The organism is Vibrio sp. 1751 (assembly GCF_033339895.1).
Classification (GTDB): Bacteria; Pseudomonadota; Gammaproteobacteria; order Enterobacterales; family Vibrionaceae; genus Vibrio; species Vibrio alginolyticus.
This window is the reverse complement of the sequence record NZ_JAWOVM010000030.1, coordinates 1-48,123: the sequence shown is the minus strand read 5'-3', so window position 1 is coordinate 48,123 and position 48,123 is coordinate 1. Positions and strand designations below refer to the sequence as shown.

Sequence of the window (48,123 nt, the reverse complement as noted above, 5' to 3'; positions counted from 1 at the left end):
CGTCTCAACGCGGAAGTTCGTTTACTCCTTGAAAACGAAATGGGGATCGTTTGGCTCGTCGGAGAGATATCCAACTTTTCAGCTCCTGTCTCTGGTCACTGGTACCTCACTCTTAAAGACTCTCGCGCTCAAGTTAAATGTGCCATGTTTCGTGGTAACAATCGCCGCGTTACTTTCAAACCCGCTAACGGTAATCAAGTCCTAGTAAAAGCTCGTCTGTCTCTTTATGAGCCTCGCGGTGACTACCAATTGATCATCGAAAGCATGCAACCGGAAGGTGATGGCCGTCTTCAACAAGAGTTTGAAGAGCTGAAAATGAAGCTTGCAGCAGAAGGGTTGTTCGCGCAAATCAATAAGCAATCTTTGCCTGAGCACCCTAAACGTGTTGGCGTCATCACATCGAAAACTGGTGCCGCGCTTTACGATATCTTAGACGTATTGAAACGTCGTGATCCTTCCCTACCTGTTGTGATTTATCCGACAGTGGTACAAGGTGAGGACGCAGCCATTCAAATTGCACAAGCCATTGGTCGCGCTAACAGCCGTGATGAATGTGATGTACTAATTGTGGGCCGAGGTGGTGGTTCATTAGAAGACTTATGGTGCTTTAACAACGAGATATTAGCTCGCACGATTGCAGCAAGCCAAATTCCTATTATTAGCGCCGTTGGACATGAAGTTGACGTGACAATAGCTGATTTTGTCGCCGACGTACGCGCGCCTACTCCATCAGCAGCCGCTGAGCTAGTAAGCCGTGATAACAGCCACAAAGATCAAGCTTTAGTTACCCGCCAGCATAAGTTAGCGAGTGCGATGCGTTACTACCTAGCACAACAAAAGCAGCAATCTGCTCAATTAGTGCACCGTCTAGAGAGACAGCACCCAAGCTATCGCTTGCAACGTCAGACGCAACAGTTAGATGAGTTGGACATGCGCTTACAGCGAGCGATGAGTCGTTTTATTGCCTTGCGTCAACAGCGAATCGAGCGTCAACATTATCGGCTGCAATTAAATTCTCCTGTAACACGCCTTGCCGAGCAGAAGTCGAAGCTAGAACGTGTTGAGCAAAAGCTCATGGATGCAATGGATCGCAAATTACTGACTATGCGCCATCAACTCGCGATTGCTGCAGAGAAGTTAGACACCGTCAGCCCACTAGCGACATTGAAACGAGGTTACTCAATTACTCAAACTGAGCAAGGTAAAGTGATTACTCAATCTTCAGATGCAAAATCGGGAGATATATTGATTACTCGATTAGCCGAAGGCGACGTTCGCTCTACCGTTAACTGAATACAAACTCTGGTTAACTGATTTTCTGGAACTCAAATCGGACACGTGATTTTGATTTGAGTTCATTACACACATTACAAAAGTAACTCGCAGCACCGCATGCTTGCAGCTTCTCCAGCTCCGCCTCACAATCAGGGCAAAAACCTACTTTTTTAAAATCCGATTCACACTGTGCACAATGGTATTGTCCTGTCCATTCCAGTTCGACATTGCAAGTCGGGCAAATGTTCTGCTGCATATCCCGTTCCTCTCTCTAAACTAAGCAATTTCGAGTAACGCATGCTACTCAAAATAGCGAACAAGTATGTTGATCTTCATCACCGCCCCAACAAGTTTCACGAGGCGTTAACCATACTTGATACGTAGGATCTTATACTGATCGTCTGATATTTACTCCTTGATCAGCGATCACCCCTTAAAAGAATATTTATATAACCACACACCGAAAGCATAAGTTACATATTCTGCATTCCAATTTAAGACAGAATAAAAAACCTTAAAGAGATTTAATTAAACGAAAAATCAGAATTTAATAAAAAGATCTTATTCAAAAAGCAGTGTTTACATTGGTGTGCATTTCGATAGTTTGAGCGTCGAGCTTAACGAGTTTAACTTGGATAAAAGCAAACTCATTTAAATGGCTCGCATGCGTTCCACCACAAGGGATTACCGCTAATTGACCTTCCCCTAAATCGCACTTCCAATAGCGAGAATCCGTTAATCTGTCACCGTGGCATTCCATGGTGATCATCGCATCTCGTCGAAGCCATTCCACAAGTTGGCTATTCACTTTTTTTGCAATCGCCTGGAGGTCATTCAGCATATCTGCACTGTTTAATCCTCTTTTACGGAGTGTTTTGCCTAAACGGTACGTATCGAGGCACTTGTCTGGAGTAACATAACTCGTAACTTGTGCATAGCTATTAAAGTCATAATAACCATGTGGGTCTTTGCGGTCTGCGTCTTTTCGCCAATAGTCTTCCGCTAGTACTTTATTCAACGCCAAATACGCTAAGTGTCCTGCAGTGTGGCCTCGACTCAAAGCGCGTTGGTAATCCTTATCTACCGCCAATGTCACCAAATCATCAGTAACAAGTGATTCCGTACGTGATAAAACATGCACAACGACAAACACCCAACCTTCAGCATCACGCTTTACAGGGATGTCACTACCCACATACAGAGCACCACTTTCCTGCTCCACTGCCCCAACTTGGCAATCTACTACGTCATGCTCAGCCCCATTCACCTTCAACGTTCCTTTGTCTGCAGGGTGATCCGGCCATATGTGACTAACGGGATGGAACGGCGTGACATCTGTAATAACGTAAGTCACTTCTTCCGTATATTGAACGAGCTGTATTTGTGCTTCTAATTGCCATGTTTGATGACAAAAACGAGTCTTTGTTGCTGTGATAGTCATTTTTACGATTACTTTTGATAAAAAAATACCCAAGTAGAAACTTGGGTATTCGAATTTCATTATTTATTGCGGTTTTTCACTATCGACATCATACGCTTACGTTTACGCTCTTGTGATAGCGTAAGCTTATTCGTACGGTTCTCGTATGGGTTATCACTGTTGTGGAAGTTAATGCGAATCGGTGTTCCCATAATTTCCAGAGACTTACGGAAGTAGTTCATCAGATAACGTTTATACGAATCTGGCAATTCACGAACCATGTTACCGTGGATAACAACGATCGGTGGGTTGTAACCACCTGCGTGTGCGTATTTGAGTTTGATACGACGACCACGAACCATTGGCGGTTGGTGATCATCCACAGCCATCTTCATGATACGCGTCAGTACTGACGTACCCACACGCGTTGTCGCCGAGTTATATGCTTCTTGGATAGATTCAAACAAGTGACCAACGCCAGTACCGTGCAGCGCAGAGATAAAGTGGATACGCGCGAAGTCGACGAATCCTAGACGGCGGTCCAGTTCTTTCTTCACGCTTTCTTTCACGTCACTGTCTAGACCATCCCACTTGTTAACGGCGATGACAATTGAGCGGCCAGCATTCAGTGCAAAACCAAGCAAGCTTAGGTCTTGGTCTGAAATATTTTCACGAGCATCAATCACCAGTAGAACGACGTTTGCATCTTCTACCGCTTTCAGCGTCTTAACAACAGAGAACTTTTCAACCGTTTCATTGATACGACCACGACGACGAACACCTGCGGTGTCAATTAGTACGTATTCGCGTCCATCACGCTCCATCGGGATGTAGATAGAATCGCGCGTTGTACCAGGCATATCGTATACAACCACACGTTCTTCACCCAGAATACGGTTAGTCAGTGTCGATTTGCCTACGTTAGGACGACCGATGATCGCCAACTTAATCGGCTGCTCTTGAAGGCGTTTGAATTCAGCTTCTGCGTCTTCTTCAGTGTAATCTTCAACAAGAGGCTCTTCGTCTTCGAATCCAGTCAGGTCTTCAATCTCACCTTCTTCAGATTCACTTGTTAGTAGATCATCAAAGAATGGAGATAAAGCACGCTCAAGCAAAGCGGTCACACCACGGCCATGAGCAGCCGCAATCTGGTACATATCATCCACGCCGAGCTGCCAAAAATCAGCACACGCCGCATCGGCATCAATACCATCGATTTTGTTTACTACCAGCATCGCTGGCTTTTCAATTTTACGCAGATGCGCAGCAATTGCTTCATCTGAAGGTGTCAGACCAGCACGACCGTCAACAAGGAACAATACAACATCAGCCTCATCAATCGCGGCTAATGACTGTTCTGCCATCTTTGTTTCCACGCCTTCTTCTGTGCCATCGATACCACCAGTATCAATCACAATGAATTCGTGCTCTTCACCAAGTCTCGCCTGGCCATATTTACGGTCTCGCGTTAGGCCTGGAAAGTCCGCAACCAACGCGTCACGAGTGCGAGTCAATCGGTTAAATAGTGTAGATTTACCTACGTTCGGACGCCCTACTAGAGCTACAACAGGTACCATAACAACCTCTACAATAATCTTTCTTCTGTAGTTATAGGTAACGACTTGCTCGATGCCAAATCAAACCAGCTTTTTACCTATAACCACGTCAGGGTTAATAAATTCAAACAACAAAACGGCTCCTAGCTGTCACCAGCCAGGAGCCGAATGTGAATTATATCACGATATTATTCGTTAATGGTTAGTTTCTTTACATCGCCGTTGCGAGTTGTAATCACATAACCATCCGACAATAACGTCGGGCCAACAGCCAAGCCGCTATCATCGACAAACTGCTGCGCAACAAATTCGCCCGTTGAACGATCCATCCAGTGAAGGTAACCAAGCGTGTCACCGACAACGAGATAATTACCAACAATAACTGGCGCTGTAAGTTGTCGGTGCTCAAGCAAGCTGTTTTCCCACAACTCAGTCCCGCTTCGTGAATCAACGGCAACAACATGATCTTTTTCCGTTATCACAAAGATGCGACTACCATCTGTAGAAATGTCTGTCGCAGATGAGTAATTACGCTTCCAAATCGGGTTCGCTGAACGCAAGTCAATGGCGATAAGTTGACCATTGTATCCAATGGTGAAAAGAGTACCGCCTAGCACAATTGGCGATGAATCAACGTCAACCAAACGATCAATTTCTGTCGCGCCTTTTGGCGTACCAACAGGCTGTTGCCAAATCAACTGACCACGCTCAACGATAGCAGCTGCGAGTCGGCCATTTGCCGTTCCCCAAAATACACCGCCGCCAATTGCAGTCGGAGTACTGTCGCCACGTAAAGTTAAGTTCGGCACTTCTGTACTCAATGCCCAGCGTTGCTCACCTGTACTCTCATTAAGGGCAATCAACATGCCTCGGCTAGTATTGATGATAATAAGGCCTGAATCTGCAACTGGCTTCGCCAGTACCTCACCACCAACTTTTACACGCCAAACAATTTCACCTGTTTCTTGGTCAAGAGAGGTGACTTCACCATTCTCAGAGCCAATGTAAAGGTTTCCGTATGCCGCTGTGATACCACCAGAGAGACGAGCAATGACATCTTCTTCTAGGTCCGTTTGCCAACGTTGTTTACCGTTTTCAGGATCCAGCGCTTTTACTAAGCCATCACGACTTGCCACGAACAATGTATCATTCGCAAATACAGGGGATAGTTTTGAAAAGTAATGACCGACACCATCGCCAACCGACGTGCTCCACTCACTACTGGTTGTAAACTGACTGTCTACCTGAGGTAGTGGCGCCATTACAATGGTGTCTTTCTCACCTGCACAACCGGCAAGTACTCCCATTGTTAACGCCCCTAGCAAGGCTTTCTTAAAGACTCTTTTCATCCAATGCGGTCCTTATTTCGCCAGATCGTCCAATTTCATTTGTAGTGTCGGGCTTGCATCTGCCGCTTGCTGAGCTTCAGTATACGCAGCGTACGCAGCATCTTTGTCACCTTGGCGAATCGCAATATCGCCACGAAGTTCAGCAATACGACCTGTCCATGCTGTATCAGTGACGTTACTTAGCTCTGCCGTTGCAGCGTCGAAGTTACCCATTTCCGTCTCAATACGCGCAATGCGGTAACTAATCAATGGTAACAACGCAGCATCTTGAGTGTTGCTTTGCGCCCACTTCAGTTGCTCCAATGCAGCAGAAAGGTCTTGAGCTTCAACTTGTGCTTTAGCAAGTTGTAGTGCAGCCAATACTGAATATTCTTTTACTTCATTTGACTCAATGAAAGCTTTCACGTCAGCTTGAGCATCAGTGCCTTTGTCTTGCAAAGCATTCATTGCTGTCGTGTAGCTTTGAGAAGCTGCTTCACTCGCCTGAATCACAGAATCCTGGTAGTAACGCCAGCCAAATAGACCACCTAAACCAACAACCGCACCGATGATGACGGCTTTGCCGTTTTCCTTCCACCAGTCTTTAATGGCTTCAACTTGTTGTTCTTCAGTATCGTAAAGTTCCACTTCCTGTCCTCTTAAAACATGTAAATGGCAGCTTAGCTGCCATTGTTCCTATTTCGTTTAAAGGCTCCACATTTGGGAGCCTTAGCTTACGAACTAGGATGTAATTTTGTTAGATTACTAAAAGACTTAAATCAGTGCTGCGATCTTTTCTGCAACTTCTGCTTGGTTGTAAGTCTCTTGCTCACCACCAGCTAAGTCTTTCAGTACTACGGTGTTATCCGCAACTTCGTTTTCGCCCAGAACCAATGCTACAACAGCACCAACTTTGTCTGCGCGTTTAAACTGTTTCTTGAAGTTACCGCCACCGAAGTGATTCATCACACGAACGCCTGGAACAGACTCGCGAAGCTGTTCTGCTAGCTTCATTCCTGCCATCATGGTGCCTTCACCCGCAGTGACTACGTACACGTCAACACTGCGACGAACGTCTGTCAGTTCCAACGTTTCTAGCATCAGTACTAGACGCTCTAGGCCCATTGCAAAGCCGACCGCTGGTGTTGGTTTACCACCTAATTGCTCTACAAGGCCATCGTAACGACCACCGCCACATACAGTGCCTTGAGCACCTAGGCTCTCAGTGATCCACTCAAATACCGTGCGATTGTAGTAATCCAGACCACGAACTAGACGTTCGTTAACTGTGTATTTGATACCTGCAGCGTCTAAAAGTTCACATAGACCTGCGAAGTGTGCTTTAGATTCTTCACCCAAGTAATCTGAAAGGCGAGGCGCATCACCTAAAATAGCTTGAACGTCTGGGTTCTTCGTATCCAGAACACGCAGTGGGTTCGTGTGCATGCGACGCTTACAATCTTCATCTAGCACATCAATATGTTGCTCAAGGAATGCAACCAGTGCAGTACGGTAGTCTGCGCGGTCTTCTTGAGAACCGATAGAGTTCAGCTCAAGACGAACATGTTCATTGATACCTAGCTCACGCCATAAACGCGCCGTCATCATGATAAGCTCTGCATCAACATCTGGACCATTTAGACCAAACACCTCAACACCACACTGGTGGAATTGACGGTAACGACCTTTCTGCGGACGTTCATGGCGGAACATAGGCCCCATGTACCACAGACGCTGTTCATCACGGTTGATCAGGCTGTTTTGGATACATGAACGTACACAACCCGCCGTACCTTCTGGGCGAAGTGTTAGGCTGTCGCCGTTACGGTCATCAAAAGTGTACATTTCTTTTGAAACGACGTCTGTTTCTTCACCAACAGCGCGGCTGAATAGGTTTGTTTCTTCAACGATTGGCATGCGCACTTCGTTATAACCGTATGCGCTAATTACATTTTTCACTGTGTTTTCTAGTTTTTGCCACAGTGGCGACTGAGTTGGGAGGCAATCGTTCATGCCTCGAATTGCTTGAATTGTTTTTGCCACAATACTTACCGTAATTCTCGTTGAGATTAATCTTGTACTTTAACTTCGATGCGGTTTTCGCCATTCATCATAGCTGCTTTCGCACGGATCTTAGCTTCTAGCTTATTCACAAGGTCATCGTTATCAAAGCGCTCTTTCTGGCGTTTACCATCTTCGTAGAATGCGCTCTTCTTGTTACTACCTGCTAGACCTAAGTGAGAAACTTCTGCTTCACCAGGGCCGTTTACCACACAACCGATGATAGACACATCCATTGGCGTGATGATGTCTTCTAAACGTTGCTCCAGTGCATTCACCGTACCAATCACATCGAATTCTTGGCGTGAGCAGCTTGGGCACGCAATAAAGTTGATGCCTCGAGAGCGAATGCGCAGAGATTTAAGGATGTCGAAACCGACTTTGATTTCTTCAACTGGATCGGCAGCCAAAGAGATACGCAGCGTATCGCCTATCCCTTCAGATAACAGCATACCTAAGCCAACAGATGACTTAACAGCGCCAGCTCGAGCACCACCCGCCTCTGTGATACCTAAATGAAGAGGCTGATCGATTTTCTTCGCCAGCAGACGATATGAATCCACCGCAAGAAAAACGTCTGAAGCTTTCACGCTAACTTTAAATTGGTCAAAGTTAAGACGATCGAGATGATCTACGTGACGCATCGCCGATTCAACCAAGGCTTCTGGCGTAGGCTCACCGTATTTCATCTGTAGATCTTTTTCCAAAGATCCACCATTGACACCAATACGGATCGGGATGTTTTTATCGCGAGCGCAATCAACAACAGCGCGAATGCGCTCTTCATTGCCGATGTTACCAGGGTTGATACGTAAACAGTCAACTCCGTACTCCGCAACTTTCAGCGCGATACGATAGTCGAAATGAATATCAGCCACTAATGGTACAGAAACTTGCTGTTTAATCAGTTTGAAAGCTTCTGCTGCGTCCATCGTAGGTACAGAAACTCGAACGATATCTGCGCCGACTTTTTCTAGTGCTCGGATTTGAGCGACTGTCGCTTCTACGTCAGTCGTGCGAGTGTTAGTCATTGACTGTACTGCAATTGGCGCACCATCACCAATTGGCACATCACCCACATAAATACGCGTCGATTTACGACGAATAATTGGAGATTCGTGTTGCATAATTTTTTATAACGGTAGAGTGAATCTAGCTACTTTGCCTGAAGTATACCCAGAAAGGTCGACAGGTTCACTTGCAAATGTCATTGTAACCCCTTCCGGTGCGCCTAATATCACTTTAAATGGCGCTTTTCCGGTAAGTTCTACATCTTGTCCTGGCTTATGAGTACCACTTACCAGCGTTTTACCATTGGTGTCTTTTACTTGAATCCAACAGTCCGCTTTAAACTTCATAGTAAGAAGTGTCATGCCTTCAGGTACTACTGGCGCAGGCTGTTCCTCTTCCGCCGCTTCAATCACGGCAACAGGTTCTTCAGAATCTACGCTTGTTGTATTTTCAGTTTCAGTCAGCAAAGGATCCGCCCCTTGCTCAACGGGTGCTTCAGTCAATTCAGCAACACCTTCATTAGTTGAAGCAACTTCTTCAGGAGTGCTTGCGATTAACTCTTCAGCCGTCATCAAATCGATATCAGCTAATTCTTGAGCAGTGGGCTGCGGCGCTTCAACACTCGAATCCGTTACTTCCTTAGTTAGGCTATTTTCTTGTTGGTTTTGCCACCACCATGCCGCTGAAATGCCAATAATGACCAGCCCGATAACCCAAGTAAGGAGCATAATACGGCTATTGTGCTTCTCGTCTTTTGTTTTACGAGAGAAGCTTTGCATTTCAATTTCTTGCTCTTGAGGCTGAGCATCGGCAGTCTGCTCTAACGCCGTCAAAACCACCTTCTCATCAAGACCTACGAATTTAGCGTAAGAGCGTAAGTAACCACGCGTAAATGTCGCGACTTGTTGAGATTCAAATCGGTTATTTTCAATATCTTCAATCACAGAAATGCGAAGCCTCAGGCGATCGGCAACTTGCTTTTGGCTCATTCCCAAGGATTCACGTTTGTTTTTCAGTAATGTGCCAGCTTCAATAGAGAGTGGCACTTCATTCGTATTTTCGTGTTCTGTCATAATGGCGGTATTTAATCTGTTTTAGTGGCTAACGTGGTCATGTATTTTCGTTATTGTTCTTAAGCCTCTTTAAAGATAGCTAGCCTAAACGCGTTAACCAAAAATAATAATTTTAAGAAACTCTCAGCGATCTGAGTGCGAATACCCGTTTTGCAAAAATCAGCAAAACGTATGTGAGAAAGTGCTGAGAATTATCGGTGTCATCGTTAGTGTTACATATCATGATAAGCGAATGCGCAACGAAGACAAAAACTCTTTACACTCAAACTAACAGATAGCTCAAGCTTTTGTCCAAACTTTGACAAAGGAATTCGAAATTATACCCAAATAACCTTAAGTTGAAGAGTGATAGTCACAAATCTTTGCGAAAATGTCCTAAACAATAAACAAAATAGCCAGAGCGAATGGCTCTGGCTATTTTTGAATTCCGGTCGTTTATACAGCTTTCACTTCAATGGTATCGGCACCGCGTGACGCTTTCAGCATTGCCGTACGTTTAGTTCGGTCAATTACATCACCGACCAACTGACCACATGCGGCATCAATGTCATCACCACGTGTTTTACGAACCGTAACTGTGTGCTCGTATTGCATCAATGTTTTTTGGAAGCGATCAATACGTGAGTTACTTGGTTTCTTGTAAGGTGAACCTGGGTACGGGTTAAACGGAATCAAGTTAATCTTACATGGTGTGTCTTTCATCAATTCAGCCAGCTCGCGTGCATGGTCCATGTCATCGTTCACATGATCAAGCAACACGTACTCGACTGTTACCTTGCCACGGTTTGCATTCGATGAAGCAATGTAACGACGAACGGATGCTAGGAAATCTTGAATATCCCAACGATCGTTAATTGGCATGATTTCACTACGCAGCTTATCATTTGGCGCATGAAGAGAGATCGCCAACGCAACGTCGATTTTGCCCGTCATCTGATCAAGACCAGAAACCACACCTGATGTTGATACGGTTACGCGACGCTTCGACAAACCAAAGCCAAGGTCATCCAGCATTAACTCCAATGCAGGAATCAAGTTCTTCATATTAAGAAGCGGCTCACCCATGCCCATCATCACGACGTTCGTAATTGGGCGACGGCCTGTTTCTTTCTCAAGACCAATTTCACGTGCAGCACGCCACACCTGACCGATGATCTCTGAAACTTTCAAGTTACGGTTAAAGCCCTGCTGTGCTGTTGAGCAGAACTTACATTCCAATGCACAACCTACTTGAGAAGATACACAAAGCGTTGCGCGATCATCTTCTGGAATGTAAACCGTTTCTACATCCTGATCACCAACCTTCATTGCCCACTTGATCGTGCCGTCTGAAGAATGCTGAGCTTCTGCTACAGTTGGTGCTTTAATTTCACACTTGTGTAAAAGCTTTTCGCGCAGCTTCTTGTTGATGTTTGTCATTTTTTCGAAGTCATCTACACCGAAATGGTAGATCCACTTCATAACCTGATCGGCACGAAACGCTTTCTCGCCAAGTTCTTCCGCGAAAAACTGACGCATGCCTTTGCGATCAAAGTCGAGTAGATTGATTTTTTCAGTGGTCATGTTGCCTCTCAATGACTGAAACAAGAATAAGGGCGCGAATTGTACAGCCTTTATTCAGCGACAACAAGGGGTGTAAGACCCTGAGTTTGCTAAGGCATTAAAATAAAAACGATTAAATTTTAATCAGACTTTACGGTGAGAATAATGATTAGACAACCGACAGCAAAAGCGTAGAAGTGGTGCAGAGAAAGCAGTGAGAACAAACACACGTAACTAAGCTTTCCCCCCTGTAAGGTGCTCAGATTAGCCAACGTCTTCGCGAGTACTTACGAATGAACTCGCCGATGAAATGGAGAACACGGAATAAAAAACCTCGGACAAATCCGAGGTTGTTACGAACTAGATCATCACGCAAAAGTGATGCATGAACGAGTTAGCGAGAGAAAACTTCTGATTCAGGGAAGAAAAACTCAATTTCACGAGCGGCAGACTCAGGGCTATCGGAACCATGAACTGAATTGTGACGCATGCTGAGTGCGTAATCAGCACGCAAAGTGCCGCATGCCGCTTCCTCTGGGTTGGTTTTACCCATTAGCTCGCGGTAACGTGCAATCGCATTTTCACCTTCCAATACCTGAACCATAATAGGACCAGATGTCATGAACTCTTTTAGAGGAGGGAAAAACTCTTTACCTTCATGCTCTGCATAAAAGCCGCTTGCCTGATCTTCTGTCAGGTGAACCATTTTGGCAGCGATGATACGTAGGCCAGCCTTTTCAATACGATTGTAGATTTCACCAATTAGGTTTCGCTCTACAGCATCAGGCTTAATGATTGAAAATGTTCTTTCTAGAGCCATAAAATTTCCTTTCTGTACTTGTAATAATAGTTGTGCTTTTAAAGTGACTTACTGGGTAAGAGCAGCACTCAAACAAGAGAGTGCTGCAATCAATCTTATTTTCCAGCTTGCTCATTGAGGAAACGAGCAAGTGTACGAACACCCATACCCGTTGCTCCCGCAGCCCATTTATCAGAAGCGGCTTTACGATACGTACCCGCACAGTCGAAATGTAACCAGCCTTTTTTGTAGTCCTCAACGAAGTAAGACAAGAATGCAGCTGCAGTACTTGCACCTGGAGAATAATCACCAGAGCTGATATTCGATAAATCGGCAAAATTAGATGGCAGCATTTCTCGATGGAAATCAGCAAGTGGTAGCGGCCACAAGCCTTCTTTTTCCTGGTTTGCCGCCGTAAGCGCTTGATGCGATAGCTCATCATCAAAGCTCATTAGCGCATGGTAATCGTTACCTAACGCATTCTTCGCTGCGCCTGTTAACGTCGCGCAGTCAATGATTAACTCAGGCTTTTGCTCACTGGCGTAGATAAGACCGTCTGCAAGCACCAAGCGACCTTCCGCGTCGGTATTCATAATCTCAACGGTTTTGCCGTTTTTGTAAGTGATGATGTCGCCAAGCTTAAGGGCACGGCCAGAAACCATGTTCTCAGCACAACACAAGATCAGTTTTACGCGCTTGTTTAAACCGCGCAAGATAGCTAATCCTAGGCCACCAGTTATAGTACCCGAGCCACCCATATCTGCTTTCATTGCACTCATGAAGGTAGAAGGCTTCAAGCTGTAACCACCGGAATCAAAGGTGATGCCTTTACCCACAAGACATGCGAATACAGGTGCGTTTTCGTCACCAGTTGGGTTGTAGTCTAACTGAAGCATCGCAGAAGTACGCTCAGAACCACGGCCTACTGCGTAAATACCTTCCCAACCTTCTGCCAACAAGTCTTTGTCTTTGACGATACGAGCTGTCACCGTGCCTTTCGGCGCAACAGATTTGATGAATTCAGCAGCCATTGTCGCTAGCTGACGAGGAGCAACTTCTTCTGCCGTTTTGTTGATAATATCGCGGGTAAAATCAGTCGAAGTAATACGAGCTTGAAGCTCTGCTTGATCTTCATCAGACAATGCAGCCCACTCAACTGAGCCATGTTTTTTAGGGTTACGGAACCCTTGGTGGAAAGCCCATACGCTCTCTAGATCCCAGTTATCACCAGAAAGAAAAATAGAACGAATTCCTTGGCCATCTAGCTGACGAGCTGCACGTTGAATTGCGCCGAGATCATAACCTTCACCTAAGTGAATAGTTGCGCCGTTTTCAGCGAATGAAAGCAGTGCTTTTTCACCCCAATGTGGTGCTGCCGACTCTTGACTTAAAAATACAGACATCTGTGTAGACATGGTTTCTCCTTGTCTTATAGCAGCGTTGCCTACGCTGCTTCTTTTTAATAACTCACGGATGTTAGCATTATGTAGGGCAAAAATGTCAATTGGATAAAAAAACGGACCTAAAGGTCCGCTTTTTTTAGTAAGAATTGTTAACTAGGCTGTGTTTTACAGACTTAGTCTGCTTCGTCCATCCAGCACATGATAACGGCTTCTAGAATCTTTTCATTAGAACGGTTTGGCTCATCGTCAAACTCATCTAACTCCATGATCCATTGATGAAGATCGGTAAAACGCACTGTTTTTGGATCGACATCTGGAAACTTGTCACAAAGTTCAATCGCGATATCGCGAGAATCTGTCCATTTCATTGCTCATCTTCCTTTTGCTTCTTCCCTATATTGGGAAGATAGTTTTAGTGATCTTCTGAAGCGTGGTTTAGTGTGTATTTAGGAATTTCTACCACCAAGTCTTCATCAGCGATTCTCGCCTGACACCCTAGGCGTGACTCAGGCTCTAGACCCCACGCTTTATCTAGCATGTCGTCTTCTAGTTCTTCACTTTCTTCTAGTGAATCAAAACCTTCACGGATGATTACGTGGCAGGTAGTACACGCACATGACTTCTCACACGCATGTTCAATACCGATACCGTTTTTTAGCGCTACGTCTAGAACGGTGTCACCAGAGTTTGCTTCCAACACTGCACCTTCTGGGCACAAATCGTCGTGTGGTAATACAATAATCTTAGGCATAACTACTTATCTCTTATATATCGTCTACTGATTGACCTGACAACGCAGCTCGAATCGATTTATCCATACGGCGTGATGCGAAATCTTGGCTCGCTTTATCGGTATCTTTAATGCCTTGCTCTATCGCATCTGCATCATCACCATTACGCAGCTCAATCAAGGCTTCGATGGCTTTAATCAAGTTTTGTTTCTCTTGTTCTGATAGTAAGTCATCACCATCAGCTTGCATCGCTGCAATCAAACCTTCTATCACTCGGTCAGCTTCAACACGCTGCTCAGCTAAGGCACGAGCTTGCATGTCTTCTTTTGCGTGCGTCATTGAATCACGCAACATATCCGCCACTTCATTGTCACTTAAGCCGTAAGAAGGTTTTACTTGAATCTCTGATTGAACACCAGTGCTCTTCTCCATTGCCGTAACAGAAAGAAGGCCATCTGCGTCAACTTGGTAAGTCACGCGAATATGTGCCGCACCCGCTGCCATCGGAGGAATACCTTTTAACGAGAAGCGAGCAAGTGAACGACAGTCATCAACCATTTCACGTTCACCTTGTACCACATGAACACTCATCGCCGTTTGGCCATCTTTGAATGTGGTAAATTCTTGCGCACGCGCAACGGGAATCGTAGTGTTGCGGGGGATGATCTTCTCGACCAAACCACCCATGGTTTCAATACCGAGCGACAGTGGAATCACATCAAGAAGCAACATTTCAGAGTCAGGTTTGTTACCCGCTAGGATATCAGCTTGAATACCCGCACCGATTGCAACAACTTCATCTGGGTTAATGCTTGTCAGTGGTGTACGGCCAAAGAATTCGCCAACCATTTCTCGTACAAGCAATGTGCGTGTTGAGCCACCAACCATGACGACCTCGAGTACTTCATCTGCGTCGACATCCGCATCTTTTAATGCGCGACGACAAGACATCAGGGTTTTCTTCACTAGCGGACGAATCAGATCTTCGAACTGCTCGCGAGTCACGGTGCCTTTCCAACCAAAAACGTCAACGTCAACACTGTCTTGCTCAGAGAAAGCAATCTTAGCTTCAGTAGCAATGTTCAACAGTGTACGGTTCTTTTCTGCAGAAAGCGGCGCTTCTAGACCCGCTTGCTCCATTAAATAATCGGCAAATAGATGGTCGAAGTCGTCACCGCCTAATGCAGAATCGCCACCTGTTGCTAATACTTCAAATACGCCTTTCGATAAACGTAGGATAGAGATATCAAAAGTACCGCCACCTAGATCGTAAACCGCAATCACACCTTCTTGACCAGAGTCTAGGCCATAAGCAATTGCCGCAGCGGTTGGTTCATTAAGTAGACGGAGAACATGAAGACCAGCTAATTTCGCCGCATCTTTTGTACCTGCACGTTGCGCGTCATCAAAGTAAGCAGGAACGGTAATAACGACACCTGCTAACTCACCACCTAACGTATCTTCAGCTCGCTTACCCAATACTTTTAGGATGTCCGCAGATACTTCAATCGGGTTTTTGTCACCTTGAGGTGTTTGCAGAATTGGCAGGCCGTTTTCACTCTCTTTAAAACGATAAGGAAGTGAAGAGTAACGGGACTGAATGTCCTTTAATGAACGACCGATCAAACGTTTTACAGAGATAATCGTGTTCTCTGGTTCAAACTCTGCTTTGGCTTTGGCTTCGTGGCCGACCGTTAACGTTTCCTCAGCGTAATTAACGACTGAAGGTAAAATAGTACGGCCCTGCTCGTCCGCAAGTGGAGTTGCATCGCCGCTACGTACAGAAGCAACCAAAGAGTTGGTAGTACCTAAGTCGATACCCGCTGCTAACTTATGCTCATGAGGTGCCGAGCTTTGGCCCGGTTCTGCGATTTGAAGTAGTGCCATGATAGGTCCTTGTCACGCTTACTAGCCGAGGAGTTTGTCTTCGACTAGCTCAATTTCGTTCTTTAGTTTGGCAATGAATTTTAGCTTACGAACTCGGTCTGCGGCTTCAGCCCATAGACCATCATCAAGCTCTTGCTCGACGCTTGCCAGATGCTGTTTGTACATTTTGCTGACCTTAGAGTCGAAGTCAAAAAGCGCCGATTCAGGATCGGAGTTGTCAGCAATCTCTTCCAGTTCTTCGCGCAGTTCCATTTGCTCCATTAAGAACATCGGATCTTGCATCGTTTGCTGTTCACCTCGGATCTCAACACCTTGCTCTGCGAGGATATACTCGGCGCGAGAAATAGGATTTTTCAGAACTTGATAGGCATCGTTGATTTGCGCCGCCTTTTGCACCGCCATCAAACGGTCACGTTCTGAGCCCGTTGCAAAGTTATCCGGGTGGAAGCGTTTTTGTAGTTCTCGGAACTGAGAAGAAAGAAGGCTACCATCCAGCTTAAACTGACTTGGTAGCCCAAATAATTCAAAGTGATTCATTAAGTTCGGGTCCTAGTAAAGCCTTCCGGACTCGTTTGCCCAGAAGGACAATCAATTAGACGTTGAAGCTTTCACCACAACCACATTCACTTTTCGCGTTAGGGTTGTTGAATTCAAAACCTTCATTCAACCCTTCTTTCACGTAATCCAATTCAGTACCATCTAGGTACACTAAGCTCTTTTGATCGATGATAATTTTCACTCCAGAGAGTTCAAATACTTCGTCTTCTTCATTGAGCTCATCAACAAACTCAAGTACGTATGCCATGCCGGAACAACCAGTCGTCTTCACTCCAAGACGTAAACCGATACCTTTGCCTCGGTTATCTAGGAATGCTCTTACGCGACTTGCCGCTGATTCTGTCATTGTGATGGCCATACTGCACCTTAGTCTGTCTAAATTTCGATTGGAATGGGAGCGTCAAAGCTCCCATTATATTACGGAATAATTATTCTTGGTGTTTTTTCTTGTAGTCAGCAACCGCTGCTTTGATTGCATCTTCAGCAAGAATAGAACAGTGAACTTTCACTGGTGGAAGCTCTAGCTCTTCAGCAATCTCAGAGTTTTTAATTGCTGCCGCTTCATCAACTGACTTACCTTTTACCCACTCAGTTACTAGTGAGCTTGATGCGATTGCACTACCACAACCGTATGTTTTGAACTTCGCATCTTCGATGATACCTTCAGGTGTCACTTTGATTTGAAGCTTCATTACGTCACCACACGCAGGAGCGCCAACCATGCCGCTACCTACTGATGGATCTTCTTTATCGAATGAACCAACGTTACGTGGGTTCTCGTAGTGATCAATTACTTTTTCGCTGTATGCCATGATAAATTACCTCGAATCCTCTATTTCAATCCCTGAGATTAATGGTGAGCCCATTCAACAGTGCTCAAATCAATCCCTTCTTTGTACATATCCCATAGAGGAGACATGTCGCGTAGCTTAGTCACTGCAACGCGGATTTGTTCAATTGCGTAATCAATTTCTTCTTCAGTCGTGAAACGACCAAACGAGAAACGAACCGAGCTGTGAGCCAATTCGTCATCCATGCCTAGGGCACGAAGAACGTAAGAAGGCTCAAGGCTTGCAGACGTACAAGCACTACCAGAAGATACCGCTAGATCTTTAAGCGACATTAGTAGTGATTCACCTTCTACGAATGCGAAACTGATGTTTAGGTTGTGTGGTACACGCTGCTCAAAGTCACCGTTTACCGTCACTGCTTCTAAGTCTTTCACGCCATCAAAAAGACGGTTACGAAGCGCTAAAGCATGATCGTAATCTTTTTGCATGTCTTCTTTTGCAATACGGAATGCTTCACCCATACCTACGATTTGGTGAGTAGGTAGTGTACCAGAGCGGAAACCACGCTCATGGCCGCCACCGTGCATTTGCGCTTCAAGACGAATACGAGGCTTACGACGAACGTAAAGTGCACCGATGCCTTTAGGGCCATAAACTTTGTGAGCAGAAAGCGAAATTAGGTCAACTTTCATCTCTTGAACGTCGATTGGTAATTTACCTGCAGATTGCGCTGCATCCACGTGGAAAACAATTTTACGCTCACGACACAATTCGCCGATCGCTGTAATGTCTTGAACCACACCAATCTCGTTGTTTACGTGCATAATAGACACAAGCACTGTGTCATCACGCATTGCCGCTTTAAGCTTCTCTAGATCGATCAAGCCATTTGATTCTGGCTCAAGGTAAGTCACTTCAAAGCCTTCACGCTCAAGTTGACGACATGGGTCAAGAACGGCTTTGTGCTCTGTTTTACAAGTGATTACGTGCTTGCCTTTCTTCGAGTAAAAGTGCGCTGCACCTTTAATAGCAAGGTTGTCTGATTCTGTCGCACCAGATGTAAATACGATTTCGCGAGGATCTGCATTTAGAAGGTCAGCAATTTGCTCACGAGCAGTATCGACCGCTTCTTCTGCCTGCCAGCCGTAACGGTGCGAACGCGACGCTGGGTTGCCAAATGTGCCATCCATTGTCATGTACTGAACCATTTTTTCAGCAACACGTGGATCAACTGGACATGTAGCGGAATAATCAAGATAAATCGGCAGTTTCATTCTCTACTCCAATGTAAAAAGCTGACCGCTAAGAGCGGACGTTTACACCGATGGGCGCGGCGGTTGTATTTTTGTTTGATAGCCCATGGGTTACCGCCAGATCAATGTCCTGACGATCAGAAATTTCGAGTACTTCATTGTCTGTCATCAACTCACCAAGAGTGATGTTATTCAAAAAGTCACTAATGCGAGAGCTTAGGTCACGCCACAGCGTGTGAGTAAGGCAACGTGTTCCACCTTGGCAATCTCCTTTACCTTGGCATTTGGTTGCATCTACTGACTCATCAACGGCAGCAATCACGGTACCAATAGCGATACTGTGAGCGTCGGCACCAAGTCGGTAACCACCACCAGGACCACGAACGCTGGCAACGAGACCTGCTTTACGCAATTTTGAAAATAGCTGCTCTAAGTAAGAGAGCGAGATCCCTTGACGCTCTGAAATATCAGCCAGAGGTACAGGGTTTTGTTGCGAATGCAGTGCCACATCCAGCATGGCTGTCACCGCATATCTTCCTTTAGATGTAAGTTTCATACCACACCGTATCCACATGGTTTGTAATGGTTAAGATTTTTCCATACCTGAGTAATTTGGTCAAGTATTTATTTGACCATTTTACTCAGGTATTCATCCTTACACCTAAAGTGGTTATTATTCACTCAGAACTTCTTTTCTATCGAAGTCAAAACGCCTCGTAGAATATTAAGTTCTTGGGTTTCTGGTCGAGCACGAGAGAACAAACGGCGCAACTTATTCATCACCTGTCCAGGTTGCTCTTTGTTAATAAACTGGGTCTCAACCATCACCTTTTCAAGATGCTCGAAGAACATTTCGAGTTCTCGATGACGCGGGTATTCTTCCGATTCATTTGGGGAAAACTGTCTTTGCTCTAAGTTCAAGTGTGCAACTCGCACTTCGTAACTGAGAGTTTGTACAGCCATCGCTAGGTTAAGCGAGCTGTACTCAGGATTAGCGGGAATACAAACATGGTAGTGGCACTTTTGTAGCTCTTCGTTTGTCAAACCAGTTCTTTCTCGGCCAAACACGAGCGCAACCGGATGCTTTCGGCCTTCAACTGCAAATTTCTCACCGCATTCACGTGGCTCGAGCATTGGCCATTCTAATGTACGAGAGCGGGCGCTAGAACCCACAACAAGGCCACAATCTTCAACAGCTTCTTCTAATGTGCCGACAATCTTTGCATTTTGAGCAATATCACCAGCACCCGCAGCTAAAGCAAGAGTTTGTTCATCCACTTCACATTGTGGATCGACTAATACTAGTTGGTTTAAACCCATCACTTTCATTGCTCGAGCTGCTGAGCCAATATTGCCTGAATGAGAGGTACCTACGAGTACAATTTTTACTTGATCCAACATCTGTGTTTGCTACCTAAATTAAAACCGCAGAATGTTATCATAGTTTTTTAAGACACCCTAGAGGCAAGCAGACCTCTCTTCTCATTCTTGGTTATTGTTCTCGTCCGCAGTATGCTCTGTACACTCAACTAGTCGCATTTAGAACAAAAAATAACCACTTCCCTTTTTAATTATCTCTGGTATACTCGCCGCCGCTTTCATTTGTTCTTTAACATCCGTTGGGAAATTCGTATGCATCCAATGCTAAACATTGCTATTCGCGCTGCGCGAAAGGCTGGCAATCATATTGCTAAATCATTAGAAAACACTGATAAAGTAGAATCTACTCTTAAAGGCACTAATGACTTTGTCACTAACGTAGACAAAGAAGCAGAATACATCATCATCGATACTATCAAGCAGTCTTACCCTGAGCACTGTATCGTTGCTGAAGAACAAGGTCTTATCGAAGGTAAAGATAAAGACGTACAATGGATCATCGACCCACTGGATGGCACCACTAACTTTGTAAAAGGTTACCCAACTTTCGCGGTTTCTATCGCTGTTCGTATTAAGGGTAAAACTGAAGTTGCTTGTGTTTACGATCCAATGCAAAACGAGCTATTCACTGCACAACGCGGTGCCGGCGCTCAACTAAACAGTGCACGTATTCGTGTTGCTCAACTAAAAGACCTTCAAGGTACTGTTCTAGCAACAGGCTTCCCATTCAAGCAGAAACAACACGCTGAGTCTTACATCAAGATCGTTGGTGCGCTATTCACTGAGTGTGCTGATTTCCGTCGTAGCGGCTCTGCTGCTCTAGACCTTTGTTACGTGGCTGCTGGCCGTGTTGATGGTTACTTCGAGCTAGGCCTAAAACCTTGGGATATGGCAGCAGGTGAGCTTATTGCTCGTGAAGCTGGCGCAATCCTAACAGACTTTGCTGGCGGCACTGACTACATGAAGTCTGGTAACATCGTTGCTTCAAGCGCTCGTGGCGTAAAATCTATCCTTAAGCACATTCGCGAAAACGGTAACAGCGCGATCCTTAAGTAATATTTGAAAGTCATATATAGCCCGTCACGCTGATGACTTTAGAAAGCCCCGCTCATTGAGCAGGGCTTTTTTGTATCTACTGCTTCGTATCGACTTAGCTGTAGCTGAAGGCTCTTCATACAGAGAGGCTCTACAAGCTCACGACTCTATTCAGATACAAAAAAACCGCTGATTGCTCAGCGGTTTTTGTTTTCGGTTCTCAATCTGCCTTATGGCATTTCGTCGAACTCTGCACCTTCTTTTTCTACTTGAGGTGGCATCAAGTGCTCTTTCTGGATACCCAGTCTTAGAGCCAGTGCTGATGCTACGTAGATAGAAGAGTAAGTACCTACAGTGATACCGAGTAAAAGTGCGGTTGCAAAGCCGTGAATCATAGCACCACCCTGCATGAACAGTGCAATTACCACGAACAACGTCGTACCAGATGTAATCAATGTACGGCTCAACGTTTGAGTGATTGAGGCGTCCATAATGTCTGAAGGTTCGCCCTTACGCATCTTACGGAAGTTTTCACGAATCCGGTCAAATACAACGATGGTATCGTTGAGTGAGTAGCCCACAACCGTCAGTAGCGCAGCTACGATGGTCAGGTCAACTTCAATTTGTAGAAACGAGAAGACACCTAGCGTGATAATAATATCGTGAGCCAATGCCATTACCGCACCAGCCGCTAGACGCCATTCAAATCGCATCGATACATAAAGCAGGATACAGATCAGCGATACCAAGATCGCTAGACCACCAGCTTCTGTTAGCTCATCACCAACGTTGGGACCTACGAACTCAATACGACGCATTTCTACGCTTTCGCCAGTACCATCTTTGATAGCACCAATGATTTGGTTACCTAGCGTTTCACCAGAAACGTCATCACGTGGACGAAGACGAACCATGACTTCACGAGCACTACCGAAGTTTTGTACTGTCGCATCGCCAAAGCCTTTTGAATCTAGTGCTGCACGAATCTCTTCAAGGTTTGCTGGCTGTTCAAAACCTACCTCGATAAGCGTACCGCCAGTGAAATCTAGACCCCAATTAAGCCACTTGGTTGACAAAGTGAAGATAGAAGCAGCAATCATTATAATTGAAAAAACGAATGCTACTTTCGACCAACGCATAAAGCCGATCGTCTTCTCTGCTTTTAGAATTTGAAACATATTAATTCCCAGCCTTAGATCGACAATTTATCAACGCGTTTGCCACCGTAGATCAGGTTCACGATACAACGTGTACCAATAATGGCGGTGAACATTGAAGTTAAGATACCGATAGATAGAGTAACTGCGAAACCTTTCACCGCACCTGTACCGACCGCAAATAGAATGATTGCAGTAATTAGTGTTGTGATGTTCGCATCAGCAATCGTGCTGAATGCATTCGCATAACCTTGGTGAATCGCTTGTTGTGGACTACGTCCATCACGAATTTCTTCACGGATACGCTCGAAGATCAGTACGTTCGCATCAACCGCCATACCGACTGTTAACACGATACCGGCTATCCCCGGAAGCGTCATGGTAGCGCCTGGAATCATCGACATAACACCAATGATAAGCACCAAGTTTGCCATTAGAGCGATGTTTGCAATCAAACCAAAGCCGCGGTAGTAAAGCAGCGTAAATAGCATTACGGCAACCATACCCCAGATACATGCTTGGATACCCATATCGATGTTTTGCTGGCCCATTGATGGACCAATGGTACGTTCTTCAACGATAGAGATAGGTGCAATCAGTGCACCAGCACGTAGTAAAAGTGCTAGGTTGTGTGCTTCTGCAGCAGAGTCGATACCTGTGATACGGAAGTTACGACCAAGAGCCGATTGAATCGTTGCTTGGTTGATGACTTCTTCATGCTTATCCAGAATAACTTTGCCTTCAGGCGTACGACGGCCACTGTCTTTGTATTCTGCAAACACGGTAGCCATTAGCTTACCAATGTTCTTCTTAGAGAACGCAGACATCTTATTACCACCTTCGCTGTCTAGCGAGATGTTAACTTGTGGACGACCATATTCATCAACACTTGAGCTTGCATCTGTGATGCTTTGACCGCCAAGAATAACGCGCTTCTTAAGCACAACTGGGCGACCATCACGGTCCATCTTGATTTCACTACCTGCTGGCGCACGACCATTTGCCGCTGCCGATAGGTCAGCTTTATCATCAACTTCACGGAATTCAAGCGTTGCCGTAGCTCCGAGAATTTCTTTTGCACGAGCAGTGTCTTGAACACCAGGCAGTTCAACCACAATGCGACTAGCACCTTGACGTTGAACCAATGGTTCCGCAACACCTAGTTCGTTGACACGATTACGTAAAATCGTAATGTTTTGCTCAACAGCATAGTTACGGATCTCTTGTAAACGTTGCTCAGTAAAGGTTGCAGTAAGAGCGTAACGGCCATTTGAATCAGAATCGACAAAAATCATGTCCGGGTGATTCTTTTCTAGCGTTGCTTTCGCTTCTGCTAATTGCTCTTCGTTACGCAACAACACTTCTACCGCTTCTTTTCCAGAAGGGCGGATTGCACGGTAACGAATCTTGGCGTCACGAAGTTCGCTACGGAAAGCTTCTTCTTGTTGACCAACAAGCTTTTCCATCGCTGCATCCATATCCACTTCCATTAAGAAGTGAACACCACCGCGAAGGTCAAGACCTAGCTTCAATGGTGACGCGCCAATCGCTTCTAGCCAATCGGGTGTAGAAGGTGCAAGGTTAAGTGCAACAATTGTGTCTTTGCCTAGCGCTTCGCTGATGACATCACGAGCACTGATTTGTGTGTCAGTGTCGTTAAAACGAACAAGAATTGATCCATCTTCGAGAGCAATGGATTTATGAGAAAGTTGCTCTTTGTTAAGAGCAGTAGTGACAGCATCCAGCGTTGACATATCTACAGAGGCGCCACGCGCCCCTGTAACTTGAATAGCCGGATCTTCACCGTAGATATTTGGAAGTGCGTATAACGCAGCGGTGATGATGGCAAAAAGCACCATCAAGTACTTCCATAATGGATAACGGTTTAGCACAGCGAGGATCCTTTAGCTGTTTTATAGAGACTTAAGCGTACCTTTTGGTAGCACTGCAGTGATGAAGTCTTTCTTGATTACTACTTCATTGTTCGCGTTAAGCTCAATTGAAATGTAGTCATTGTCTTCAGCAATCTTAGTGATTTTACCCACTAGGCCACCGCTAGTTAAAACTTCGTCGCCTTTGCCCATAGAAGCCATTAGGTTTTTGTGTTCTTTTACGCGTTTCGCTTGTGGGCGGTAAATCATGAAGTAAAAGATCACTGCGAACATGCCAAGCATGATTAGCATTTCAAAACCACCGCCTGCTGGCGCGCCTTCTGCTGCTGCGTGAGCCTGAGAAATAAACATTAAAACATCCTCATTATATTTTATTGATAATCAAACAAATTGGGCTTTCGCATTTTAGATTCAAGTCTGAGAGTAACTAATAGAGATCGCTCTCTCAAAAATAACGTGCGTTAGCCTACTTTATTAGCAAAAGCCTCTGGCGACATGCCAAAGGCTTTAATTCTTTTAGTTTTTCAATTACTGCTCTTTTGCTAGTGGTGGCACTTCACGGCCACGACGCTCATAGAACTCAGTAACAAATTCATCGAAGCGATCTTCATCAATTGCTTTACGAATGCTTTCCATCAGACGCTGGTAGTAACGCAGGTTATGGATTGTATTCAAGCGAGCGCCTAAGATTTCATTACAACGCTCTAAATGGTGAAGGTACGACTTGCTGTAGTTTTGACAAGTGTAACAGTCACAATGCGGATCCAATGGTGTTGTATCCGTTTTATGTTTCGCATTACGGATCTTGATCACACCACCAGTCACAAATAAGTGACCATTACGTGCGTTACGCGTTGGCATTACACAGTCAAACATGTCGATACCACGACGAACACCTTCAACCAAGTCTTCTGGCTTACCTACGCCCATCAAGTAGCGAGGTTTGTCTTCAGGAAGTTGAGGACAAGTATGCTCAAGAATACGGTGCATGTCTTCTTTAGGCTCACCTACTGCCAAACCACCAACCGCATAACCGTCAAAACCGATTTCCGTTAGACCTTTTACCGACACATCACGTAAATCTTCGTAAACACCACCTTGAACAATACCAAATAGGTTGTTTGGGTTTTCTAGCTTCTCGAAGTGGTCACGTGAACGCTGTGCCCAGCGTAATGACATTTCCATCGATTTCTTCGCTTCATCATGTGTCGCTGGGTATGGCGTGCACTCGTCAAAAATCATAACAATATCAGAGCCCAGGTCTTTTTGAATTTCCATCGACTTTTCTGCGTCCATGAAAATCTTGTCACCGTTTACTGGGTTACGAAAATGTACACCTTCTTCAGTGATCGTACGCATCTTACCAAGGCTGAATACTTGAAAGCCGCCTGAATCAGTAAGAATAGGACCGTGCCAGTTCATAAAATCGTGCAGGTCACCGTGCATTTTCATCACTTCTTGACCAGGACGTAGCCACAGGTGGAACGTATTACCTAGCAGAATTTCTGCACCAGTACCTTTTACTTCTTCTGGTGTCATACCTTTAACGGTACCGTAAGTACCTACTGGCATGAACGCAGGAGTTTGAACAGTGCCGCGTTCGAAAGTCAGTTGACCACGACGTGCATTGCCGTTTTTCTTCTTAAGATCGAATTTTAATTTCACGATGCCTCCGGGTGTCAGAGAAACAGTCTGACTGAGTGTTTAGGGCTCTACCCTACTTTAAGGAGCGGTCGCTTTTCCTTGCGAGAGACAAAGCAATGGATGCTTTATTTCCTAGCTTACTGCTAGCACTCGTAAATCTATTTTTAACTACGCCGTTTTCTTCTTGATGAACATTGAATCGCCATACGAGAAGAAACGGTATTTGTTTTCCACCGCATGTTTGTAAGCATTCATTGTGTTCTCGTATCCAGCAAATGCACTCACCAACATGATCAATGTTGATTCAGGCAAGTGGAAGTTGGTGATCAAGCAATCCACTAGCTGATATTCGTAACCAGGGAAAATAAAGATTTCAGTATCGCCAAAGAATGGGGCCAGCTCAGTCCCTTTTTGCAATGCGTCTTGCGCTGCACTTTCAAGTGAACGCACAGATGTGGTACCAACAGCAATAATTCGTCCGCCACGCGCTTTCGTCGCTTTAATTGCGTCGACGACTTCTTGTGGTACTTCTACGTACTCGGCATGCATGTGGTGATCGTTGATATTTTCCACTTTTACTGGCTGGAATGTACCCGCCCCAACGTGCAAAGTAACGTAAGCAAACTCTGCACCTTTCGCTTTGATTTTCTCCAAGAGAACATCATCAAAGTGAAGGCCCGCCGTCGGTGCCGCAACCGCACCTGGCTTTTGATTATATACCGTTTGGTAACGCTCTTTATCTGCATCTTCGTCTGGACGGTCGATGTAAGGAGGAAGCGGCATATGGCCGATTTCTTCCAGAATTTCTAGTACCGTCTTATCAGAACTAAATTTCAGTTCAAATAAAGCATCATGGCGTGCAACCATTTCTGCTGAATATTCATCATTCTCGCCAACAATAATGGTTGTACCTGGTTTTGGTGATTTAGAGCAACGAACGTGCGCGAGGATGCTTTTCTCATCCAACATGCGCTCCACCAGCACTTCTAATTTACCGCCCGATTCCTTGCGGCCAAAAAGACGAGCAGGAATAACACGAGTATTATTAAACACCACTAAGTCACCGGGTTGAACTTGGCCCAATACATCAGTAAATGTGCCATCAATGAGCTCTCCGGTATTGCCGTCCATTTGCAGCAGTCGGCTAGCGGTACGCTCTGGTTGAGGGTAGCGAGCGATGAGTTCATCTGGAAGGTCGAAATGGAAATCTGATACTTGCATGTTACTTGTCTTATCTATTGGTCAAATCACGTCTAGGCGACGATAAAATTGCGACGAGTTTTTCGCAGCAGACTAGTATATGTTTACATGCTGCAATAGCAAGCAAATCACCAGAATATAGCAGTAAAAGCCATGGTGAAGAGTGTAATAAAACGTGAAAAGCCTCGATTACTTGGCACTATTTTTAATTTGAGCCCAAAAGAGAAAACATGAAAAAAGCAAAGCAGCGTATACCGCTGCTTATTAGTTTGGCATTCCAATCGCCCTATCAAACCTCACGCTTTCGCCACAAGAATAACGGCACGAATAAACCCAATAACCAAAACCCTAGACTGCCACCTTCATCATCTGAGCCTTTGAAATCACAGTTATTGGTCGCAATGCCATCGTGACACTCTTTATTGTCACCACTTTCATTGTTAGCACTTTTGATAAAATTCGGCGCAATGATGTAACGACTTGGTGGCGCATCGGCAGTGATGTAAGACTGTACCCAGTCGTAATAGTGGCTCACCTTGGTGTAGAAACTTGGGATCGTCAAAGAGCCACACGTTGGTAGAATAAGGGGGCCGCCACTAACAATACCAATTTGTTTGCCGGTCGCCACATCGACCAACGGGCCACCACTGTCACCTTTACATGCAGAGTTGCCATATTGAGTATGGCTATCTGGCTCCAATACATGGTTTTGTGTTGGTAGCGTACAAATTTTGGTTTGGTTGTCTCTTGAATCAATGATCCCCGGAAAACTGCTGCCAATTTCTAAACGCTCATAACATTTGTCGATGGGTAAAAATGTGCTAATGGTGGTTTTGAGCGTATTAGAAGGTTCAGAAGCATCCGGCTGAGTAGCCCCCCATCCAAACACTTGCACATTTTCGACACGTTGATTGGTCAGGTAATTATCGTTCCAATCCGCCGCCAAACGTGCTTCGATACTCTCCATGTCAACTTTACTCGCTAGGTCAGCAAAGCTCGCGTTTGCCACTGGGCGCGTGAGATACAGCAACGCGATGTCTGAATCTAAACCGGTTTGGATAGGTTTCACGTTGCCATTACTGTCGGTCTCAGCTTTTGAAATCCGGGTGTAATCCGGATGAACCACAACGTGAGACACCGGATAGAAGTTATCAAGCCCTGCAGAATTAAGTTCATACACATTCGCATTCACCGACAGCTCACCCGGCGGGGTCACATAGTAGGTTGCTTCATTGGTTCCTTGTCCCATCACCACACAGTGCGCCGCAGTCAGTACCCATTGCTCTGTCAGCATCGTTCCACCACACAGCGGAAACTCTGCCATATTACTTGCTCGCAAAGCAACGCGGTCAACAGGATCGGTTTGTTCATCTCCTAACACAATCGCCTGTGTTGATGGCACACTGAATGCCGCCACTGCCAGCGCAATAAGTTTGTTACACGTTGTTCGTTTCATCTAGGTTGCTGTCTTCAATTTGGTAAGCCTGGACGTATCTTCTTCGAGAGAAGAATCTTGGAAAATCCAGCGAATAAAAATGTGCGATTCAATTCATTGGATTACCTTGGGGACACATTCAATATCAACTAAAAATGCCAACTGACTCGCACACAAACCGACTTATTCAAATTAATAAAAACACCAATAAAACACAGATTACGCAGCCCATCAGCATTGTGCTATTTAATTGATGAAAAACGAGTTAGCTCCCAGATATACAGAAAAATATTCTCTATATTTAAGAGAAGGACAATGCCGCTGGAGGTCTCTATGATCAAGGTTGAAGACATGATGACTCGTAATCCTCATACATTACTGCGCACGCACACCTTGCGTGATGCAAAAAGCATGATGGATGCGCTTGATATTCGACACATTCCGGTTGTTGATGCCAATAACCACTTACAAGGCTTGGTGACTCAACGCGACATTCTTGCTGCTCAAGAATCGAGCTTGCACCCAGATGAGGCTGAACAATCTTTTACTTTAGACACACCGCTCTACGAAATGATGCACACCAACATCATGACGGCAGAGCCTATCGCGGGGCTCAAAGAGAGCGCTATCTATATGCAAAAGCATAAAGTTGGCTGTCTACCTGTTGTCACCAAAGGTCGATTGGTCGGCATTATTACTGATAGTGACTTCGTGACGATTGCGATTAACTTATTGGAACTGCAAGAAGAAGTGGAACCTGAAGAAATCGAGCAGGAAGAGTAGTACGCAAGCGTATTCTCTTTGTTGTAAGTTTCGTTTTTACACCGGTTAAACGAAAAAAAGAGCGGCAGGGTTGCCGCTCAAAATGCCATTACTGACGCTGATTAAGGAAGTGTTTCTCTGCCAATTAGAATTGGTCTTCTTCGGTCGAACCTGTCAATGCTGTCACTGAAGAGTTACCACCTTGGATAGTATTGGTCATTCTATCGAAGTAACCTGTACCTACTTCTTGTTGGTGCGCAACAAACGTATAGCCTTTTTCAGCTGCTTGGAATTCAGGACGCTGAACTTTCTCAACATAATGACGCATACCTTCCCCTTGAGCGTAAGCGTGCGCCAGTTCAAACATGTTGAACCACATGTTGTGAATGCCTGCTAGCGTGATGAATTGGTACTTGTAGCCCATGTCTGCAAGCTCTTGTTGGAACTTAGCAATAGTTTCTGCATCTAGGTTTTTCTCCCAGTTGAATGAAGGCGAGCAGTTGTACGCCAACAATTGATCTGGGTATTCAGCGTGAATTGCTTCTGCAAACTTACGTGCTTCTTCCAAACATGGCGTAGCCGTTTCACACCAAATCAAGTCTGCATATGGTGCGTAAGCCAGGCCGCGAGAGATAGCTTGGTCGATACCCGCGCGAACGCGGTAGAAACCTTCTTGAGTACGCTCACCTTCGATGAAGTCTTTATCATATGGGTCGCAATCTGAAGTAATGAGATCCGCCGCATTCGCATCAGTACGAGCAATAACTAATGTTGTTGTACCCGCTACGTCAGCAGCCAAACGAGCTGCAACGAGCTTTTGTACCGCTTCTTGCGTAGGAACTAATACCTTACCACCCATATGGCCACACTTTTTCACCGATGCTAACTGGTCTTCAAAGTGAACGCCCGCGGCACCGGCTTCGATCATCGATTTCATTAGTTCGTAAGCGTTAAGCACACCACCAAAGCCCGCTTCAGCATCCGCTACGATAGGTAGGAAGTAATCAATTCCACCTTCATCTTCAGGCGTCTTACCAGCAGCCCACTGAATTTGGTCTGCACGACGGAATGAGTTGTTGATGCGTTTTACTACTGACGGTACAGAATCTACTGGGTAAAGAGATTGGTCTGGATACATCGTCGAGGCGGTGTTGTTATCCGCCGCTACCTGCCAGCCTGACAAGTAAATCGCTTCAATACCTGCTTTAGCTTGTTGAACCGCTTGACCACCCGTTAGCGCACCAAGACAGTTTACGTAACCTTTTTTCGCACTACCGTTGACCAGTGACCAAAGTTTGTCTGCACCACGTTGTGCAATTGTGTTTGCAGGCACCATAGAGCCACGCAGTTCCACCACTTCCTCGGCAGTGTAAGTACGCTTCACATTTTTCCAGCGTGGGTTAGTTGCCCAGTCTTTTTCCAGAGCTTCAATTTGTTGGCGGCGAGTTAAGTTAGTCATTGGTCTATCCCTCTTTATAATTTGCACTTTATGCGTGTGCGTTGAGTTTCCGTTCTCAGGCAGTACTTCCCTATCTGCCTTGAAAATCCTTCACGTTATTGGTGTTACAGTTATTCTTTATTAATCCAGGTAGTCATAACCAGGAACTGTCAAAAAGTTGGTCAGTTCATCGCTCGTCGTGAGCCTTGCCATTAAGTCTGCTGCTTCTTCAAATCGACCCGCATGGTAGCGCTGCTCGCCAATTTCTTGCTTCACGACTTCAATCTCCTCTTTGAGATAGAGCTCGAACAGCTCTTTAGTGACCTTTAATCCGTTGTCTAGCGACTTGCCGTGTTGAATCCATTGCCAGATAGAGGCGCGTGAGATTTCTGCCGTTGCTGCGTCTTCCATCAGTCCGTAAATCGGCACACAACCATTGCCAGAAATCCAAGCTTCGATGTATTGCAGCGCAACGCGAATATTGTGGCGCATTCCGCCTTCAGTGCGCTCGCCTTCACAAGGCTCAAGCAGTTCAGCTGCTGTAATAGGCGCATCCTCTGCACGGCTCACATCCAACTGGTTGGTGCGTTCACCCAGCACAGCACTAAAGACTTCCATAGCAGTGTTGGCCAAACCTGGATGAGCCACCCAAGTACCGTCGTGGCCGTTGTTAGCTTCTAACGATTTGTCAGTCTGGATCTTGTCTAATACTTTTTGATTCTCTTTCGGGTCTTTAGCTGGGATAAATGCGGCCATTCCTCCCATCGCGAAAGCACCTCGTTTATGGCAAGTACGTACCAATAATCGCGAGTAAGCGTTTAAGAATGGCTTGTCCATCGTTACCACTTGGCGATCTGGCAGTACTCGGTCTGAGTGTTTTTTCAATGTTTTGATGTAGCTAAAGATGTAATCCCAGCGACCACAGTTCAAACCAACGATGTGTTCTTTAAGCGAGAACAGAATCTCGTCCATTTCAAATACCGCTGGTAAGGTTTCAATCAGCACAGTCGCTTTGATCGTGCCTGTATCCAAACCGAAATAGTCTTCCGTGAAATGGAACACTTCGCTCCACCACTTCGCTTCGTGATGCGATTGCAGTTTTGGAAGGTAGAAATAAGGGCCGCTGCCTTTTTGAAGTAACGCTTTGTAGTTGTTATAGAAATACAGAGCGAAATCGAATAGCGCACCAGGAATGATCTGACCGTGCCACGTAACGTGTTTTTCTTTTAAATGAAGGCCGCGAACACGGCAGATCAACACCGCTGGGTCATCTTCCAGCTGATAATGTTTGCCATTGCCAGGATTGGTGTAACTGATGGTGCCATTAACAGCATCGCGCAAGTTAATTTGACCATCCAGCACTTTACTCCATGCAGGAGACATTGAATCTTCGAAGTCTGCCATGAACACTTTTACATTCGCATTCAGTGCGTTAATCACCATCTTGCGGTCAGTTGGTCCGGTAATCTCCACACGGCGATCTTGCAGATCTTGTGGGATTCCTAGGATCTTCCAACTTCCTTCACGGATGTCTTGTGTCTCTGGTAGAAAATCTGGTAGCTCACCAGCATCAATACGTGCTTGCTTCTCTTCTCTTGCTTCCAGCAACTGTTCAACACGTCCGGCAAATTTTTCACACAGTAGAGATAAAAAGGTTTGGGCTTCAACAGGGAAAATTGCTTGATGTTCTGGAGCAACGACTCCATTCACCTCAAGCATGCCTTGGGTTTGCTTTAGTTGTTGTGTTTTTTGTTCTGTCTGAGCAAGCATAATCATTCATCCTTAACGTGCTTTATCAATCTTGGGCAGTCAGCGTAAAGCTACATTTGTAAGTTATGAACAACAAATTACATCCTTTAACTTTGTGTTCAACTCGTCTAGCCATGCCGATAGATTGCGTAATGCTACGTGTATTTTCAATCTAGACATAAGTCGTATCGGCCTTTAAATAAGCTATATCAACAAGGGGTTTAGTGAAACCCCCAATATAAACAAAACAGAAAATTCAAAGTTTTATTCCGCAAGGTAAAAACCATCTATCAAGCGCCTTATTTTGTAAGTTATTACGTAATAAAATTACATTAAATTTAAAGTCGTTTTATCATTTCAAACAAGCGTATGAATATAGACTGGTAAACAAACACCTTGTATTCACAAGGGCTGAAGAGATGTATTTAAACAGGGGTCAAACAAGGTATGCAGGGCTTTGTGTAAAATTAACATTGTGAAATTTCACTATTTTATGAAAGCTTCATCAAAGAAGAGCTGTAAAATTTTACAAGTCAAAGTTTACCAACAGAATAAAATACTAGAAAGCGCACTGTTTCCAGTGCGCTTTTAGATAAATAATGGAGAAGTAAGGGCTAATACTAATAGCTAAAGCAGCTCTGAAACGACTTCTGCAAGTTGATTAAATGTTTTCGTTCTTGACGAGCTCGGACGCCAAACTAAGCCGATTTCGCGATAAGCTTGTTTACCAGGAGGATCGATCACGACTAAATTCTGGTTATGCAGCAAGCCATGGTCGATAGCCATTTGAGGAATGAACGTTGTTCCCAAACCATTCGCAACCATTTGCACCAGTGTATGGAGGCTGGTTGCCGTAAACGGATTGATTTTTTCTTTGTCTGTTAATTTACACGCTGATACCGCATGTTCCGTTAAGCAATGTTCTTTCTCTAGTAGAAAGACGGATTCGTCAGGTAAATCCGCGTAACGAATCGGCACAGGGACCGATAGGGCTTGATTAGCGCTTATAACCATTCGAAACGGATCCTTACCCACTACTCGGCTTTCCATCCCATCAATTTCGACTGGTAACGCTAAAATAAGCACATCCAGCTCACCATGTCTGAGCGCTTGAAGTAAGTTTGTCGTCGTGTCTTCTCTTAATAAAAGATTCAGTTGTGGAAAACGGTAGTTCACCTCTTGTACCAAATCACACAGTAAAAACGGAGCAATTGTTGGTATACATCCTACTTTTAGCTGGCCTTGCATATCGTCGCCTTGGCACATACGTCCAAGCTCGACCAAATCTTGCCCTTTTGCTAACAGCTCTCGCCCCTGCTTTACTACCATTTCTCCTGTTTGGGTAAAAACCAGTGGACTTTTCTTATCTTTCTTTTCATATAAGGGACAACCTATCAATTCCTCTAAGTTTTGAATACCCTTACTTAAAGTCGACTGACTGACAAAACAACGCTCTGCAGCGTCACTAAAATGTCTTGTTTCATGCAGTGTGACTAAATAGTGTAACTGCTTCAAACTGGGCCATTTATTCATAATTGTATTTGTATCTACCGCCGTTCCAGTGATCGAGTTAAGAGTTTTGTTATTATCGTTTTTTTCGATTAACTCAATCTATTTATTTCGCTTTTTTCAATACTACAATCTGTACTATAGTTTGTCTCGTACAAACACGAACCAAACCGACACAACTGAATTCGGTTTGGAGCTAACCATACTTTTTAGGAGCAAAAAAATGGTACTAGTAGGTCGTCAAGCCCCTGATTTTACTGCAGCAGCTGTTCTAGGTAACGGTGAAATCGTTGAAAACTTCAACTTTGCAGAGTTCACTAAAGGTAAGAAAGCAGTAGTATTCTTCTACCCACTAGATTTCACTTTCGTTTGCCCATCTGAGCTAATCGCATTCGACAACCGTCTAGCTGACTTCCAAGCTAAAGGTGTTGAAGTAATCGGTGTTTCTATCGATTCTCAGTTCTCTCACAACGCATGGCGTAACACTGCTATCGAAGATGGCGGTATCGGTCAAGTTAAGTACCCACTAGTTGCTGACGTTAAGCACGAAATCTGTAAAGCTTACGACGTTGAGCACCCAGAAGCAGGCGTTGCTTTCCGTGGTTCTTTCCTAATCGACGAAGAAGGCGTTGTACGTCACCAAGTAGTTAACGACCTACCACTAGGCCGTAACATCGACGAAATGCTACGCATGGTTGACGCTCTTAACTTCCACCAGAAGCACGGCGAAGTATGTCCTGCACAATGGGAAGAAGGTAAAGCAGGTATGGACGCATCTCCAAAAGGTGTTGCAGCGTTCCTATCTGAGCACGCAGCTGACCTAGGCAAAAAATAATAGACCTTCACCCTAGCTCAACGGGTGTGATGGTTGGATGTATATAAAGCAAAAAGCTAATGCGGAAAACCGCAAACGCCAATCAGTCTAAGTAAAGTCCTATCAAAGCCCAGAGCCTCAGCTCTGGGCTTTCTTTTTCCTTCAGATAAACCGCCAAAATGAGGTAACGCTTTAGCGTAAACTTTACCTCTATTTATCATCCCCTCCATACAGATTCTGCTTACTTGCCCTGTTAATATCTTAGCCACAACACCTATTTGTAACGTTAGCAGGATGAATGAACGTGGTTACTCACCTAGAAGTCTGTATTGATAATATTGAATCTCTGCACTACGCCATTGCTGGCGGCGCCACTCGGATTGAACTTTGCTCCTCTTTGGCTTTAGGCGGACTAACACCCAGTTATGGCTTTATGCAGCAAGCGGCTAAGCTTTCGAGTGTTCCAGTTTATGCCATGATCCGCCCACGCCAAGGTGACTTCTTCTACAATGAAGAAGAGATCGAAATGATGCGTTGGGATATTGAAGCAGCTCACCAATCAGGCTTGAGCGGTGCCGTGTTCGGCGTGCTCACTCAAGACGGTGATATTCATATGCCTTACGCGGCTGCGCTGTGTGAATTTGCTCAAGCGCTTGGCTTAGGCGTGACCTTCCATCGTGCCTTTGACCAGTGTCGTGACGCTGAAAAAACTTTGGAAGAAGTGATCAGCTTAGGTTGTGAACGTATTTTAACCTCCGGTCTTGCGCCTTCAGCACCACAAGGGATCGATGTGCTTAGAGCTTTGGTTAAGCAAGCCCAAGGACGCATAGCAATCATGGCGGGGGCTGGCGTTAATGCGAGTAACGTACGTGCGTTAGTAGAAGACACTCAAGTTCCTGAAATCCATCTGTCAGGCAAAACCACACGCCCTAGCCAAATGACCTTTGTTGCTGAACAAAGCAAAATGGGCGCATCCGATGTCGATGATTTTTTAATCCCCATCACAAGTACACAAGCCATAACCGATGTCGTAGCAACTCTCAAATAGACCACCGTAACCTCACGCGCATAGCTTTTGAGTGCTAACATATTGTTTATCAAGGAGTGAGGAAAGGTGTATGTCTAAATTGAAGAAAAAGGAATACGAAAAGGAGCTCAAAAACCTTCAAGTTGAGCTCGTAAAACTTCAAGAGTGGGTCAAACACAAAGGGTTAAAAGTGGTTGTTCTGTTTGAAGGCCGTGATGCTGCGGGCAAAGGCGGAGTGATAAAGCGAATTACAGAAAAGCTAAACCCGCGTGTTTGTCGCGTAGTGGCTCTGCCTGCACCGACCGAAAAAGAAAAAACGCAATGGTACTTCCAACGTTACGTCGCTCATTTACCATCTGCTGGTGAAATCGTTTTATTTGACCGAAGTTGGTATAACCGAGCAGGTGTCGAAAAAGTCATGGGGTTCTGTACTCCAGACGAATACGAGGAGTTTTTACGCTCTTGCCCTGAATTCGAGAGAATGTTGCAACGCTCTGGGATTATTCTGATTAAGTATTGGTTTTCGGTTTCAGACGAAGAGCAGGAAAAACGTTTTCTAGGTCGAATTAATACGCCGATCAAACGTTGGAAATTCAGCCCCATGGATTTGGAGTCACGTCATCGCTGGGCGGAGTATTCGGAAGCAAAAGATAAGATGTTTGCCTATACAGACACGAAAAGCTGCCCTTGGTGGGTCGTCCCTTCAGATGACAAAAAGAAAGCGCGCTTGAACTGTATCAGTCATTTACTAAGCCAGATTGATTACAAAGCACTTGAGTACTCACCCATCGAATTACCTGAACTCAATAAAGAAGGTTACGTCAGAGCACCCATTGATGATCAGACCTTCGTTCCTGATAAATATTGACGTGCTTTCCTTCTCTCTAATAAATAGACCAGCCTAAAAGCTGGTCTATTTATTGAAGTCAGTTACTTCAGTACGTCATCAATACTTTGATCACCTAGATGGCGTACATCTTTCCCTTTCACGAAGTAAATAATGTATTCACAGATGTTCTGGCAGCGGTCCCCCACGCGTTCAATCGCGCGCGCCGACCACATCACTTGCAGAATATTAGGGATATTTTTTGGATCTTCCATCATGTAAGTCATCAACTGACGAATCACCGCTTCATACTCGGCGTCTAGTTTGTCATCTTGTTTATGCACCTCTGCTGCCGCTTCTACATCCATGCGGGCAAACGCATCTAAAACCTGATGCAGCATATTAATTGCCTGACGGCAGAGAGGCTCTAACGACACTTGGAATTGTCGTTCTTTTGATGATGGGCTTTCAATGGCAACGTAAGCAATGCGTGTCGCCACATCACCGATGCGTTCTAAATCCGTGATCGTTTTGATGATAGCCATGATTAAGCGCAAGTCTTTTGCCGTTGGCTGACGCTTAGCAATAATGCGTGTACAGGCGTCATCGATCGAGACTTCCATCGCATTCACTTTATGATCGTCACGCACAACCTTACGCGCCAGTTCGATGTCCTCTTTATGCAAGGCTTGAATAGCATACGAAAGCTGCTGTTCTACCAAGCCACCCATGGTTAATACATGAGTACGAATCGATTCTAGCTCTACGTTAAATTGTCCTGAAATATGACGTCCAAAGTGCATGATGTTCCTTATTCCGTATAGAGTCGCGACTTAACCGTAGCGACCCGTAATGTAATCTTCGGTCTGTTTCTTCATTGGCGAAGTGAAGATCGAGTCCGCGTCAGAGTATTCAATTAACTTACCCATATGAATGAATGCAGTATGATCGCTCACTCTCGCCGCTTGTTGCATGTTATGGGTAACGATAACCACAGTATATTGAGTCTTCAGCTCATTGATAAGCTCTTCAATGGTTAAAGTTGAGATTGGATCCAACGCTGATGTTGGCTCGTCCAATAACAGGACTTCCGGCTCAATCGCCACCGCCCGCGCAATGACCAAGCGCTGTTGCTGACCACCAGATAAGCCAAATGCGTTCTCATGCAAGCGGTCTTTTACCTCATCCCACAACGCCGCCGAGCGCAAGGATCGCTCCACTGCGTCATCTAAACTGCGGCTGTTTTTTACACCTTGTAAGCGTAAGCCATAAACTACGTTTTCATAAATTGACTTAGGAAATGGATTGGGTCTTTGAAACACCATCCCCACTCGGCGTCGAAGTGTCGCAACATCGACATTAGGATGATAAACATTCTTGCCGTGGAGACGCACTTTACCTGTGACTCGACACCCTTCCACTAAGTCGTTCAAGCGATTGATGCAACGTAATAACGTCGACTTTCCACACCCTGAAGGACCGATAAAAGCGGTGACTCGCCCTTTGGGAATTCGCATCGAAATATCATGCAGCGCCTGAGTTTGACCATAGAACAGATTAAGGTTCTCGATTGAGATGGCTGTTTGTTCATCCGTTAAATTATGAACATCCAATGGTGGCTCATAACCTAATGTACTATCAAAATTAAACATACTTAATCTTGTCCTAACGTTCTGTATTTTTCTCGTAAATTATTGCGAATACTGATTGCTGTTAAGTTTAGCCCGACAATCACTGTCACGAGTAAGAAAGAGGTAGCATAAACTAATGGTCGCGCCGCTTCGATGTTGGAGGTTTGAAAGCCAACATCGTAAATGTGAAAACCTAAATGCATGAACTTTCTATCCAAATGCACATAAGGGAATTGTCCGTCAACCGGTAAACTGGATGCCAATTTCACGACCCCCACCAGCATCAGTGGCGCTACTTCGCCAGCTGCACGTGCAATCGCAAGGATCAAACCTGTGATAATAGCTGGCGTCGCCATAGGTAAAACCACACGCCATAGTGTTTCGAACTGAGTTGCACCAAGCGCCAGAGAACCATGTCGTACTGAGCTCGGAATACGAGTTAAACCTTCTTCAGTAGTCACAATCACAACTGGAAGCGTCAGCACGGCAAGAGTTAGTGCAGACCATAACAAACCCGGCGTACCAAAGGTTGGTGCCGGTAGCTTCTCCGCATAGAATACGTTGTCGATAGAGGCACCAATCGTATAAACGAAGAAACCTAAACCAAATACGCCATAAACAATCGATGGAACACCCGCTAGGTTTATAACCGCAATACGAATAACTCTGGTTAGAGCGTTATTCTTAGCGTATTCATGTAGATAGATAGCGGCGATCACCCCGAGTGGCATCACAATGATCGACATGATGAGTACTAAGAAAACCGTACCAAATATCGCAGGGAACACGCCTCCTTCGGAGTTAGACTCTCTTGGATCTTCAGATAAAAACTTCCAAACCTGTTTTCCCCAATGCATGACTTTATCAGGCAGTGACATTTGGTTTGGATACCAGTAGTCCAAAATATCTTCGAGCGGAATCGATACTTGTGACCCCGTCATATCCTCGACAATCAAGGCATAGTCAGAGAGCTGAAGTCGTAAACCATCAAGTTGCAAATCTAACGTCGCAAGCGCTTTTTCTATCTGCTCTTTTTTCGTCTGATTTTCCTTTAAGAAGCTTTCTGTCAGCGTGTCATTCAATTCATGCTTGCGCTTTTCTAATCGCAACTGCTCTAGCTTCCAACCAAGCTCTTTAAGCTGATCGACCACCAAAGAATCAATCTCATGGCGCAGAGTTTCTGCATCATCAAGCTTTTTATTTAGTATCGATTGAATATCACTGGTGTATATATTATCGCCATCTTGAAACGCCACCAGCTTACCAAAGAAATAACCACCGCTACTGCGCTCTATCACCGCCCACTCTTTTGGCGTCGTGGGCTCATCCAACTGCATTTGCAATACGGAGATAAAATCGGCGGGATACAACTCTCGGTTAGCGATTTTGATGTTGAGTCGCGTGGCAAAATCTTCATCGTCTTCTAACTGTTGTGCTGCGCTTTCAGGCAAATAACTCTTCGGTACAAAGCTGCGCTCATACACTTGACCAATCAGAATAGTATTTTCATGTAGCACTTCACCTTGTACAGGAGTCAGCGCTGCAACATTCCACTGATACAAGGGCGCTGGCCAAAAGTAAGTCAGGCCTTTCCAGCCGATAAGGAGTAACAACCCTAATACCGACAACAAACTGATGCTGACTGCACCGCCTGTTAGCCATATCCACGGTGCGCCAGAACGAATCCAATTTAACACGTTATTACTCGCTCTTTATTCAAACCATTATTACAACGCACGGTACTTATCTCTCAGTCTCTGACGAACCCACTCCGCAAGCGCGTTTACTGCAAACGTAAACACAAATAAAATCAATGCAGCTAGGAACAGCAGGCGATAATGCGAACTTCCAACTTCCGACTCTGGCAACTCAACGGCGATGGTCGCCGACAGGCTGCGCAATCCTTCCAAAATATTCCAATCCATTAATGGCGTATTGCCCGTTGCCATTAATACAATCATGGTTTCGCCAACAGCGCGTCCCAAGCCCATCATAATGGCAGAAAAAATACCTGGGCTTGCAGTAAGCAAGACAACATAGATTAAAGTTTGCCAAGGCGTGGCCCCTAATGCCAAAGAGCCATCCGATAAATGCTTCGGTACAGAGAAAATGGCATCTTCGGCAATGGTAAAAATCGTCGGGATAACAGCAAACCCCATCGCTAACCCCACCACCAATGCATTGCGTTGATCGTAACCAATACCATGCTCGGTTAAGAATAAGCGCATATCGCCACCAAAGAACGTCTGCTCAATCGTAGGCGAAATCCACACTCCAAGCCCAATCAGTACCAATATGACAGGCATGAGCACTAAAGCATGCCAACCATTAGGCAGACGATTCCGCAAAGGTTGCGGTATTAATGCCCATAGCCCGCCCATAATCATGGTGCTCAAGGGCAAAACAAACAGCATAACGACGATCGTAATCAAATGATCTTCGACAATAGGCGCGAACCACAATCCCGCGAGGAAACCTATGATCACCGTCGGCAGTGCTTCCATTAGCTCAATCGACGGTTTTACTACACGACGCATGCGTGGCGACATAAAGTAAGCCGTATAAATAGCACCTAGCACTGCGAGCGGTACTGAAAACAGCATCGCAAACATCGCCGCTTTTATCGTTCCAAACGCAATAGGTACTAGGCTGAACTTAGCCTCAAAGTTATCGCTCGCCGAAGTCGATTGCCACACAAATTCAGGCTCAGGATACCCTTCGTACCACACTTCTTGCCATAATGAAGACAATGAAATTTCCGGATAGGCATTGTCCACTTCCGCAACATTTAACGCATTATTTTGCCAAGTGATTAAGTAGCGTTCATTGTTAGACATTGCTGCGATTGCGGGCGCTTGATTGTACGCACGCTTAAACAACACCAGTTTTTCACTGGTTGTATAATGGCTTTGCAACGTGCCGTTGGTGTAAAAGCTATAAAATCCTTTTCGATGAGAATCCGGCAACAAATACTTAAGCTCTGATGCCAATTTAAAATCACGAATATGCGTTAACGTGCGTTTTTCTTCTTGCAGCGTATCAAACCATTGCGACACCCGACCATCGTTGTGCGTCACCAAAAGCGAGTAAGCACCAGCCAATAAGTCTATCGTACGAACGGAATGCTTCTTATCACCTTGAGTGAGATCGACCACCTCTCGCACAGCAAATTTACGTGCGGTTTTCTTTAACACGATCAACTCAGAGCCATCGCGCAAATAAAGCGTTTCACCGTCAGGTGTCAACAACATTTGCTGAGGCGTATTAAAGCCTGAAGAGAACGTAAAATCGATCGTTGTAGGAGGCGTACCCAAAGACGAAGCCACTTGCCAGCGAGCTTTCACTTCACCGCTTTGCGTCTGCCAAACAACCGTTGCTAAGGGCGTCGAAGCTGCAAATACAAACTGAGTAACAGGATCTTGAGGCGTACTTAGTGTCAGATCCATGCTGGTGTCTAGCTCAATCACTTCCGGAGGACGTGTATTTTCTCTCAATGTGGCATTAAATTCTGGCTTGAAAAGGTTCGCTTTACCCTGCCCATCAACAAATCCATACCAACCTAGCCCAGGAGCAGATTGAGAGAAAGCGACGGGTTTCTGGACGATTTGCTGTGTATACACCGCAGGTTTCGTAGGATCGTCCATCGACAAATATTGAATCTCACCACTTTGGGTTAGAACGAACGCGAGCTGAGCGTAATCATCCACTGAAATCGCAAGTGGTGTTTCAATATGAGTGGCTCGAATGGCTTGGTTGGTTTTGATCTCCGCATCAGAAAAAAGCGGAATGATCACCATGGCGAGGTAGACAAAGATCAAAATAAGCGCCGCGAGTACGCCGACACCACCGGATGTCACTGCAAGTCGAACTAAACGATCTTTTATCAGTCGTTTCTTATCTTTTTCCTGCAATGAAAACTCGGCTTGTGCCATTTAAATCTCTACCTTTTTTGACTTAGTACTAGAATATGTCGTTAAGATGACAATTATATTACAGATCACATTAAACACCTGAAAAGAATACAACTCTTATGCAATGCGTGGTATGAAATAAATCTGTAATGAAAATCTCATAATGTTCTCACTCATCCATTTTTCCAAGATGAGTACGTAATACTTCACTTTTGGCTAGGTAAGGTTATGAGCGCAGAAAAACTATATATAGAAAAAGAACTGAGTTGGTTGTCTTTCAACGAACGAGTATTACAAGAAGCTGCCGATAAAACCGTCCCTTTGATCGAACGTATTCGCTTTCTTGGGATCTTTTCCAACAATTTAGATGAATTTTACAAAGTACGCTTTGCGGACGTGAAGCGCAGAATCCTAATCAGCCAAGAGCGCGGTGGCAGTGATAGCCCTAAACGACTGTTAACCAAAATGCAGTCGAAAGCACTAAAGCTTAACGAACAATTTGATGAGCTTTACAGCGAGTTGATTCGAGAAATGGCGCGACGTCGCATTTTCTTGGTCAACGAGCAACAACTGGATGAATCGCAACAAAAGTGGATCGCGAAATACTTCCGTAGAGAGGTAATGCCGCATATCACTCCCCTCCTAATGAAAGACGAGATCGATGTTCTGCAATTTCTCAAAGACGAGTACGCTTACATCGCCGTAGAACTGCGTAAAGAAGAACATTACCAATACGCTCTGATCGAAATTCCGACCGATCACCTTCCCCGCTTTGTGATGGTACCAGAACAGAAAGGAAAGCGTCGAAAAACCATCATCTTACTTGATAATATTATCCGCCACTGTTTGGACGAGCTGTTCAAAGGCTTTTTTGATTATGATGAGCTTAGCGGCTATGCGATGAAAATGACGCGTGACGCTGAATACGATTTACGCAATGAAATCGAGTACAGCTTGCTTGAACAAATGTCAGAGGGTGTCAATCAGCGACTGACAGCAAAGCCCGTTCGCTTCGTCTACGAACGCGATATGCCGCCTCAAATGTTAGAGTTTCTGTGTAACAAACTTAATATCTCTAACTACGATAATCTTATCCCCGGCGGACGCTATCACAACTTTAAAGACTTCATCGGGTTTCCAAATGTTGGACGAGAATATCTTGAAAATAAACCTCTCCCGCCAATGAAATGTGCCGATTTCGAAGGTTATGCCAACAGCTTTGACGCGATTAAAGCGAAAGATATTCTGCTCTATTATCCCTACCACACTTTTGACCACATTAGTGAGTTAGTGCGCCAAGCCTCCTTCGATCCCAAAGTACTTAGTATCAAGATTAACATTTATCGCGTCGCGAAAGATTCTCGCTTGATGAACTCTTTAATTGATGCAGTGCACAACGGCAAAAATGTCACTGTGGTCGTCGAACTGCAAGCTCGCTTTGATGAAGAAGCCAATATCGAATGGTCAAAAGTATTAACCGAAGCGGGTGTGCACGTCATCTTTGGTGCGCCTGGTCTTAAGATTCACTCAAAGCTACTGATGATTAGCCGACGCGAAGGTGAAGAAATTATTCGCTACGCACACATCGGCACAGGCAACTTCCATGAGAAGACGGCACGAATTTATACCGACTTCTCCCTTCTTACGGCAGATCAAGAAATCACTAATGAAGTCCGTAATGTCTTCGGTTACATTGAGAACCCATACCGACCAGTGAAGTTCAATCACCTTATGGTATCTCCTCGTAATTCTCGAACCCAAATCTACCGCTTAATTGATAATGAAATTGCGAATGCCAAGCGAGGGAAAAAAGCCGCTCTTACGATCAAGGTCAATAACCTAGTCGATAAAGGCATCGTCAATAAGCTGTATGGAGCAAGTACTTCCGGTGTAAAAATAAACATGATCATTCGAGGCATGTGCTCATTAGTACCGGGCATTGAGGGGATCAGCGACAATATTCGCATCATCAGTATTGTTGACCGCTTTCTTGAGCACCCTCGCGTGGTGATCACCCACAATGATGGCGATCCGCAAGTTTATATCTCCTCCGCAGACTGGATGACAAGAAATATTGATCACCGTATCGAGGTAGCAGTACCAGTCCGTGATCCACGTTTGAAACAGAGAATTATTGATATAACGAATATCCATTTTACCGATACAGTAAAGGCTCGTTTAATAGATAAAGAAATGAGTAACGCTTACGTACCACGAGGTAATCGCAAAAAAGTTCGCTCTCAAATCGCTATCTATGACTATCTTAAAAATATAGAAAAGCAAACTAGAAAACAAAATTCAGATGCCTCAAATACTTGAACAAGATACTCGCTACATTGCCGCGATAGACCTCGGCTCAAACAGTTTCCATATGGTGGTGGCCAAAGTTGTCGGCAGTGACCTACAACTGGTTAGTCGTCATAAACAACGTGTTCGCTTAGCTTCAGGACTCGACAGTGAATTGAACTTAAGTCACGCCGCAATGGAGCGTGCGCTAGAATGCTTAGCCATGTTCGCTGAGAGGCTGCAAGGGCTTGATGAGTCAAATGTACGTATCGCCGCCACACACACACTAAGACGCGCTAAAAATGCCCACCTTTTCATCGAGCGTGCGAAAGAAGTGATGCCTTTCCCAATAGAAATTATCCCTGGAGAAGAAGAAGCCCGCCTGATTTACTTAGGCGTCGCGCATACTCAAGTAGAATCCAACTCCAAACTAGTCATCGATATCGGAGGCGGCAGTACCGAGATGATTATTGGACAAGAATTTGAGCCTGAGCTTCTCAACAGTAAACAGATGGGATGCGTCAGTTTTACAGAGCAATACTTTAAAAACGGCAAACTGTCAGGAAAAAACTTCAGCAAGGCGATGTTAGCTGCCGAACAAAAACTCGAGTCCATCGCTTCAACATATCGTAAAAAGGGCTGGGATATTGCTCTCGGCTCATCAGGAACCATCAAAGCGACTCAAGAAGTGCTAATAGGATTAGGTTTTGAAGATGGCCTGATCACAGCGAGTCGACTGGATACACTTATCGAAACTCTGTGTAAATTTGATTCAATTGAAGATATTGAGCTGACGGGTCTAACAGAAGAACGTAAACCCGTATTCGCAGCAGGCGTAGCGATTTTGTCCGCGATTTTCAAAGCGCTTCGCATTGAGCAAATGTTTTTCTCCGATGGTGCTCTACGCGAAGGCCTGTTGTACGAAATGGAAGAACGTTTTGCACGCTCCGATATTCGCATGCGCACCACAGAAAATTTAGCCAACAAGCACCGAGTCGACTTAGAGCATGCCGCTCGTGTGAAGGGTCATGCACGTGAGATGTTATGTCAGGTACGCTCTGAACTAGGCATTAAGAAAAAGAGTGAATTATTTGACTTACTAGAGTGGGCAGCGTTGCTTCATGAAGTCGGATTAAGTATCAACTTGCGTAGTTTCCATCGCCACTCTTTTTATATTCTGTTGCACTCCACCCTTCAAGGCTTCAACCGTGAGCAGCAATTAGTGCTTGCAACATTAGCTCGCTTCCAGCGTAAAGCGCTCAAATTGCAAGAACTACCAGATTTCAACCTCTATAAACAGAGTGACGTTATAAGCCTCATCAAAATATTACGACTTTCTATCGTATTAAATGGGCAGCGTAATGAAGATCCATTGCCTGATATCACCTTATCTATCAAAAATGACAAATGGATTCTCACCTGCACAGATGAAGCATGGCTAGAAAACAATAAATTACTTCACGCGGATTTACAGGAAGAACAAGAACGTTGGGACAGCGCGAAGTGGACACTCACTTTCTGATCTCGTACTGTCCATACCTAAATAAAAAGTCGGCTTACAGGCCGACTTTTTTTAACTCTTCTTCTGCAAAATCTGCCGTAATGGGCACATAACCATCTTTCTCAACCAACGCTTGTCCCTGAGCAGAAAAGATAAAGCGAATAAATTCAGCTTCAATTGGTGTTAATGGGTAATCAGGGTGCTTATTCACGTAAACATATAAGTAACGTGATAGTGGGTACTTACCACTAACAATATGTTCTCGCGTTGGAGTCACGTAGTCATTTCCCATTTTAGCCACAGGGACTAAGCGCACGCCTGCCACTCGATAACCGACACCGGAATAACCAATTCCACTGATGGTTGACGCTACAGCTTGCACAACTGACGCGGAGCCTGGCTGCTCGTTAACTCGGGTCTTGAAATCGCCGCCACACAAGGCATTGCTTTTGAAGTAACCATAAGTTCCAGAAACGGAGTTACGACCAAACAACTGTACGTTTCGCTTTGCCCACTGTGATTCAAGACCGAGTTGCTGCCAGTTTGTTACAAATTGACTTTCGCCACAGCGTAGCGTGGCGGAAAACAAAGCATCTAATTGACTAAAGTTAAGACCTTGAATTGGATTATCTTGATGAACAAAAATACCGATTGCATCGATGGCTACCCTAAGCGCCGTTGGCTTGTAGCCATGTTCACGTTCAAACGCTTCTATCTCTCTTAAACGCATAGGGCGACTCATGGGACCAAACTGAGCTGTTTGTTCGGTCAATGCTGGAGGGGCAGTAGAAGAGCCAGACGCTTGGACTTGCGCATTAATATTCGGGTAAATGGATTTAAACTCTTCAACCCAAAGCGTTGTCATACCCGCAAGTGTATCGGAGCCAACAGAGAGCAAGTTCCCGACAATCCCCGTCGTTTTATGATAACTCGGCAATGGTTTATCTTGAGCGGCAGCCATAAAAGAACAAACAAGCGCGAATAAACTGAATGTTTTTGCTAATCGTAAAGCCATTATTTCACCACCAAACGCTCAGGCAATACGAAAGAAAACTTACTACCCACGCCTACTTCACTGTGAATTTCTAAATGAGAGTCGTGGTGACTCAGCGCGTGTTTTACAATGGCAAGCCCTAAACCACTTCCACCAGTATCACGTGATCTTGCTTTATCCACTCGATAAAAACGCTCAGTAAGTCGATGGAGGTGCTGAGGTTCAATACCATCACCACTATCTTCCACCTCTAAGCATGCGCCTTGAGAGGTCTGGAACCAACGAACATTAATGTTCGCACCAGGCGGTGTGTATTTGACGGCATTATAAACGAGGTTAGAGATAGCACTACGTAACTGGTCATCATCGCCCAGCACGCGTAGGCTAGCATCAACATCAAATTTCAATTTATGTTGGTTGTCCCCACTAAGGCTAACCGCCTCTTTTTCTAACACTTCAAGCATCGCAGGCACATTCACGACTTCCTCAAGTTCATGCATAGGTGCCGCTTCAATTTTAGATAGTGTCAGTAGTTGGTTCACCAAACTGTTCATGCGGTTGAGCTGCTCCGTCATGACACCATGAGCTTTGCTCCACATTGGACCCACGACCATATCAGGGTCTTCTGTCATCTCAAGATAACCTTGTAGCACCGTCATTGGTGTACGCAGTTCATGAGATACGTTGGCAAAGAAGTTGCGACGCATTCCCTCAAGTTGTTTTAATTGGCTCACATCACGCACCACCATCAAATGTTCACCTTCGGTATACGGTACGATACGTAGTTCTAGCATGCGTTCGACGTTGAGTGGTGAACGCATTTCTAATGGCTCTGAGAAGTCTTTCTTGTTGAGGTACTTGATAAAATCAGGTGTACGAATGAGATTGGAGATCGGTTGACCTGAATCTTCTGGCCAATGGAAGCCCAGTAAGTGCTGAGCCAGCTTGTTGCACCAAACAATATTACCTTCAGCACGGAATACCACTACCGCATCGGGTAGCGATTCTGCACCATTTCGGAATCGACGAATAAGATTAGTAAGCTCTTTTCGTTTGCGGCGTTGGCGCTGTTGTAAGCGATACAACCCATTGAACAAAGATTCCCAGTTACCGCTACCAGATGGTGGCGTGAGGCGTTTTTCATCCCATAACCAAGAAGATAAACGTACTTGGTTATGCAAATGCCACACAAGCTGCAATGCCGTAGCAGCCAAAAGCAACCACGGCATATAACCGAATATCCA

42 protein-coding genes and 2 pseudogenes are annotated in these 48,123 nt (G+C 45.0%); 8 read left to right on the top strand and 36 right to left on the bottom strand.

Features of this window, described 5'->3' with window-relative positions; all coding sequences use genetic code 11:
• On the top strand, positions 1-1,293 hold a 1,293-nt coding region (gene xseA, locus R7041_RS11910; RefSeq protein ID WP_318128636.1), incomplete at its 5' end, for an exodeoxyribonuclease VII large subunit.
• Between the two features lie 13 nt (positions 1,294-1,306).
• Here xseA and R7041_RS11905 read toward each other — a convergent pair.
• The 20 genes from R7041_RS11905 to trmJ all read right to left on the bottom strand — a co-directional run bounded on the left by R7041_RS11905 (position 1,307) and on the right by trmJ (position 20,089).
• Positions 1,307-1,531, bottom strand: a complete 225-nt coding sequence (locus tag R7041_RS11905) for a zinc ribbon domain-containing protein (RefSeq protein WP_012842112.1) — start codon at positions 1,529-1,531, stop codon at positions 1,307-1,309.
• 309 nt (positions 1,532-1,840) lie between these two features.
• On the bottom strand, positions 1,841-2,716 hold the full coding sequence (locus tag R7041_RS11900) for a metal-dependent hydrolase (RefSeq protein ID WP_025768864.1): 876 nt from the start codon (positions 2,714-2,716) through the stop codon (positions 1,841-1,843).
• 59 nt (positions 2,717-2,775) lie between these two features.
• Positions 2,776-4,272: a ribosome biogenesis GTPase Der gene (gene der / locus R7041_RS11895; RefSeq protein WP_042521178.1), complete on the bottom strand. Its 1,497-nt coding sequence runs from the start codon at positions 4,270-4,272 to the stop codon at positions 2,776-2,778.
• 167 nt (positions 4,273-4,439) lie between these two features.
• The gene (bamB, locus tag R7041_RS11890) at positions 4,440-5,600 is read right to left on the bottom strand and encodes an outer membrane protein assembly factor BamB (protein WP_042521175.1); all 1,161 of its coding nucleotides are present in this window, start codon (positions 5,598-5,600) and stop codon (positions 4,440-4,442) included.
• Between the two features lie 12 nt (positions 5,601-5,612).
• The gene (locus R7041_RS11885) at positions 5,613-6,227 is read right to left on the bottom strand and encodes a YfgM family protein (protein ID WP_005381697.1); all 615 of its coding nucleotides are present in this window, start codon (positions 6,225-6,227) and stop codon (positions 5,613-5,615) included.
• A gap of 126 nt (positions 6,228-6,353) precedes the next feature.
• Positions 6,354-7,622, bottom strand: coding sequence for a histidine--tRNA ligase (hisS, locus tag R7041_RS11880; protein ID WP_005381698.1), 1,269 nt, complete (start codon positions 7,620-7,622; stop codon positions 6,354-6,356).
• A 26-nt stretch (positions 7,623-7,648) separates the two neighbouring features.
• Positions 7,649-8,767, bottom strand: a complete 1,119-nt coding sequence (ispG, locus tag R7041_RS11875; RefSeq protein WP_005381699.1) for a flavodoxin-dependent (E)-4-hydroxy-3-methylbut-2-enyl-diphosphate synthase — start codon at positions 8,765-8,767, stop codon at positions 7,649-7,651.
• Positions 8,768-8,773: 6 nt separating this feature from the next.
• The gene (gene rodZ / locus R7041_RS11870; RefSeq protein ID WP_005383707.1) at positions 8,774-9,724 is read right to left on the bottom strand and encodes a cytoskeleton protein RodZ; all 951 of its coding nucleotides are present in this window, start codon (positions 9,722-9,724) and stop codon (positions 8,774-8,776) included.
• A gap of 435 nt (positions 9,725-10,159) precedes the next feature.
• Complete coding sequence (locus R7041_RS11865; protein ID WP_017633913.1) at positions 10,160-11,287, bottom strand: bifunctional tRNA (adenosine(37)-C2)-methyltransferase TrmG/ribosomal RNA large subunit methyltransferase RlmN; 1,128 nt, start codon at positions 11,285-11,287, stop codon at positions 10,160-10,162.
• Between the two features lie 373 nt (positions 11,288-11,660).
• On the bottom strand, positions 11,661-12,086 hold the full coding sequence (ndk, locus tag R7041_RS11860; RefSeq protein WP_042521171.1) for a nucleoside-diphosphate kinase: 426 nt from the start codon (positions 12,084-12,086) through the stop codon (positions 11,661-11,663).
• Positions 12,087-12,181: 95 nt separating this feature from the next.
• Complete coding sequence (gene pepB / locus R7041_RS11855) at positions 12,182-13,480, bottom strand: aminopeptidase PepB (protein WP_042521166.1); 1,299 nt, start codon at positions 13,478-13,480, stop codon at positions 12,182-12,184.
• Positions 13,481-13,641: 161 nt separating this feature from the next.
• Entirely contained in the window at positions 13,642-13,836 is a 195-nt protein-coding gene (iscX, locus tag R7041_RS11850) for a Fe-S cluster assembly protein IscX (RefSeq protein ID WP_005381711.1), read from the bottom strand.
• Between the two features lie 44 nt (positions 13,837-13,880).
• Positions 13,881-14,219, bottom strand: a complete 339-nt coding sequence (gene fdx / locus R7041_RS11845; protein WP_005381713.1) for an ISC system 2Fe-2S type ferredoxin — start codon at positions 14,217-14,219, stop codon at positions 13,881-13,883.
• A gap of 13 nt (positions 14,220-14,232) precedes the next feature.
• A complete protein-coding gene (gene hscA, locus R7041_RS11840) occupies positions 14,233-16,086 on the bottom strand; it encodes a Fe-S protein assembly chaperone HscA (protein WP_017820567.1) in 1,854 nt (617 codons plus the stop codon).
• Positions 16,087-16,107: 21 nt separating this feature from the next.
• On the bottom strand, positions 16,108-16,623 hold the full coding sequence (gene hscB / locus R7041_RS11835; protein WP_042521163.1) for a co-chaperone HscB: 516 nt from the start codon (positions 16,621-16,623) through the stop codon (positions 16,108-16,110).
• Positions 16,624-16,678: 55 nt separating this feature from the next.
• Positions 16,679-17,002: an iron-sulfur cluster assembly protein IscA gene (gene iscA, locus R7041_RS11830; RefSeq protein WP_005381717.1), complete on the bottom strand. Its 324-nt coding sequence runs from the start codon at positions 17,000-17,002 to the stop codon at positions 16,679-16,681.
• A gap of 70 nt (positions 17,003-17,072) precedes the next feature.
• Positions 17,073-17,456 (bottom strand): Fe-S cluster assembly scaffold IscU, encoded by a 384-nt coding sequence (iscU, locus tag R7041_RS11825; RefSeq protein ID WP_005381718.1) that lies wholly within the window; start codon positions 17,454-17,456, stop codon positions 17,073-17,075.
• 38 nt (positions 17,457-17,494) lie between these two features.
• Entirely contained in the window at positions 17,495-18,709 is a 1,215-nt protein-coding gene (locus tag R7041_RS11820) for an IscS subfamily cysteine desulfurase (RefSeq protein WP_025768862.1), read from the bottom strand.
• 28 nt (positions 18,710-18,737) lie between these two features.
• Entirely contained in the window at positions 18,738-19,244 is a 507-nt protein-coding gene (iscR, locus tag R7041_RS11815; RefSeq protein ID WP_005381720.1) for a Fe-S cluster assembly transcriptional regulator IscR, read from the bottom strand.
• A gap of 125 nt (positions 19,245-19,369) precedes the next feature.
• On the bottom strand, positions 19,370-20,089 hold the full coding sequence (gene trmJ, locus R7041_RS11810; protein ID WP_025768861.1) for a tRNA (cytosine(32)/uridine(32)-2'-O)-methyltransferase TrmJ: 720 nt from the start codon (positions 20,087-20,089) through the stop codon (positions 19,370-19,372).
• A gap of 231 nt (positions 20,090-20,320) precedes the next feature.
• Between trmJ and suhB the strand changes: the two genes are divergently transcribed.
• Positions 20,321-21,124, top strand: a complete 804-nt coding sequence (gene suhB / locus R7041_RS11805) for an inositol-1-monophosphatase (RefSeq protein WP_005381722.1) — start codon at positions 20,321-20,323, stop codon at positions 21,122-21,124.
• A gap of 209 nt (positions 21,125-21,333) precedes the next feature.
• Here the strand turns inward: suhB and secF are convergent, their stop codons facing one another.
• From secF to R7041_RS11775, 6 genes are all read right to left on the bottom strand, one after another.
• Positions 21,334-22,281: a protein translocase subunit SecF gene (gene secF / locus R7041_RS11800; RefSeq protein ID WP_025768860.1), complete on the bottom strand. Its 948-nt coding sequence runs from the start codon at positions 22,279-22,281 to the stop codon at positions 21,334-21,336.
• A gap of 14 nt (positions 22,282-22,295) precedes the next feature.
• Positions 22,296-24,152, bottom strand: coding sequence for a protein translocase subunit SecD (gene secD, locus R7041_RS11795; protein ID WP_005381724.1), 1,857 nt, complete (start codon positions 24,150-24,152; stop codon positions 22,296-22,298).
• 21 nt (positions 24,153-24,173) lie between these two features.
• Positions 24,174-24,503, bottom strand: a complete 330-nt coding sequence (gene yajC, locus R7041_RS11790; protein WP_005381725.1) for a preprotein translocase subunit YajC — start codon at positions 24,501-24,503, stop codon at positions 24,174-24,176.
• A gap of 177 nt (positions 24,504-24,680) precedes the next feature.
• Positions 24,681-25,817, bottom strand: a complete 1,137-nt coding sequence (gene tgt / locus R7041_RS11785; RefSeq protein ID WP_005381727.1) for a tRNA guanosine(34) transglycosylase Tgt — start codon at positions 25,815-25,817, stop codon at positions 24,681-24,683.
• A 147-nt stretch (positions 25,818-25,964) separates the two neighbouring features.
• Positions 25,965-27,017, bottom strand: a complete 1,053-nt coding sequence (gene queA, locus R7041_RS11780) for a tRNA preQ1(34) S-adenosylmethionine ribosyltransferase-isomerase QueA (RefSeq protein ID WP_025768859.1) — start codon at positions 27,015-27,017, stop codon at positions 25,965-25,967.
• A gap of 268 nt (positions 27,018-27,285) precedes the next feature.
• Positions 27,286-28,452: a trypsin-like serine protease gene (locus R7041_RS11775; RefSeq protein ID WP_064369005.1), complete on the bottom strand. Its 1,167-nt coding sequence runs from the start codon at positions 28,450-28,452 to the stop codon at positions 27,286-27,288.
• 312 nt (positions 28,453-28,764) lie between these two features.
• Between R7041_RS11775 and R7041_RS11770 the strand changes: the two genes are divergently transcribed.
• On the top strand, positions 28,765-29,214 hold the full coding sequence (locus R7041_RS11770) for a CBS domain-containing protein (protein WP_017820562.1): 450 nt from the start codon (positions 28,765-28,767) through the stop codon (positions 29,212-29,214).
• Positions 29,215-29,338: 124 nt separating this feature from the next.
• On the opposite strand, the gene aceA is transcribed toward R7041_RS11770, so the two are convergent.
• The 3 genes from aceA to R7041_RS11755 form a co-directional block, all read right to left on the bottom strand.
• A complete protein-coding gene (aceA, locus tag R7041_RS11765; RefSeq protein ID WP_005381733.1) occupies positions 29,339-30,652 on the bottom strand; it encodes an isocitrate lyase in 1,314 nt (437 codons plus the stop codon).
• A 120-nt stretch (positions 30,653-30,772) separates the two neighbouring features.
• Positions 30,773-32,401 (bottom strand): malate synthase A, encoded by a 1,629-nt coding sequence (gene aceB / locus R7041_RS11760; protein WP_064369004.1) that lies wholly within the window; start codon positions 32,399-32,401, stop codon positions 30,773-30,775.
• A 606-nt stretch (positions 32,402-33,007) separates the two neighbouring features.
• The gene (locus tag R7041_RS11755; protein WP_206949579.1) at positions 33,008-33,913 is read right to left on the bottom strand and encodes a hydrogen peroxide-inducible genes activator; all 906 of its coding nucleotides are present in this window, start codon (positions 33,911-33,913) and stop codon (positions 33,008-33,010) included.
• A gap of 199 nt (positions 33,914-34,112) precedes the next feature.
• On the opposite strand from R7041_RS11755, the gene R7041_RS11750 reads away from it, so the two are divergent.
• The 3 genes from R7041_RS11750 to ppk2 all read left to right on the top strand — a co-directional run bounded on the left by R7041_RS11750 (position 34,113) and on the right by ppk2 (position 36,598).
• Entirely contained in the window at positions 34,113-34,724 is a 612-nt protein-coding gene (locus R7041_RS11750) for a peroxiredoxin C (protein ID WP_005381738.1), read from the top strand.
• Positions 34,725-35,007: 283 nt separating this feature from the next.
• Complete coding sequence (locus R7041_RS11745; protein ID WP_102970345.1) at positions 35,008-35,751, top strand: copper homeostasis protein CutC; 744 nt, start codon at positions 35,008-35,010, stop codon at positions 35,749-35,751.
• A gap of 70 nt (positions 35,752-35,821) precedes the next feature.
• A complete protein-coding gene (ppk2, locus tag R7041_RS11740) occupies positions 35,822-36,598 on the top strand; it encodes a polyphosphate kinase 2 (RefSeq protein WP_047102160.1) in 777 nt (258 codons plus the stop codon).
• A 62-nt stretch (positions 36,599-36,660) separates the two neighbouring features.
• Here ppk2 and phoU read toward each other — a convergent pair whose 3' ends face one another.
• The 5 genes and pseudogenes from phoU to R7041_RS11720 all read right to left on the bottom strand — a co-directional run bounded on the left by phoU (position 36,661) and on the right by R7041_RS11720 (position 42,119).
• The gene (gene phoU / locus R7041_RS11735; protein ID WP_005381744.1) at positions 36,661-37,359 is read right to left on the bottom strand and encodes a phosphate signaling complex protein PhoU; all 699 of its coding nucleotides are present in this window, start codon (positions 37,357-37,359) and stop codon (positions 36,661-36,663) included.
• A gap of 30 nt (positions 37,360-37,389) precedes the next feature.
• Positions 37,390-38,208, bottom strand: a complete 819-nt coding sequence (gene pstB, locus R7041_RS11730) for a phosphate ABC transporter ATP-binding protein PstB (RefSeq protein ID WP_206949581.1) — start codon at positions 38,206-38,208, stop codon at positions 37,390-37,392.
• 2 nt (positions 38,209-38,210) lie between these two features.
• Positions 38,211-39,587: pseudogene (gene pstA, locus R7041_RS11725) on the bottom strand (phosphate ABC transporter permease PstA); the annotation flags it as partial.
• Between the two features lie 65 nt (positions 39,588-39,652).
• Positions 39,653-39,884, bottom strand: a pseudogene (locus R7041_RS22730) (phosphate ABC transporter, permease protein PstA); the annotation flags it as partial.
• A 30-nt stretch (positions 39,885-39,914) separates the two neighbouring features.
• A complete protein-coding gene (locus R7041_RS11720; protein WP_149192397.1) occupies positions 39,915-42,119 on the bottom strand; it encodes an ABC transporter permease subunit in 2,205 nt (734 codons plus the stop codon).
• 207 nt (positions 42,120-42,326) lie between these two features.
• On the opposite strand from R7041_RS11720, the gene ppk1 reads away from it, so the two are divergent.
• Positions 42,327-44,417 carry a polyphosphate kinase 1 gene (gene ppk1 / locus R7041_RS11715; protein WP_206949583.1) on the top strand — a complete coding sequence of 697 codons (2,091 nt, stop codon included), beginning with the start codon at positions 42,327-42,329 and terminating at the stop codon, positions 44,415-44,417.
• A complete protein-coding gene (ppx, locus tag R7041_RS11710; protein WP_206949585.1) occupies positions 44,401-45,906 on the top strand; it encodes an exopolyphosphatase in 1,506 nt (501 codons plus the stop codon). The genes ppk1 and ppx overlap by 17 nt, the downstream gene beginning before the upstream one ends.
• A 34-nt stretch (positions 45,907-45,940) precedes the next feature.
• Here ppx and R7041_RS11705 read toward each other — a convergent pair whose 3' ends face one another.
• The gene (locus tag R7041_RS11705) at positions 45,941-46,900 is read right to left on the bottom strand and encodes a PstS family phosphate ABC transporter substrate-binding protein (protein ID WP_085569938.1); all 960 of its coding nucleotides are present in this window, start codon (positions 46,898-46,900) and stop codon (positions 45,941-45,943) included.
• On the bottom strand, positions 46,900-48,123 hold a 1,224-nt coding region (phoR, locus tag R7041_RS11700; protein WP_318128633.1), incomplete at its 5' end, for a phosphate regulon sensor histidine kinase PhoR. The genes phoR and R7041_RS11705, both read right to left, overlap by 1 nt.

Bases quoted from the DNA above. Each gene is read 5' to 3' on its own strand.
- bamB (WP_042521175.1), bottom strand. From the start codon at position 5,600: ATGAAAAGAGTCTTTAAGAAAGCCTTGCTAGGGGCGTTAACAATGGGA.
- aceA (WP_005381733.1), bottom strand. From the start codon at position 30,652: ATGACTAACTTAACTCGCCGCCAACAAATTGAAGCTCTGGAAAAAGAC.
- ispG (WP_005381699.1), bottom strand. From the start codon at position 8,767: ATGCAACACGAATCTCCAATTATTCGTCGTAAATCGACGCGTATTTAT.
- R7041_RS11905 (WP_012842112.1), bottom strand. From the start codon at position 1,531: ATGCAGCAGAACATTTGCCCGACTTGCAATGTCGAACTGGAATGGACA.
- R7041_RS11720 (WP_149192397.1), bottom strand. From the start codon at position 42,119: ATGGCACAAGCCGAGTTTTCATTGCAGGAAAAAGATAAGAAACGACTG.
- R7041_RS11750 (WP_005381738.1), top strand. From the start codon at position 34,113: ATGGTACTAGTAGGTCGTCAAGCCCCTGATTTTACTGCAGCAGCTGTT.
- iscR (WP_005381720.1), bottom strand. From the start codon at position 19,244: ATGAAACTTACATCTAAAGGAAGATATGCGGTGACAGCCATGCTGGAT.
- R7041_RS11770 (WP_017820562.1), top strand. From the start codon at position 28,765: ATGATCAAGGTTGAAGACATGATGACTCGTAATCCTCATACATTACTG.
- rodZ (WP_005383707.1), bottom strand. From the start codon at position 9,724: ATGACAGAACACGAAAATACGAATGAAGTGCCACTCTCTATTGAAGCT.
- iscX (WP_005381711.1), bottom strand. From the start codon at position 13,836: ATGAAATGGACAGATTCTCGCGATATCGCGATTGAACTTTGTGACAAG.
- iscA (WP_005381717.1), bottom strand. From the start codon at position 17,002: ATGGCCATCACAATGACAGAATCAGCGGCAAGTCGCGTAAGAGCATTC.
- R7041_RS11900 (WP_025768864.1), bottom strand. From the start codon at position 2,716: ATGACTATCACAGCAACAAAGACTCGTTTTTGTCATCAAACATGGCAA.
- yajC (WP_005381725.1), bottom strand. From the start codon at position 24,503: ATGTTTATTTCTCAGGCTCACGCAGCAGCAGAAGGCGCGCCAGCAGGC.
- R7041_RS11775 (WP_064369005.1), bottom strand. From the start codon at position 28,452: ATGAAACGAACAACGTGTAACAAACTTATTGCGCTGGCAGTGGCGGCA.
- ppk1 (WP_206949583.1), top strand. From the start codon at position 42,327: ATGAGCGCAGAAAAACTATATATAGAAAAAGAACTGAGTTGGTTGTCT.
- R7041_RS11755 (WP_206949579.1), bottom strand. From the start codon at position 33,913: ATGAATAAATGGCCCAGTTTGAAGCAGTTACACTATTTAGTCACACTG.
- ppx (WP_206949585.1), top strand. From the start codon at position 44,401: ATGCCTCAAATACTTGAACAAGATACTCGCTACATTGCCGCGATAGAC.
- pstB (WP_206949581.1), bottom strand. From the start codon at position 38,208: ATGTTTAATTTTGATAGTACATTAGGTTATGAGCCACCATTGGATGTT.
- queA (WP_025768859.1), bottom strand. From the start codon at position 27,017: ATGCAAGTATCAGATTTCCATTTCGACCTTCCAGATGAACTCATCGCT.
- R7041_RS11705 (WP_085569938.1), bottom strand. From the start codon at position 46,900: ATGGCTTTACGATTAGCAAAAACATTCAGTTTATTCGCGCTTGTTTGT.
- iscU (WP_005381718.1), bottom strand. From the start codon at position 17,456: ATGGCATACAGCGAAAAAGTAATTGATCACTACGAGAACCCACGTAAC.
- ppk2 (WP_047102160.1), top strand. From the start codon at position 35,822: ATGTCTAAATTGAAGAAAAAGGAATACGAAAAGGAGCTCAAAAACCTT.
- fdx (WP_005381713.1), bottom strand. From the start codon at position 14,219: ATGCCTAAGATTATTGTATTACCACACGACGATTTGTGCCCAGAAGGT.
- der (WP_042521178.1), bottom strand. From the start codon at position 4,272: ATGGTACCTGTTGTAGCTCTAGTAGGGCGTCCGAACGTAGGTAAATCT.
- secF (WP_025768860.1), bottom strand. From the start codon at position 22,281: ATGTTTCAAATTCTAAAAGCAGAGAAGACGATCGGCTTTATGCGTTGG.
- hscA (WP_017820567.1), bottom strand. From the start codon at position 16,086: ATGGCACTACTTCAAATCGCAGAACCGGGCCAAAGCTCGGCACCTCAT.
- suhB (WP_005381722.1), top strand. From the start codon at position 20,321: ATGCATCCAATGCTAAACATTGCTATTCGCGCTGCGCGAAAGGCTGGC.
- ndk (WP_042521171.1), bottom strand. From the start codon at position 12,086: ATGGCTCTAGAAAGAACATTTTCAATCATTAAGCCTGATGCTGTAGAG.
- R7041_RS11820 (WP_025768862.1), bottom strand. From the start codon at position 18,709: ATGAAACTGCCGATTTATCTTGATTATTCCGCTACATGTCCAGTTGAT.
- aceB (WP_064369004.1), bottom strand. From the start codon at position 32,401: ATGCTTGCTCAGACAGAACAAAAAACACAACAACTAAAGCAAACCCAA.
- hscB (WP_042521163.1), bottom strand. From the start codon at position 16,623: ATGAATCACTTTGAATTATTTGGGCTACCAAGTCAGTTTAAGCTGGAT.
- pepB (WP_042521166.1), bottom strand. From the start codon at position 13,480: ATGTCTACACAGATGTCTGTATTTTTAAGTCAAGAGTCGGCAGCACCA.
- phoU (WP_005381744.1), bottom strand. From the start codon at position 37,359: ATGCACTTTGGACGTCATATTTCAGGACAATTTAACGTAGAGCTAGAA.
- trmJ (WP_025768861.1), bottom strand. From the start codon at position 20,089: ATGTTGGATCAAGTAAAAATTGTACTCGTAGGTACCTCTCATTCAGGC.
- R7041_RS11865 (WP_017633913.1), bottom strand. From the start codon at position 11,287: ATGACCACTGAAAAAATCAATCTACTCGACTTTGATCGCAAAGGCATG.